We start from the raw sequence: 56,660 nt of genomic DNA on the forward strand, positions 1-56,660 counted from the left end.
TTCTGCCCGTCATATAGAGCGTTTGAACACCGCTTGCACCCTCAAGGGAGGCAATTCTGTCGCGATTTGCCCAGATTTGCGGGACAATTCAATCGCCTTTGCGAATCAGCCCGCCTTGACGCCCCTACGTTGCGGTGCCACATGCCCAATATGAGCATCATCAAAACCGTCTGTGTCTATTGCGGCTCCGGCCCCGGCACAAACCCCCGCTTTGTCGAAGCCGCCATCGCATTCGGAAAGGCCCTCGCCAAGGACGGCATCCGCCTCGTTTATGGCGGCGGCTCGGTCGGGCTGATGGGCGCCGTGGCCAAATCCGTACTCGATCACGGCGGCACCGTGACCGGCATCATCCCGGAATTCCTCACCGGCCGCGAAAACGCGCTGAAGCGCGTTCAGGACCTGATCGTCACCCCCGACATGCACGAGCGCAAACGGCTGATGTTCGAGCACTCCGACGCGTTCGTGGCGCTGCCTGGGGGCGTCGGCACGCTGGAGGAACTGGTGGAACAACTGACCTGGCAGCAACTCGGCCGCCACAACAAGCCGATCCTGCTCGCCGACATCGACGGCTTCTGGGAACCGCTGCTGGCGCTGCTCGCGCATATGCGCGAGACGGAGTTCATCCGCCCCAACCTGCAGGTCGATATCCTCAAGGCCGAACGCGTCGAGGATATCCTGCCGCGCCTGCGCGCCGCCGCGGCGCGTGCGCCTGCCGTTGCGGAGGCACTGACGCCTGAGTTGGCGCGACGGCTTTAGGAGCTAGCCGGCCTCGTCCCTGGGAAACGTCACCGCCTCGATGCGGTTGCCGTCGCGATCGATCACGAACGCCGCGTAGTATTTCACACGATCATGCGGGCGCAGCCCCGGCGCGCCGTCGGAGCGGCCGCCTGCACCAGGTGCCGCCGCATGAAACGCATCGACATCGGCCGTCGCCTTTGCCCGAAGACAGATGTGGACGCCGCTTTCCGGCGTTACCTCCGCCATGCCGGCGCGCAGGTTGATCCAGAATTCGGGATAGGCTTTGCCGAAACCGACCGTCCTCGGCCGCGTCACCAGCCGCGACAAGCCAAGCGGCGCCAGCGCCGCCTCATAGAAGCGCGCGGCGCGGTCGAGATCGCGGACGCCGACGGAGACGTGGTCGATCATTGGAAGGCATCCTCGAATATCGACACGTCATTCCGGGATGGTCCGCAGGACCAGACCCGGAATCTCGAGATTCCGGGTCCGATGCTTCGCATCGCCCCGGAATGACGGTGAGTATCCTCACGCCGGTGCGCCCGACTTCACCAGCTTGTAAATGACCGAATCCATCAGCGCCTGAAACGACGCATCGATGATATTGGGCGACACGCCGATCGTGGTCCAGCTCTCGCCCTGCTCGTCCTCGCTCTCGATCAGCACCCGTGTCACCGCTTCCGTGCCGCCATTGAGGATACGCACGCGATAGTCGATCAGCTTCAGGCCTTCGATGTATTTCTGGTATTTACCGAGATCCTTGCGCAGCGCCACGTCGAGGGCATTGACGGGGCCGTTGCCTTCGGCCGCCGAGATCAGCCGTTCGCCGGCGACGTCGACCTTCACCACCGCCATCGCCACCGTGACGCGCTGGCCGTTGGCGTTGTAGCGCTGCTCGACATTGACGTCGAACTGCTCGACCCGGAAATATTCCGGCACCTTGCCCAGCGTGCGCCGCGCCAGCAGCTCGAACGAGGCATCGGCGGACTCGTAGGCATAGCCGGCGGCTTCGCGCTCCTTCAGTTCCTCGACCAGGCGCGCCAGCTTCGGGTCGCTCTTGTCGTAGGCGATGCCTGCGCGGTCGAGCTCGGCCATGACGTTGGAGCGGCCGGCCTGGTCGGACACCAGCACCTTGCGATGATTGCCGACCGATTCGGGCAACACATGCTCGTAACTATGCGGATCCTTCATCATCGCCGAGGCATGAATACCGGCTTTGGTGACGAAGGCGCTTTCGCCGACATAAGCCGCGTGGCGGTTCGGCGCCCGGTTGAGCATGTCGTCGAGGGTGCGCGACACCCTCATCAGCGTCGCCATCTTGTCCGCGGTGACGCCGATCTCGAAGGCATCGGAAAATTCGCGCTTCAGCCGTAGCGTCGGGATCAGCGAGCACAGATTGGCGTTGCCGCAGCGCTCCCCTAACCCATTCAGCGTGCCCTGGATCTGGCGCGCGCCGGCGCGCACCGCGGCCAGCGAATTGGCCACCGCCTGCTCGGTGTCGTTATGGGCGTGGATGCCGACGTGATCGCCCGGAATATGTTTCACCACCTCGCCGACGACGGTCTCGATCTCATGCGGCATGGTGCCGCCATTGGTGTCGCACAGCACCACCCAGCGCACCCCGGAATCATAGGCCGCTTTGGCGCAGGCCAGCGCGAAATCCGGATTTTCCTTGTAGCCGTCGAAAAAATGCTCGCAGTCGAGCATGACCTCGCGGCCCGCCGACTTCGCCGCCTGCACGCTGTCGCGGATCGAGGCGAGGTTCTCCTCGTTGGTGGTCTCGAGCGCCACCCGCACCTGATAGGCGGAGGACTTTGCGACAAAGCAGATCGCATCGGCCTTGGCCTCGATCAGCGCCGCCAGGCCCGGATCGTTCGAGGCCGAACGGCCCGGACGCCGCGTCATGCCGAACGCCGTGAACTGCGCATGTTCGAGCTTCGGCTTTGCGGCAAAGAATTCGCTGTCGGTCGGATTGGCGCCGGGATAGCCGCCCTCGACATAGTCGATGCCGAGTTCGTCGAGCATTTGCGCGATGATCTGCTTGTCGTGCAGCGTGAAATCGACGCCGTTGGTCTGCGCGCCGTCGCGCAGCGTGGTGTCGAACAGATAGAGGCGTTCGCGGCTCATGTGGAAGCTCCCGGCGCAGCCGCCTGGGCAAGCGTCTTCTGCATCGTGGTGTTGGCCAGCCACTCGCCATTGACGGTGACGGTGTTGCGCTGCTTGGCGACGTAGCCGCGCCTGGCGAAGAATTCCAGCGCATTGTCGCTGGCGTCGACGGTCAGGTTTGTCACGCCGCGGCTGCCGGCGAGTTTTTCCAGCGCGTCGCACAGCGTCGCGGCGACGCCCTGCCCGACCGCGCCCGGGTGAACATAGAGCATGTCGATATGGTCGGCGCCTTTCAGCGAGGCAAAGCCGACCGGCGAACCCTGCAGCGTGGCGACCAGCGTGAGCGCACCCGCCAGGCGCTTGCCGAATTGCGCTTCGTCCTCGGCGGCGCTGGCCCAGGCTTGCTGCTGCGCCTCGCTGTAGTCATCGCCGGTCAATTCGGCGATGGCAGCGGCGAAGATCGCCGCCAGCACGGGCGTATCGGCCGCAAGGTACGGCCGCAGCGCGGGTTTGGGCAGCGTCTGTCCCATCGCAATATTCACCACATGCCGTACAGTTTCAGGGCCAGCGCCACCGCACCGGCGATCAGCAGGATCTTCAGCGCGATATAATAGAGCCAGTGCTTTGGAAACGGCGTATCGGGTTTGGTCATCGCGCGATCTCCCAGGTGGTACCTTCTTTGGAATCCTTGATGACGACGCCCATGGCGGCCAATTCATCGCGGATACGATCGGATTCCCTGAAATCCTTGCGCGCGCGCGCCGCGGCGCGATCGGAGATCAAGCCATCGATGTGTTTCGCGTCGACGCCGCTCGCCTGCTGCTTTCGGCCCTTCCACTCGGCCGCGCTCTCGGACAGGAAACCGAGCAGCCGCAGCGTCGCAGCGAACTCGCCGCGGTCGCGCTCGCTGCCGGATGCCGCCGCGTTTCGCAGGCCGTGCAGCGAGGCGATCATCTGCGGCGTGTTCAGATCGTCCGAAAGTGCTGCAATGACGGCATCCGACGGCCGGTCGGATTTGACGTCGGCCGCAATGGCGTACCAGTCATCGAGCGTTTTCGCGCTCTCTTCGAGGTTCTTCGAGGTCCAGTCGATCGGCGAGCGGTAATGCGTCTTCAACATATTGAGGCGCAGCACCTCGCCCGGCCAATCCGCCAGGGATTCCCTGATGGTGATGAAGTTGCCGAGGCTCTTCGACATCTTCTCGCTTTCGACCTGCAGGAAGCCGTTGTGCATCCAGACATTGGCCATGCGGTCGGCGTGAAAGGCGCAAGTGCTCTGCGCGAGCTCGTTCTCGTGATGCGGAAACACCAGATCGATGCCGCCGCCATGGATGTCGAACCGCTCGCCGAGATGCTTCCACGCCATCGCCGAGCACTCGATGTGCCAGCCCGGGCGGCCCTGCGTCCTGATGCCCGACGGCGACGGCCATGACGGCTCGCCCGGCTTCGACGGCTTCCACAGCACGAAGTCGGTGGCGTCGCGCTTGTACGGCGCGACATCGACGCGAGCGCCGGCGATCATCTCGTCCAGTGAGCGGTTGGCGAGCGCGCCGTAGCGCGGCAGCACCGAATTCGCAGCGTTCATCGCCTGCGGCGAGAACAGCACGTGGTCCTCGGCGACATAGGCAAAGCCGCCCAGCACCAGCCGCTCGATGATGTCGCGCATCTCCGCGATATGCTCAGTGGCGCGCGGCTCGACCGTCGGGCGCAGGCAGCCCAGCGCATCGACATCGTCGTGGAACTGCTTTTCGGTCTGCTCGGTGACCTTGCGGATCGCCTCGTTCAGCGGCAGGCCGGGGAAATCCCTCGCCGCGCGATCGTTGATCTTGTCATCGACGTCGGTGATGTTGCGGACATAGGTGACGTGGCCGGCGCCATAGACGTGCCGCAGCAGCCGGAACAGCACGTCGAACACGATGACCGGACGCGCATTTCCGATATGGGCGAAGTCATAGACCGTCGGCCCGCAGACATACATGCGCACGTTCTTGGGATCGAGCGGCGCAAATGGCCGCTTTTCCCTGGTCAACGTATCGTAGAGTCGCAATTGCATGGATATCCCGTCCCTTGCGGCCGGGCGTCCAGTGATCTCGTGTGAGAAAAGACGGCCTCAGCCAGCGAATCGCTAGCTCATAATCTCGCGGCAAATGCTGCAGATGGCGAGGAAACCGTTCATGGAAAACACCATGGGCCAGCCCGGGGGACGCCGTCAAGGCCTTGCAAACGCCCGATTCGGCCGGCAAACGGCCCGCCCCGCCATGGTTAATCATTTTTAACGTTTTGGGTTTATTCGAATGGGAGCGGTCCTCTCATTCATTTGGTGCAGCATGCGATCCCTGTCAGCGCTCTTGACCTGTCTGTCCCTGCTCGCCGCGACGGCCGCATCGGCCGACAGCCGTGTCTTCATCATCGCCAACCAGGCGGACGGCTACGGCGTCGACCAGTGCCTCGCCAAGGGCGAAAAATGCGGCGCCCATGCCGCCCGCTCCTATTGCCAGTCGCGGGATTTCGCCCAGGCCGTGTCGTACCGGCGGGTCGATCCCGACGAAGTAACCGGGGCTATCCCGAAGGCAGCCGGCGGCAACTGCAGCCATGCCGGTTGCAACGAATACGTCGCCATTACCTGCCAGCGCTGAAGCCATCCCGCCCGGCCGGGATCGAAGGCCGGTTCCGCCACACCGGCGCCCCGGAAACGACGTGACGCTGCCCCGAGAAGCAGGTATGTGAGGCCGCGTTGGCCGCGCTTTTCGGTGCTATCGGCCTGCGCGGTTTAGCTTCTCATTGGCCGGATATGCTGGAAACGCCGATTACCCCCTTCTTCCGCCGGATTCTGGCCTGCGCCGTGCTGCTCGGCGCGGTCGCGCTCGGCGTTGACGCCTCCGCGCAGATGAATCCGGGGCCGCCGCCTTCGCAGGGCGGCGCTGCCGTGAATCCGATGTGCCCGCGGCTCGAAGCGCAACTGGCGAGCATCGACCGCGGCGGCGGCAGCGGCGATCCGGCCAAGGAAGAGCAGATCCGGCGCTACCAGGATGCCGCTTCCAGGCAGCAGGACGAACTCGACCGCGTCACCTCGCAGGCCAAGCGCATGGGCTGCGACAGTTCGGGATTTTTCTCGCTGTTTTCCGGCCAGTCGGCGCAATGCGGTCCGGTCAACAACAAGATCCAGCAGATGCGCGGCAATCTCGACCAGATCACGACCAGCCTCGAGCGGTTGCGCGGCGGCGGCTTCGGCGGCTCCGAGCGCGAGAACCAGCGCCGCTCCGTGTTGACGGCGCTCGCCCAGAACAATTGCGGGCCGCAATATGCCGCAGCCGCCCGCAACGGCGGCAATTTCCTCGAAAATCTGTTCGGCGACAGGGGCAATCTCAATGCGCCCCCCGGCGATCTCGGGCCGCAATCCGGAACCTATCGCACAGTCTGTGTGCGCACCTGCGACGGCGCCTATTTCCCGGTCTCCTTCGCCACCGTGCCGGCACGCTTCCCGGATGACGAGAAGAGCTGCAAGGCGCTGTGTCCGGCGACGGAAGCGACACTGTTTGCCTATCGCAACCCCGGCGAAGACATGAACCAGGCCGTCTCGATCAGCGGCCAGCCTTATTCGGCGCTGCCGAATGCGTTCAAATACCGCACCGAGTTCAATCCGTCCTGCGCGTGCAAGGCGGCCGGACAGACATGGTCGGACGCGCTGAAAGCCGTCGATGACAAGGCTGCCGCCGAACAGCAGGGCGATATCATCGTCACCGAGGAGAGCGCGAAGAAGATGGCGCGGCCGCCTGCACCGAAGGCGGTCAACGCCAAGAAGGGTGCGGCCCCCGCAGCCACGACCGCCACCGCACCGGCGGCCAGCACGGCGGCAACGGCAGGCACCACCCCTGACAACAAGCCGATCCGTTCGGTGGGGCCGACCTTCATCCCCGCGCGTTAAGGCCTTTTCCTGTGCGACAGCCCTAACCCTCGAACACTTCCGCCGACCCGCGGGCCGCGCGCGACAGCAGCGTATCGTCCGGTTGCGGCAGCGCCTTGCCGGTATCGCGAAAACGGTTGGTGATGGGATAGCGGCGATCCCTGCCGAAATTCTTTTGCGTGACCTTGACGCCAGGAGCCGCCTGCCGCCGCTTGTATTCGGCAATATTGAGCAGGCGGTCGATCCGCGTCACCACGGCCGCGTCGAAGCCGGCGGCAATGATGTCAGCCAGCGGCTCCTCGCGCTCGACCAGCCGCTCCAGGATCGCGTCGAGCATGTCGTAGGGCGGCAGCGAATCCTGGTCGGTCTGGTTTTCGCGCAGCTCCGCGGTCGGCGGCCGGGTGATGATGTGGACCGGGATCACTTCGCCTGATGGGCCGAGCGCGCCGTCGGGCTTCCATGAATTGCGTAAAGTGGAGAGCCGGAACACCTCGGTCTTGTAGATGTCCTTGATCGGATTGAAGCCGCCGTTCATGTCGCCATAAATTGTAGCGTAGCCGACCGACATTTCCGACTTGTTGCCGGTCGTGACCACCATCGCGCCGGTCTTGTTGGAGATCGCCATCAGCAGCGTGCCGCGGGTGCGCGCCTGCAGATTCTCTTCGGTGATGTCGCGCGGCAGGCCGGCGAAGGTTTTGGACAGGATTTCCTCAAAGCCGTTCACCGCCGGCGCGATCGGGAACACCTCGTAGCGGATGCCGAGCGCTTTCGAGAGTTTCGCCGCGTCGTCGAGCGACACCTGCGCGGTAAAACGAAACGGCAGCATCACGCCGCGGACCCGGTCGGCACCGAGCGCATCGACCGCGATCGCCGCGCACAGCGCCGAATCGATGCCGCCGGAGACGCCGAGCAGCACGCCGGGAAACCCGTTCTTGCCGACGTAATCGCGCAAGCCGAGCACGCAGGCCGCATAATCGCCCTTGTCGCCGTCGACGACGGGCGCCACCGGCCCGTCGCAGCGCCAGCCGGCGTCGGTCTTGCGCCAGCGCAGGGTCGTGATGTTCTCCTCGAACGCCGGCAATTGCGCAGCGACCGACAGATCGCCGTTCAGCGCGAACGAGGCACCGTCGAACACCAGCTCGTCCTGTCCGCCGATCTGGTTGAGATAGACCAGCGGCAGCCCGCTTTCGGTGACGCGGGCGACCGCGATCGACAGCCGCAGATCGTTCTTGTCGCGGGCATAGGGCGAGCCGTTCGGCACCACCAGGATTTCCGCGCCGGTCTCGGCAAGACATTCGACGACGTTCTCGTAGTCTTCTGATTCCTCGAGCCAGATGTCCTCGCAGATGGGAACGCCGACCCGGATGCCGCGGATCGTCACCGGCCCCGCGGCGGGGCCGCGCGCGAACAGGCGCTTTTCGTCGAACACGCCGTAGTTCGGCAAATTGGCCTTGTAACGGATGGCGGCGATGCGCCCGCCGTCGAGCAGCGCGCAGGCATTATAGAGCTTGCCGTCATCGACCCAGGGGCTGCCGATCAGCACCGCCGGGCCGCCATCGCCGGTCTCGCGCGCCAGCGCCTCGACGGCGGCGCGGCAGGCCGACTGCAGCGCCGGCTTCAGGACCAGGTCTTCCGGCGGATAGCCGCAGATGAACAGTTCCGGCAGCACCAGCAGGTCGGCGCCGTCGGCCTTCGCCCGCGCGCGGGCGGCGCGCGCCTTGGCGGCGTTGCCCTCGACGTCACCGACGATCGGATCCAACTGCGCCAGCGTGATCTTGAACTGAGGTTCGGTCATCTGGTGATGGTGCCCTGCACAAGCCCAAACTGCAATCGCAAGCTTTTAGATCACGCCCATGCATTCGGCGATGGCAAACAGCCAGAACAGGCCGGCCATGACCAGCGCGACGCCGACCGCCGCCGAGCCCATGTCCTTGACCCGCCCGATCTGCGGATCATGGTCGGTGGTAAGCCGGTCGGCGAGCTTCTCGATCGCGGTGTTGAGCAGCTCGACCACCAGCACCATAGCGACCGCGGCGACCAGTTCGACGCTGCGCATGGTGGTGACGCCGATCAGCCACGCCAGCGGCAAAGCCAGCACAAGGGCCGCGATCTCCTCGCGCACCGCCTGCTCCGAGCGAATGGCAAAGGCGAGGCCGTTGCGCGTATTGATGGTGGCCCGCCAGAACCGCAGCAAATCAGAGTCCCGCTGCGGCCGGCATCGGCTGCGCCTTGCCGGCGCGTTCCTGCTTGAGCAGTTCGGCGATCAGGAAGGCCATGTCGATCGACTGCTCGGCATTGAGGCGGGGATCGCACACGGTGTGATAGCGATCGCTGAGATCCTCTTGCGTAATGGCCCGCGCGCCGCCGATGCATTCGGTGACGTCCTGCCCGGTCATTTCCAGATGGACGCCGCCGGCGTGCGTCCCTTCGGCGGCGTGGATGGTGAAGAACGACTTCACCTCCGAAAGGATCCGGTCGAAGGGGCGGGTCTTGTAGCCTGAGGTCGAGGAAATGGTGTTGCCGTGCATCGGATCGCACGACCACACCACGACGCGGCCCTCGCGCTGCACGGCGCGGATCAGCCCCGGCAGGTGATCGCCGATCTTGTCGGATCCGAAACGGTTGATCAGCGTCAGCCGTCCGGCTTCATTCTCCGGATTGAGGACGTCGATCAGCTTCAGTAGCTCGTCCGGCTTCAGCGAGGGGCCGCATTTCAGGCCGATCGGATTCTTGATGCCGCGGAAATATTCGACATGGCCGTGATCGAGCTGGCGGGTGCGGTCGCCGATCCAGATCATGTGGCCCGAGGTCGCGTACCAGTCGCCGGTGGTGGAATCGACCCGGGTGAAGGCCTGCTCGTAGCCGAGCAGCAGCGCCTCGTGGCTGGTGTAGAAATCGGTGGCGCGCAACTCCGGGTGGCTTTCCAGATCGAGGCCGCAGGCGCGCATGAAGTTCAGCGCGTCCGAGATGCGGTCGGCCAGTTCCTTGTACCGCCGCGACTGCGGGGAATCCTTGAGGAAGCCCAGCATCCACTGATGCACGCTGCCGAGGTTGGCAAAACCGCCGGTGGCAAACGCCCGCAGCAGGTTCAAGGTCGCCGCCGACTGGCGGTAGGCCATCAACTGGCGCTGCGGATCGGGGGTGCGCGCCTCCCGCGTGAAGGCGATGTCGTTGACGATGTCGCCGCGGTAGCTCGGCAGCTCGACGCCGTCGATCTTTTCGGTCGGCGACGAACGGGGCTTGGCGAACTGGCCGGCGATGCGGCCGACCTTCACCACCGGCAGCGCGCCGGCATAGGTCAAAACCACCGCCATCTGCAGCAGCACACGGAAGAAGTCGCGGATGTTGTTGGCGCCGTGTTCGGCAAAGCTCTCGGCGCAGTCGCCGCCCTGCAGCAGGAACGCCTCGCCTTTGGCGACGCGCCCGAGCGCCTTTTTCAGGTTGCGGGCCTCACCGGCAAAGACCAGCGGCGGAAACGTGGCGAGCTGCGCCTCGACATCGGCCAACGCCTTGGCGTCGGGATATTCGGGGATCTGCAGCGACGGCTTGGCGCGCCAGCTATCGGGTGTCCACCGCTCGGACATGACGTTAACTCCTGAGCAAAAACCGCTACTTATGGCAGGTAGCCGAAGGGCCGGGTTATACACAGGCTGTTGAAGAACCGCCAGAGCGCGATCACCTTCGATGACAGCCATCGCGCCCTATCCTTTTGTTCGGGCACGATCTTTTCGCGGGAAACCGGACCGCTTTTCCGGATCGTCCACCTCGAATTCAAGTTCTCCAGACAACCCCTTGCGGCAAAAGCCGAATTCGCATTTGCTGGGCGCACTCACGAAGGCCGAGAGGAAACAGGGGTTGGCTGAGGCTGCGCTGGACGACGTCTTCATCGACGATATCACCTTCCCTGCTACCGACGGGTACCTGCTTGGGGCGACACTGTTTCTGCCGCGCGGCGCAAAGAGCCATGCGGTGCTGATCAATTCGGCCACCGCGACCCCGCGCAAGGTCTACCGGCGGTTCGCCGGCTATCTGGCGCGCCGCGGCTGCGCGGTCTTGACCTACGACTACCGCGGCATCGGCGACAGCAGGCAGAAGGCCATGGTCGGCTACAACCAGACCAAGTCGTTGGCCGGCTTCAACGCCACGATGTCGGACTGGGCCGGCAAGGACGTCACCGCTGCGGTGGTCTGGATGCGCGAGCGCTACAAGGCCCTGCCGCTCAACTTCGTCGGCCATTCCTTCGGCGGCCAGGCGCTGGGGCTGCTCTCCAACAACACCGAGGTCTCGCGCGCGCTCTTCATCGCAGCGCAGGCCGGCTACTGGAAACTGATGGCCCTGCCGGAGAATTACCGCGTCTATGCCATGCTGAAATTCGTCGGCCTCCCCCTCACCCGGATGATGGGCTACGCGCCCGGCTGGACCGGGCTCGGCGAAGACCTGCCGAGAGGTGTGTTCGAGCAATGGGCCTCCTGGGTCATGAGCGAGCGCTATCTGTTCACCGATCCGAAGCTGCCGGGCCTGTCGAATTTCGCCAACTACAAGGGCGCGCTGCGCGCGCTGTGTTTCTCCGACGATCCCTGGGCGACGCGGCCGGCGGTCGGCCTGCTGAGCTCGGGATTTTCCGCCATCGAGCCCGAGATCCTGACCATCAAGCCCGCCGATATCGGCGCCGCGAAGATCGGCCATTTCGGCTTCTTCCGCCCCGAGCACCGCGACACGCTGTGGCGCGGGGCGGCGGAATGGATTCAGGCGTAAACGCACCCTCTCCGTCGTCCCTGCGCAAGCAGGGATCCATAACCACCGTTGCTCATTTTTAGAAAGACTGCCGCTCCAGCCGAGCACAATATCACGTCCTGTGGTGATGGTGCCCGGCTCAAGGCCGGGACGACGGGGGTGATTGTGGTTGCAGACCGTCATTGCGAGGAGCTCCGCAACGAAGCAATCCATTTCACCGCGCAAGGAAAAAAGAGTGGATCGCTTCGCTTCCGCCTTCGCTCGTTGAACTTCGGCGGACAAGTCGCTCGCAATGGCGGCGGCAAGCTCCAGACACGCGTTTGCCTCCCGCGGCGCATGGCGCCCGAAGCTTTGAAGAATTTTCCGCCCCGTGAGGGCGTGGGGAATCCCGGGCGCCCGCGCACCCGCAGCCGCGTGTGCAGAAAAAAGCAACGCGTTAGTCACCACGAATACGCCGGAACACCCGGCATTCCCGCACGCAATGGCTTTAACGGCTTATTTCGTGCTCTTGTGTCCGCAAAATCTACGTCGCGCTACGCGACAGCCGAGAAGCATGACTAGTTGCGGATTGTCGATAAATCCGGCGAGGATTACCTCTATCCCAAGGCATTCTTCCGCACGATCGCATTGCCGCAAGCGGTGAGAAGGGCTGCGCTCGCGGCGTAAGCGGCCGCTTCATGGTAACTCCCCGACGGTCTCGCATCGGACGTCAACGACGGCCGCCCTTCGGATAATCTTCATCCATGATCATAAAATAGAATCCGGTAATGGCCGCGCCAAATGCAAAATACATGGAAGCGCCGATCACCAGAACGATCGTGGCCGTGATCGGGCTCGTACTGCGCAGCACGACATCCGAGATGCTCTGGACGTTCAGGACAAGGAGCGACGTCATGAAAAGAGCGCCCAAGGTCGCTCCCATCCCGAAGTGAAGCGCCACGTGCCGAAAAAGCTCCCGCTCGTTCATGGGAAGCTCGCCTAAAGTAGGTCTTGAGCGACAACGCCGCGAGCAAGCCGAAGTTCCCGGCGCGGCTGAAAAATCCGTTCGCGAGGCCGGCCGCACGGAGGCGGAAGCCGGGTCAGTCCGGCTGGAAGCCCATGGCGGGCTGTGCGCTATGGCGGACAAGCTCCACCGAGATCAGGGAATGAATTTCAGGCCGTAGGTCTTGCCGCGACGCCAAACCACTTCGCAGGGCTGGCGCTTCGGATGATCCGGCACCAGCGCCAGTTTGAACCGGTCCCTGACGTCGATCACCTGATCCGTCACGATTTTGGCGCCGCCCGGCGAGACGTCCAGCACGAAGCATGTGCGCCTCGTCATACCGTCGTCGACCGTAAACCAGGCTGGCTGCTTGTCCACCTGCCGCCGCGGTTCGCGCTGTATCTTCAGCCTTGGCCCATCAGCAGTCATGACGACCACCATCCGTGGTTGAACTAGCGAGCCATCAGCCTGAAGGCGATCCCGTAAAGCTTCGGTTAGCGCATTGCCTTGCAATTTATCGGCTTGGGCGCGCGGAGCCATCCGCAGCCCCTCCCCCCGCCCCGCCTCGTTCACGTCCCGACGCGAAGCGGTGCGCGCAGCTTGCGAAGGCAGGCAATGACGGACAGCGCGGTGATGAGACCCGTCTTCGGGTTCTCTGACGGGATATTTTCGATCGACATGGAAAAGCGGGCGGAATCGGAATCCACGTCGATGCGGTGCATGTTGCGCGTCACGGCGGGATCCGCCCAGATCTCGATGGTGGTTCGATCGGGACCGATCCCGGCGAGCGACAGTGCAGCGGCGACATTTACATTTGCCGGAAATCCTTTCGCCGCCTCGCGTGCCGTACCGTCGAATATCTTGAGCGGTTCGGTAATTCGTTCGATGTCGATGTTGTTTTCGACGATATAGGGAGCGCCGGCGAGCCCGCGGACCGGCTTCCGGGTTACCATCCGGACCGAATGGATTTTCCCGACCGCTGCAGCGGTCACGGCGTCGAGGCCGATCAGCGCGCCGGTGGGCACCACGATCTGGCCGCCGTTCTGTTTCGCCAATTCAATGAGGTCTTCGTGGTCGAGCAGCGCGCCGGCACTGAGCACGACCGCGGTCTTTCCGTTGGTTACAAACGGCGCGACGATCGAGCGGACGAGCCTGCTTGGGGCGCATTCGATGACGATGTCGGCGACATCGACGAGCGCCTCGATCGGCAGGACGGCAGGCGGTCTCGTCAAACCGGCAAGCCGGCTGCGATGCTTTTCGGGGTTCTGCACCGACACCGCGGTCAGCACCAATCCATCGATGCCCCGGTCCAGCGCCTCCACGACCCGGGTTCCGATGGCCCCGAGCCCGACAACCGCAATGCGCAGGTCAGGCCGCATGCTTTTCTCTACATTCGCCATCGGGCTGCTTTCGGTTCAGAAATCCGGCTCTTCCTCGATGACCCGGTTCTGGTGGCGCATATGCTGCCATATCGCCGCCACGACCGAGGCCGCCGCCGCCAGCAACAGCCCGCCGGAAATCGGCCGGGTCAGGAACAGCCAGGGATCGGCGTCGGTCATGATCGCGCGCACCAGGTTGATCTCGATCTGGTCGCCGAGAATGAGGCCCAGGATCAGGGGCGCGAGCGGAAAACCGAGCTTGACCAGGACGTAGCCGACGACGCCGAACAGCAGCAGCACGTAGACGCTCTGCATGGTGTTGTTGAGCGCGTAGGCGCCGACGACGCAGAGCACCAGCACGACCGGCGCCAGCACCGCCATCCGCACCGAGGTCACGCGCAGCATCAGCGGCATCAGCGCGACGCAGATCAGGAGCATGCAGGGGTGCGCCAGGATGTAGGCCGCGTAGATGCCATAGGCGAGGTCGGGGTTCTGCGAGATGAACAGCGGTCCCGACTGAATGCCGTGGATCGTCATCGCGCCGAGCATCACGGCGGTGACGGCGTCACCGGGAATGCCGAATGCCATGATGGTCATCAGCGAGCCGCTGACATTGGCGTTGTTGGAGGCTTCCGAGGCGATGATGCCCTCGGGGTGGCCCTTGCCGAAACGCTCCGGCGTCTTCGAGAATTTTTTGGCCTGGTCATAGGCCATCACGCTCGAGGCGCTGCCGCCGATGGCCGGCAGGATGCCGATGATCAGCCCGACGATCGTCGCCCACGCCAGCAGGAACGGCTGCCTGAAGATTTCGAGGTTGACCTTGAGATGCGAGAAGCGCTCGAGCCTGATCCCGGCCAGCGATTCCGGCGCATGGCCGTGCGGCAGATTGAGCTTCTCCAGATCGGTCATGATCTGCGCGAAGGCGAAAATTCCGATCAGCACCGGCAGGAACGGAAAGCCGCCGCCGATGAACTCCGAGCCGAAGGTGAAGCGCGGCACGCTGCCGATCGGGTCGTGGCCGACCAGCGTGATCAACAGCCCGAAGGCAGTCGAGATCAGTCCCTTCAGCAGCGAGGATTCGGTGAGCCCCGCCACCATCGCCATGGCGAGCACGAACAGCGAGAAATATTCCCACGGCCCGAATTCCAGCGCGATCGCCGCCAGCGGCCCGGTGAGGAACACCAGGAACAGGGCGCCGAGCAGTCCGCCCCAGACCGATGCCCAGACGCCGAGCCAGATGGCGCGGCCCGGCTCGCCGTTGCGCGACATCGGAAAGCCGTCGAAGGTGGTGGCGATCGACGCCGGCGAGCCGGGGATGCCGAGCAGGCAGCAGGCGATGAGGCCGCCGGTCGAGCCGCCGACATAGACGCCGGTCATCGCCGCAAGGCCCGCCAGCGGATCGAGCCCGTAGGTGAACGGCAGCACCACGATGACCGTCATGGTGATGGTGACGCCCGGCAGCGAGCCGCCGATCACGCCGATGAACGTGCCGGCAAACAGCGGCAACAGGTATTTCCACTGGGCGATATTGACGAGGCCGTGCCAGAGCAGATCGAGCATCAGAAACCCGTCCACGCGCCGCGCGGCAGCAGCACCAGCAAATAGCGTTCGAAGACGAAATAGCTCACCGCGGCGGTGCCGAGCGCGATCGCGGCGAGCACCGCCCATTGCCGCGCCGTTCGCGGCCGGCCCAATGCGGCCTGCAGCGCGCCAACGAACAACGCCGTGGCGACGCGAAATCCCAAGAGCGGCAGCAGCGCCACATAGAAGCCGACGATCGCGAATGCGATCACCACCAGGCGATAATTTCGCCTGGGTGTGTCGGGCGCTGTGGCAACGACCGGCGCGCGGTGGCTCAAGAGGTCCTGCAACACCAACAGCGCGCTCCCGGCCGCCATGAAGGACAGCACGATGGCCGGGTAAAAGCCCGGCCCGACCGGAACGATGGGAAGGGACGGCAACTGGAACGACTGGACCAGGAGGACCAGGCTGATCGCGAGCAGGATCAGCCCAGCAATTCCATCGCGGCCGATGCTCATTTCTTGATCAGGCCGAGATCGGTCATGATGGCCTTGTTCTCGTCGTCGATCTTGGCGAGAAACTTGCCATAGTCATTGGCATTGAGGAACGCCACGCGGGTGCCCTGCACCTTCATCGCCTGGGCGAAGCCCGGCTCCTTGGTCGCCTTGGTGCAGCCCTCCTCGAGCTTGGCGCGCACCGGCGCGGGCGTCCCCTTGGGGACCACGAGGCCGCGCACCACTTCGAACACGATGTTCATGCCGAGCTCCTTGAGCGTCGGCACGTCGGGCGATTCCGGATCGCGCTTCTCACTGGCGATCGCGATGAAGCGCAGCAGCCCGGCTTCGACCTTGCCCTTCTGCGTCAGGTTGGAATCGGTGAGGTTGATGTGGCCGCCGAGCAGCGCATTCATCCGCGGCGCGAGGCCGTCATAGGACACGAATTTGAACTTCAGGCCGGCCTGCTTCTCGATCAAGGCCGGGAAGATATGGCTGGTCGAGCCGAGCGTGGCGCCGACCGTGATCTCGCCCGGCCGCTTCTTGGCGTCGGCGGCGAGCTCCTGCCAGTTCCTCCAGGGCGTCTTGGCGCTTGCGGTCAGCACCGAGGGCGTCGCCGCGACCAGGCAGACCGGCTCGAAGTCGCTGTATTTGACGTCGCTGATGCCGGCATAGAACGTCAGATGGATATAGTCGTGCACCGCGTAGACCGTATAGCCGTCGGGTGCCGCGTTCTTGGCCTCGCGTGCGCCGACGGTGCCGGAGGCGCCGCCGACATTGGCGATCACCACGGGCTGGCCGATGTGCTTCTGCAATTCGACGGCGAATGGCCGGAAGATGTTGTCGGTGTCGCCGCCGGCGGCCCATGGCACGATCATCTTGATGGGGCGGTCGGGATATTGCGCCATGGCGGGTGCCGATAGAGCAGCCAGCACACCGATCAGCGCGGCAGCGCCGGCCATCGTCACGGACAATCTTGCCATCCGTCATCTCCCCGTCGTTTCGTGGGCCATTCAGGCTCTCGATCGGGACAGTAACAGCTCAGCCACCCAGGGGAAAGCCCTGCGGCTATTCGGAAGGTTCGCTTGTGACGCACTGCGGAAAATTCCGCTGCGTCGCAGGTTCGCTGGAAGCCCCTACTCCGCCGCTTCCCGCACATGCCGCGCGCTCGGCGTCCGCATCGTCACCAGCTCCTCCGCCGCGGTCGGATGCAGCGCCATGGTGGCGTCGAAATCCGCCTTGGTCGCCTTCATCTTCACGGCGATGCCGAGCACCTGGACCATCTCGGCGGCGCCGTCGCCGACGATATGACAGCCGACGACGCGGTCGGTCGAGGCATCGACCACGAGCTTCATCAGCATCCGCGTGTCGCGGCCCGACAGCGTCGCCTTCATCGGGCGGAAGTTCGCCTTGTAAATATCGACACGGGCGAAGCTGGCGCGGGCCTGGGCTTCCGTCAGCCCGATGGTGCCGACCTCGGGCTGCGAAAACACCGCGGTCGGAATGTCCGCATGGTCGACCTCGACCGTCTTCTTGCCGAACACGGTGTCGGCGAAAGCATGGCCCTCGCGGATCGCGACCGGCGTGAGATTGATGCGATGGGTGACGTCGCCGATCGCGTAGATGTGCGGCACGGATGTCCGCGAGAAACCGTCGACCGCGATGCCGCCGTTTTTGGGATTGATGGCGACGCCGGTCTTCTCGAGCCCGAGATTGGCGACCGCAGGATGCCGCCCGATCGCGAACATCACCTGGTCCGACGCAATGCTGGAGCCGTTCGACAGATGGGTGGTGAATTCCTTGCCGTGCTTGTCGACCTTGTTGACGGTGCAGCCGGTGAGAATCGTGATGCCGTCCTTCTCCATCTCGTCGCGGACGTGGCTGCGGACGTCCTCGTCGAAACCGCGCAGGATGTTGTCGCCGCGATAGATCAAGGTCACGTCGCTTCCGAAGCCGGCGAAGATGCAGGCGAATTCCAGCGCGATATAGCCGCCGCCCTGGATCACGATGCGCTTCGGCAATTGCGGCAGGTGGAACACCTCGTTGGACGAGATCACGTGCTCGATGCCGGGGATGGCCTGGCCGTGATTGGGCGCGCCGCCGGTCGCGATCAGCACGTGTTTCGCCGTGACGGTCTCGCCGGTGCCGAGCCGCAGCGTATGCGGATCCTCGAACACCGCGCGGGTCTTGACCACGCGGGCGCCGGATTTTTCGACGTTCGTGGTGTAGGCAGCCTCCAGCCGCGCGATTTCCCTGTCCTTGTTGGCGATCAAAGTCGGCCAGTCGAAGGTCGCCTGCGGAATGGTCCAGCCGAAACCGGCGGCGTCCTCGACGTCGTGGCGGATGTGCGAAGCGTAGACCAGAAGCTTCTTCGGTACGCAGCCGCGGATCACGCAGGTGCCGCCCATGCGGTACTCTTCGACGATCATCACCTTCGCACCATAACCGGCGGCGATCCGGGCGGCTCGCACCCCGCCGGAGCCACCTCCGATCACGAACAGATCGACGTCGAACTCATTCATGGCAGCCTCGATTGCCCGGGATGGCGAATAGCGAATAGCGAATGGCGAATGGCAGACTGAACGCGATATGCGCTTCCATTCGCTACTCGCTACTCGCCATTCGCCGCTCGCTACTCCTAGATTTCCTTGCCGCGCTTGCGCATCTCGGCGCGGAATTCGCCGTTGATCACTTCCGCGAAGTTCTGCGCCCAGGCGTTCATGTAGGACATGCTGAACTGGATGGCCCGGGGTTCCGTCGCCAGCAGCTTCTTGCCGAGCGGCGATTTGTAGAATGTGACCAGGTCCTTCAGCTCCTGCTCGGTGAACTCATTGGCGTAGACGGAGGCCATGCCTTCGCCGATTTCCTTTTCGCGGCCAGCCAGCTTCTGCGCGACGATCACGGCGACCTCGTTGAGGTCCTTCTGGTAGTTCAGGTTGGACTGCAGCAGCGCCTCTTTGGTCTTCTGGACCAGACCGGGCACGGCGCCGGCGTACATTGCCGAGGCGTTCTTCATCTGCAGGATTTCCCTGGCGGCGGCCATCGCCGCCGGCGTGCCCGGCTTGAGCGGCGTGGACTGCGGCGCCGCCGGCGCGGCCTGCTTCTGCTGCGCGGAGGCCGGAGCGGCGATCACCGCCAACGCAAGCGCAAGACCGGCGGCCGACAAAGTCTTCGAAACAAGCTTCATTCCAAGTCTCCTTAGGATTAGCGGCGTCACCGCCGTTCAATAACGCGAATTCCCTGAGAGCCCGCCAGAACGGCGAGGCTGGCAAGACCGATGAACAGCCCGTGCTCGGCCACACCGGGGATGGAGGTCAAAAGACCTGCCAGCCGCGGCGCATCCGATATCCGGCCCAGTTGGGCGTCGACAATCCAGTGGCCGCCATCGGTGACAAAAGCGTGGCCGTCCTTGCCCTTCCGCAGCACCATCTGCCCGGAATTGCCGGTCTCCGCAAATGCCCCGGCCATGGCGCGCCGCGTGGCCGCGAGGCCAAACGGAACGAGCTCCACCGGTAACGGAAAGCGGCCCAGGACATCGACCCATTTCGAGTCGTCGGCAATCACGATCATGCGATCGGACGCTGCGGCGACGATCTTTTCGCGCAGCAGCGCGCCGCCGCCGCCCTTGATCAAATTGAGCGCGGGATCGATCTCGTCGGCGCCGTCGACCGTCAGATCGAGCCGGTCGACCTCGTCGAGCGTGGTCAGCGGAACGCCGCACTGCTCCGCCTGGATGCGGGTCGCTTCCGAGGTCGGCACGCCCACCACATTCAATCCGGCGCGGACCTTTTCGCCGAGCAGGTCGACGAAGTGCTTCGCGGTCGAACCGGTGCCAAGGCCGAGCTTCATGCCGTCGCGCACTTCTTCGAGCGCGCGCGCCGCCGCCTGCCGTTTCAATGCGTCCATGTTCACGTGCTTACGATGCCTTTTTGGGAAGCCGCCGCCGGCCCTGCGACCAGCGCTGTCCGGCGGGGGCATATCTAGCGTCGTTTTGCGGTGAGGAACAGCGGTATAAAGGGGGCATGACGAAGACGGCATGACGAAGAAACGACTCGTTCTGCCACTTGCACGATCGCACCGGGCCCGATAGCGGTTTTCGCATGACCTCTGCCCGCATCATCGTATTCGATCTCGACGGCACGCTCGTGGATACGGCGCCCGATTTGATCAACGCCCTCAACTTCGTGCTCGACCGCGAGGGCCTGCCGCCGGTGCCGCTGCAATCGGCGCGCAACATGATCGGACAGGGCGCCCGCCGGCTGATCGAACGCGGGCTGGAGCTGGAAGGCCGCGCCGCCGGCGTCGACGACATCGCCCGGCTGACCTCCGACTTCATCGATTACTATGCGGCCCATATCGCCGACGCCTCCCGCCCGTTCGAGGGTCTCGAGGACGCACTCGACGAGCTCAGCGCGCGCGGGTGCCGGTTTGCGGTCTGCACCAACAAGCTGGAGTGGCTGTCGAAGCTGTTGCTCGATCAGTTGGGCTTGAGTGCGCGGTTTTCCGCGATCTGCGGCGCGGACACTTTCGGGGTCTCGAAACCGGACCCGGTTTTCCTGCGGGAAACGATCGCGCGCGCCGGAGGTCACCCGTCCGCCGCGATCATGGTCGGCGATGCCGGACCGGATGTCGGCGTCGCCCGCCACGCCGGCGTCCCGGTGATCGGCGTCGGATTCGGCTATACCGAGGTCCCGATCGCCGAGCTCAAGCCGGACCTCCTGATCCATCACATGCGCGATCTGCCGGCCGCTGTGGAAAGCCTGACGGCGCCCAAAAAATCGATGTAATGCGTTGAATTTACTGCAATAAAAATATATTAACCATTACTTAACTATAACCGTCCGCACCGTTGCGCGGATACTCCCACGCCCCTAAGCTCGCGCGGGGATTGTGGCGGCGAGCCGCAATAGAGTGACGGATATGCGTCGTGTCATCGTGATTGCCGTGACGGCGGCAGGCTTGGCCGGGTGCTCCTCCTTTTCCATGGACGCCTTCAAGTCCACGCCGCCCACCATTCAGGTCCAGCTCGACTCGGTTCCCTCGGGCGCCGACGCCAAGACCTCGCTGGGGCCGGGCTGCAAGACCCCGTGCTCGGTCGCGGTGCCCGCGGTGGATACCGGTTTCTCGGTTACCTACACCATGAACAAGTTCCTGCCGGCGACCGTCCCGGTGCAGGTCACCTTTGTCCCCGGCGATTTCTCGACCCCAGCCTCGACCACGATCGATCCCAACCCGGTGGTCGCGGAACTGAAGCCGGCAGCGCCGCCGCCGAAGCCGGTTCGCCGGCCGGCCAAGCCGAAGAAACCAAAGCCGCCGCCGGCCGCCCCTGCGGGCTCGCCGTTCCCGAACCCGACGCCGCCGCCCCCCCGCTGATCACTGTGCAGCGCACCTGAAAAAGGTTGCGGATTGTGCAGACATTGCAACGTGCCTAGATTGCATCGGCAGGGCCGTCCCCCTATTGTCGCGGCGGCCCACCGAAAGGGCACCTGAATGACCGGACCCTCACCCAGTCCACTGGCATCGCTGTCCCGTCCGATGACCGACCCGTTCGGCCGGACCATCAGCTATTTGCGGGTATCGGTCACCGATCGCTGCGACCTGCGCTGCTTCTATTGCATGTCGGAAGACATGACATTCCTGCCCAAGGCCGATCTGCTCACGCTCGAGGAGCTCGACCGGCTGTGCTCGGCCTTCATCGCCAAGGGCGTGCGCAAGTTGCGGCTGACCGGCGGCGAACCGCTGGTCCGGCGTAACGTGATGTCGCTGGTGCGCTCGCTGTCGCGTCACCTCGATAGCGGCGCGCTCGGGGAACTGACGCTGACCACCAATGCCTCGCAGCTTTCGCGCTTTGCCCAGGAGTTGCGGGATTGCGGGGTACGCCGCATCAACGTCTCGCTGGACACGCTGGATCCCGAGAAATTCCGCGCCATCACCCGCTGGGGCGACCTCGACAAGGTGCTGGCCGGCATCGAGGCGGCGCGATCGGCGGGTCTCGCCGTCAAGATCAACGCGGTGGCGTTGAAGAACCTCAACGAGGACGAAATCCCTGGGCTGATGCAATGGGCGCACGGCAAGGGCATGGCGCTGACCTTGATCGAGGTGATGCCGATGGGCGACATCGGCGAAGGCCGCATCGATCAATATGTGCCGCTGTCGCTGCTGCGCGCCCGTCTCGCCCAGCAATTCACGCTGACCGACATCGACGACGATACTGGCGGCCCTGCCCGCTATGTTTCGGTCTCCGAGACCGGCGGCAAACTCGGCTTCATCACGCCGATGACCCACAACTTCTGCGAAGCATGCAACCGGGTGCGCATCACCTGCACCGGCACGCTGCATACCTGCCTCGGCCATGAGGATGCTTCCGATTTGCGCAAGCCGCTGCGGACTTCGGCCGACAACGACCTGCTTTCCGCCGCGATCGACCGCGCCATCGGCCTGAAGCCGAAGGGCCACGACTTCATCATCGATCGCCGCCACAACCGCCCGAGCGTCAGCCGGCACATGAGCGTCACCGGCGGCTGAAATTTTCGGCGCATTACGCCGCCTTCCACGCAACTATTTGACCCCGCGTCAATTTGTCCATTTTCCGATTGACGCCGCCGCGGCGCGCTGAAATGGTGCGCTTGCTTTATGCCTGCTCGGCCGGATAGGCCGCTGCGCTCACTTGGGTGCAGTCAAGACGGCAAGAGCGCGAAGTTGGGGAGGACTATCGTTGCAATCGCTCTTGAAGTTGGGCCATCGCTGTACGCGTTCGACGCGTGGCGGCACAGCTATGCTTTTTGAAACGGCGGGTGCGCTCTGATGGCGACCACGCGAGAGAACACAATGCGCCCATTGCTGGCGCTCAGCGCCGGGATCGACCTGCTCAACGAAAAGATCGGCAACATCTGCAACGTTCTGGTTCTGGCGGCCTGCGTGGTCAGCGCCGCCAACGCGATGGTCCGCTATGCGTTCGGCTACAGCTCCAATGGCTGGCTCGAACTGCAGTGGTACATGTTCGCCATCCTGGTGATGTTCGGCGCGTCCTATACCTTCAAGCGCAACGAGCATGTACGGGTCGAAATCCTCTATTTGCTTCTTTCCGAGCGCGGCCAGCTCTGGCTCGATCTGATCGGCACGCTGTGCTTCCTGATTCCGGCCTGTCTGCTGCTGTCCTGGCTGTCCTGGCCGTTCTTCCTCCAGGCCTATGCCGTCGGCGAGGCGTCGAGCAATGCCGGCGGCCTGCTGCGCTGGCCGATCAAGCTCGTGATTCCCGTGGGCTTCGTGATGCTGGCGCTGCAGGGCGTATCCGAGGTCATCAAGCGCATCGCGGCGCTGCAGAACCTTGTAACTATCGACGCCAAATACGAAAGACCGGTGCAATGATTACGCTGGAAATGATGCCGCCGCTGATGTTCGGCGGCCTGGTTCTGGCGATGCTGATCGGCTTTCCGGTGGCGTTCACGCTGGCAGCGGTCGGAATTTCATTCGGCTTTCTCTCGATCCACCTCGGCTTCTTCGATTTCAGTTTCCTGCAGGCTATTCCGGGCCGGGTGTTCGGCAGCGTGCTGTCCAACGAGCTGTTGCTGGCGATTCCGTTCTTCACGTTCATGGGCACGATCCTGGAACGATGCGGTCTTGCGGAAGACATGCTGGATTCGATGGGCCAGTTGTTCGGCCCGGTCCGCGGCGGCCTCGGCTATTCCGTCATCATCGTGGGCTTCATCCTCGGCGCCATCACCGGAACGGTCGCGGCGCAGGTGATCGCGATGGCGCTGATCTCGATGCCGGTGATGATGCGTTACGGTTACAACATGCGCTACATCACCGGTGTGCTGGCGGCCTCGGGAACCATCACCCAGCTGGTGCCGCCTTCGCTGGTGCTGATCGTGCTCGCCGACCAGCTCGGCAAGTCGGTCGGCGACATGTATCTCGGCGCCTGGGGCCCGTCGGTTTTCCAGATCATGCTGTTCGCCGGCTACACCTTCCTGCTCGGCCTCATCAAGCCCGATCACGTCCCGGCGGTGCCGCGCGATGCGCTGACGCTGCGGGGCTGGCCGCTGTGGCGCAAATGCCTGATGGGCATCATCCCGTCGGCCGTGCTCATTTTCGTCGTGCTCGGCACCATGATGCTCGGCCTTGCAACCCCGACGGAGGCCGGCGCCATGGGCGCGATCGGCGCGATCGTGCTGGCGGCGATACACAGCAAGGATTTCAGCACCAAGGGCCGCAAAGTTCTGATTACCGGCGTCATCGCGCTGGGCATCGGCGCCATGATCGGCGTCTTCCTGTCGCGAGGCCTGCTGTTCAAGCTCGCCTTCGTCATCGCCTATTTCGCGGTGATCTGGGTTTGCCTCGAGGCGGTACGAATTCCCGAGCTGCGCAATCTGATCAAGCAGGGCTACGAGAACACCATGCGCCTGACCACCATGGTGGTGTTCATCCTGATCGGCTCGACCTGTTTCTCGGTGGTGTTCCTCGGTGTCTCGGGGGGGGTATGGCTCGAACACATGATGACGTCGCTGCCCGGCGGCGTCTGGGGCTTCCTGACCTTCATCAACCTCTTCATCTTCTTCCTGGCGTTCTTCCTGGATTTCTTCGAGATCGCCTTCATCATCCTGCCGATGGTGGCACCGATCGCGCAGAAGGTCCTGGCGCCGGTGGTCGGCGCAGACGCGGCGTTGATCTGGTTCGGCGTCATGCTCTGCGTGAACATGCAGACGTCGTTCCTGCATCCGCCGTTCGGCTTCGCGCTGTTCTATCTGCGCGGCGTGGCACCCAAAGAGGTGAAGAGCTCGGATATTTACTGGGGTGCCATACCCTGGATCGGGTTGCAGATCATCATGGTCGTGGTGGTGATCGCCTTCCCCTGGACCGTCACCGCGCTGCTGGACAAGCCTGTCAGCGCCGAGGATATCAGCAAGGTCAAGATCGAGGTCCCGCAGATCGAACTGCCGCCGCTCGATTTCGGTCCGCCGCCAAAACAGTAGCCGCAGCGACTTGGCCAAATCGGCATAGGGGGCGACCTTTTGGGTCGCTCCCCTGCCACACCACCCGGCATGCGGGTCCGCACCGGGCGGTTCGAGAAGTTGAGGTCATGAGAGCCGGGGCAGTCCCAGCCGGTCCGACCAGTTCAGGGTCAACACGGCGTTGAGGAGCATGCCGCTGTTACGCCACCAGCGACGGCTGTTGGCCGCCACCTTTCGCGCAACGTCAAGCTTGGCTCCCAGCGCCAGCAATTCCCTGTACATGGTCGTGCCGCGCTTCCACTGCTTGAGCTGGATGGCACGCAGCCGATGACGCAGCCACCGGTCGAGCTCTCGCCAGACCCGTGGGGTTTGCGCCAGCCGGAAGTAAGCCTTCCATCCCCGAATGTAGGGCCGCAGATGATCCACCACATCCTGCATACTGCGCCCGCCATTGCGGCCGGTCAGTTGCCGGATGCACTGCTTGAACGTCCTCAGCGGCTTGTCAGCAACCTTGCGTTTGATCACACCACCCGGCCCCGGCCAGAAGCCGTAGCCGAGGAACTTGCGACCGAACACACCGGTCACTGCGCTTTTGGTCTCGTTGATCGTCAAGCGCAGTTTGCCGTAGAGCCGCCGAAGCAGCGCCATCACCCGTTCGCCCGCCCGGCGGCTGCGAACGTAGACGTTCGCATCGTCGGCGTAGCGCACGAAGCAATGGCCCCGACGTTCCAGCGCCTTGTCCACTTCATCGAGCAGGACGTTGGCCAGCAGCGGCGATAGCGGGCCGCCCTGCGGCGTCCCCATCATGCGCGTCCGGACCACGCCATCGTCCATGATCCCGCTGTTCAGATACGCACGGATCAGCCGGATGACCCCGGTGTCCCCGATCCGTTTCTGGAGGCGGTCGATGAGGATGTCGTGATCGACCCGGTCAAAGAACTTTTCCAGGTCCACGTCCACCACGATCCGGCGGCCCGATTGCACGTATGACTGCGCCACAAGGACGGCGTCATGCGCGCTTCGGCCCGGCCGGAAGCCGTAGCTGTGCTCGCTGAAGGTTGGATCAAGAATGGGCTGCAGCACTTGCAGCAGCGCCTGCTGGATCAGACGATCCGTCACCGTCGGGATGCCAAGCTCGCGCTCCCCACCCTCAGGCTTGGGGATCGTCACCCGTCGCACCGGACTGGGCCGGTACGTCCCCGACAACAGTTGCTCGCGGAGCACGGGCCACGCCGTGCGTAGATGCGCGGCAGTCTGGTCAATATCCAGACCGTCTACACCGGCTACGCCTTTGTTGGCCCGCACCCGCTTCCACGCCCGTTGCAGGTTCTCTCTCGCCAGTACCGCTAGAAGCAGCGCTGACCCTGTGTCCTTCGGTTCATGCCGCGGGAGACGAGCTTCATCGCTGCCCGAGCCACACGCGGATTCACCGCGTCCTACCCCGGGCCGCCCTGCTCGCGCAGGCATCTGATGCGATGCTCGCCACATCGACATGGCGTCGAACACTCCCTCTCGTTCGGCCCTTCGCCTGCAAGACGGCTCGCAGCCTTCCCACCGACTACTACGACCTCGGCTGACTTCTCGCTCCGGCTCGACACCGTTGCCCTTTCGGGCACAAGGCGAGATCTCCCCAGGTAAGAACGCACTCCTTCACTGCACGACCGCCGGATTTACGCCGCTTCCCCTTGATCACGAGAGCTTCGCGATTTCTTGCCCGCTCGCCCTGGTCCGCAACGCCTTCTATCCGGTTCTTGTTCATCGGCCCGCAGCTTCGCTCCACGCTTCCTCCCCACACTCGGTCTCCCTCATGCAGTTGCGCTTCGCTTCGTTCGTTGTGATCAACTCACGATGGGACTTGCACCCATAAGAGTGCGCCCATGCTGGGCGCACAAAACAAACACCCCGGAGCAGTTGCTCCGGGGTGTTTTTTTCTCATTGGCCTCGATGCGTGAACGCGATCAGCCCTGCGGATTGCGCGCCATGAAGCTGTCGTAACCGAGCTCGGCGACCTGGAGCCACTGGTACCCGTTGGTCGTGAACGAGGTCACCGACTCCAGAACCTTCTTGAAGTTCGGATTGGTCGCCGAGGTTTCGGCGTACAATTCCTTGGTCGCCTTGAGGCAGGCCTGCATGATGGCCGGCGAAAAGGCATGCAGCTTGGTGCCACCGGCGAGCAGTTTCTTCAGCGCCGCCGGATTAGACTGATCGTATTTTGCAATCATCCAGGCGTTGGTGGCCAGGCCTGCCTGCTCGATGATGCTTTGATAGGCCTTCGGCAGCGACTTCCACTTGTCGAGATTGACGAGGCCCATCAGCATGGGGCCGCCTTCCCACCAACCGGGATAGTAATAGTGCGGCGCGACCTTGTTGAAGCCGAGCTTCTCGTCGTCATACGGCCCCACCCATTCGGCGGCGTCGATGGTGCCCTTCTCGAGCGCCGGGTAAATATCGCCACCGGCGAGCTGCTGCGGGACCACGCCCAGCTTCTGCATCACCTTCCCGGCGAAGCCGCCGATCCGCATCTTCAGCCCCTTCAGGTCATCGACGGTGTTGATTTCCTTGCGAAACCAGCCGCCCATCTGGCAGCTGGTATTGCCGGCGAGAAAAGAGGTGACGTTGTAGCCCTTGTAGAACTCGTTCATGAGTTCCCTGCCGCCGCCCTGCGTATACCAGGCCTGGTTGAGGCGCTGGTTCGGTCCGAACGGCACCGCCGTGGCGAAGGCAAACGTCGGATCCTTGCCGAAATAATAATACGACGCCGTGTGTCCCATCTCGACGGTGCCGTTTTGCACGGCATCGAGGACCTGCAGCCCCGGCACGATTTCGCCGCCAGCAAACGGCTGAATCTGGAACTTGTTGTCGGTGGCTTCGGCAACAAACTTCGTAAACAACTCGGCGCCGCCCCAGAGCGTGTCGAGCGATTTCGGCCAGCTTGCCGTCATACGCCACTTCAATTCCGGCATCGACTGCGCGATCGCTGGTGCGGCCACGGCCGCGGCGCCTGCCACGCCCAGTCCGGTGACCTTGATAAAATCTCGTCGCTTCATTGAGTGATTCCTCTCTGTCTGTGTTTTGTGTCCGTGAGCCTTCTTGGCGAGGCTTGGAACCAGCATGGAACATCCGGTTCCGGATTTCCATGCTGAATTTGCGTTGCAGCGAAAAAAAGCCCGGCCTTCCTGCGGAGGCCGGGCCGATTTCTGCGACTTAGGGCGTAGCCGCCTGACGGCGCCGATCAACCGCGCGTGCGCGAACGGATCTGGAAGCTGTCGAAGGTGTATTCTGCAACCTGCCACCACAGATACTGGTCGGAGCGGTAGGCCTGCATCGCGTCGATGACCTTCTTGAAGTCGGCGTTCTTGGCGGAGATTTCGGCCCACAACTCGTTGGTCGCCTTGAGGCAGGCTTCCAGCACTTCGTTGGTGAAGGGACGAAGCTGGGTGCCGCCGGCGACCAGACGCTTCAGCGCCGCCGGGTTCTGCATGTCGTAGCGCGCCGCCATCCAGGCATTGGTGTTGGCGGTCGCATTGGTGATGACGGCCTGATAGCTCTTCGGCAGAGAATTCCACTTCTCCAGATTGCAGAAGGCATGGACGGTGGGGCCGCCTTCCCAGAAACCGGGATAGTAGTAGTACTTGGCGACCTTCTGGAAGCCGAGCTTCTCGTCATCATACGGCCCGACCCATTCGGCGGCGTCGATGGTGCCCTTCTCGAGCGCGGGATAGATGTCACCGCCGGCGATCTGCTGCGGCACGACGCCGACCTTCTGCAACACCTGGCCGGCAATGCCGCCGATGCGGAACTTGAGACCGGAGAGATCGGCGACCGTCTTGATCTCCTTGCGGAACCAACCGCCCATCTGGGTGCCGGTATTGCCGCAGGGGAAGCCGATCACGCCGTGCTTCTTGAAGAGTTCGTTGGCGAGTTCGTTGCCGCCGCCCTGAGAGAGCCAGGAGTTCTGCTGGCGGGCGTTGAGGCCAAACGGCACCGCCGAGAAGATTGCAAAAGTCGGATCCTTGCCGACGTAATAATACGAGACCGTGTGGCTCATCTCGACGGTGCCGTTGGACGTCGCATCCAGCGCCTGCAGGCCCGGAACGACCTCACCCGCCGCGAACAGCTGAATTTGAAACTTGTTGTCGGTCATTTCCGCAACCTGTTTCACGAAAAAGTCAGCGCCGCCGTAAATCGTATCGAGCGACTTCGGGAAGCTCGACGTCATGCGCCACTTGATCTCGGGCGAGGATTGCGCGATCGCCGGCGAGGCCACGGCGGTGGCGGCGGCACCGGCCGCGGAAACTTTCAAAAAATCACGACGCTTCATTTAAGGCATCTCCTTGTTGGGGCATATTTTCCCAGATTTCCTGGAGCGGCTGGTTCGGCGAGGCGGTATCCGCGTCGGCCGAAGGCGCTCTGGCGCGGGGGCTTTAACATGGAAATTTGCCATCGGAAAACCTCACAATGGCGTGACAGCACTGATTAATCGAAAGTCGCATATGCCCCGAAAACCGGCTCAGGCGGCGGCAATGACGCCCTGAAGCTGGTCGCGGACCCTGGCGCCGATCGCGCGATAGATCGCCGCATGCGGGCCGTCCGGCTCGCTGTCCACCACGGGGGTGCCCGAATCCGAGGTGGCGCGAATCGACATATGGAGCGGGATTTCGCCCAGGAACGGCACGCCAAGCCGTTCCGCCTCGCGCCGCGCGCCGCCGTGCCCGAAAATATCCGATCGGGTGCCGCATTGCGGGCACTGGAAATAACTCATGTTCTCGACGATGCCGAGAACCGGCACATTGACCTTCCTGAACATCGCAAGCCCGCGCCGCGCATCGATCAGGGAGAGATCCTGCGGCGTCGAAATGATGATCGCGCCCTTCAGCGGCACGTTCTGCGCCAGCGTCAGCTGCGCGTCGCCGGTGCCCGGTGGCATATCGACCACCAGAACATCGAGGGTGCCCCACGCGACATCGCGCAGCATCTGGGTGATGGCCGACATCACCATCGGCCCGCGCCAGATCATCGCGGTTTCCTCCTCGACCAGAAAACCGATCGACATGATGGCAAGGCCGAAACGCCGGATCGGAATCATCTTCCGCTCGTCGTTCAATTGCGGCTTCTCGTGAATGCCGGTCAACCGCGGCACTGACGGCCCATAGATGTCGGCGTCGAGCAGACCGATCCGCAAACCGAGATCGCGCAAGCCCAATGCCAGGTTGAGCGCGGTGGTCGATTTGCCGACACCGCCCTTGCCGGAGGCCACCGCGATGACCGCGGCAATGCCGGGAATTTCCGACTGCTTCGACATCGGCGATGCCGGGCTCTGCGGCGGCCGATGCGCCGAGACCGGTTGGACGCCCGGCCCGTGCCGATGCGGCGCTGGCGGCGGCGCGGAACCAGGTTTACGTTCGGCCGTCAGCGCGACCATGGCGACGGTGACGCCGGGGATGGCGCGCACCGCGGCCTCGGCCTCGGCACGAATACTTTCCCAGGCGCGGGCCTCGGCGGCATCGACGTTGATCGAGAAGAAGACCTTGCCGTCGTTAGCGGCGATCGCCGACAGCACATTGGCGTCGGTCAAGGCGATGCCGCGGGGCGACCTCACCCTGGCCAGCGCATTCAGAACCTGTTGCTGCGTTACGCTCACGGCGCATCTCCTTGAGCCTCGTCGGTTCTGATTGCATCAGAACCGGGCTCTATTCTTTGCTTTGGCGCAACTTCATTTCGCGAACCAAAGTCCAGCCCCCGCATCAAGTTCGGGGCAGATCTCGCTCGAAAATGCGATGCGATATTTCGGATGCGACCCATAAAGCGTTGCAGCGCAAAACGCTACCTCGCTCCCATGTCCTCCCGGCGCTCGACGGGGGCTGCTACGCCCTGCTCCTTGGCGGCCTCGTAGTTCAGTTCGATCATGACGCCATTGGGGTCATCGACGAAGATCTGCCAAAGCTCGCCGCCCGGAACCTGCCGGGCATCGTATTTGAACCCCTTGGATTCCAGCCGCTGCTTCATGCCGGCAAACCCCTGGCTGACGAAGGCGACGTGATGGACCACCCCGGAATCCGGCTTTTGCGGCTCGTCGGTCCTGGAAATATCGACCAGATGCACGACCGCCTTGCCCTCGCTGTACATCCAGGCCCCCGGAAAAGCGAAATTCGGCCGGGCACCCTTCTCCAGTCCCAGGACATCCTCGTAGAACCGGACCGTGTCGTCGAGTTTCCGGGTCCGGATATTGAAATGATCGAGCACACCCACGCTCACGCCCATGACGATACACTCCCCTTTTTTTGAAGTTCTGCGCAATCCTAGCACAAAACCCTGCGCACGCGCCAAACGGAGGCGTTGCCCTCCATGCTGCAGGGCTTATTGTGCGCCTTCCGCATCTTCAGGGGGCCTGTTCCAGGACGTACCGGCCCCTCATCGCTCCCCAGAACACGGTCCGGCTAATCCAATGCCGGCGAAACCCCAAGGTTGCTCACATGGCTAAAGTCGCTTTTCTCGGTCTCGGCGTCATGGGTTTCCCCATGGCAGGACATCTGGTCAAAAAAGGCGGCCACGAGGTGACGGTGTACAACCGCACCGCGGCGAAGGCGAAGCAATGGGCGGACAAGTTCGGCGGGCGCACGGCGGCGACCCCGAAAGCTGCGGCCGAAGGCCAGGATTTCGTGATGTGCTGCGTCGGCAACGACAATGATCTGCGCGCGGTCGCGATCGGCGCCGACGGCGCCTTTGCCGGCATGAAGAAGGGTGCGACCTTCGTCGATCACACCACGGCCTCCGCCGAAGTCGCGCGCGAACTCGACGCCGCCGCCACCAAGGCAGGCTTCAAGTTCGTCGATGGCCCGGTGTCCGGCGGCCAGGCCGGCGCGGAAAACGGCGTATTGACCGTGATGTGCGGCGGCACTGCGGATGCCTATGCCGGCGCCGAGCCCGTCATCGCGGCCTATGCCAGGATGTGCAAGCTGCTTGGGCCCGCCGGCTCCGGGCAACTGACAAAAATGGTCAACCAGATCTGCATCGCCGGACTGGTGGAGGGCCTGTCGGAGGGCATTCATTTCGCCAAGAAGGCCGGGCTCGACGTCCAGGCGGTCATCGACACCATCTCGAAGGGCGCCGCCCAATCCTGGCAGATGGAAAACCGCTACAAGACCATGAACGAAGGCAAGTTCGATTTCGGCTTCGCGGTGGAGTGGATGCGCAAGGACCTCTCGATCTGCCTCGCGGAATCGCGCCGCAACGGCGCCAACCTTCCGGTGACCGCGCTGGTCGATCAGTTCTATTCCGAAGTCGAGAAGATGGGCGGCAAGCGCTGGGACACGTCGAGCCTGCTGGCCCGGCTGGAGCGCTGAGCAATATTAGCGGGCCTCCCCGCGGAGGGACGCGCCAAGACCGCCGTCATTGCGAGCGCAAGCGAAGCAATCCATCCCACCGCGGAAAGAAGAGTGGATTGCTTCGTCGCTGCGCTCCTCCCAATGAGGAAACAACGTATAATTGCGTAATGGCGGGACCGCTGTCGCCCAGCCACACGAATGCGCTGCCCGGTGCATAGGCTTCGCATCGAACCGAGCACTGCGTCCATTAGGGGGTCGATATGTCGGTTGATCAAGGGATTGGTCTCGTAGGAATCATCTTAGCGGTAATTTTCGGGGTCTTCGCTGCAAAGCACGTCATCAATCGCAACCGGAGCCAGCGCCAAAGCACTGGCAAGAACAGCATTGGTATTCAATCTGGACGCGATACCAAGATCGACCGATGACGGATCAGGATCAGAAAGCCGGTTCCGGCGCGACAGCTCTTCAGGCTGGCCGAGATATTATCATACAGCATGGAATGACGCCGGAACAAATGACGCAGATTATGGTGTCCATGGCAAGAACGCTATCGACCTACCAGGCTGAGGCCCGTGAGGAAGCAGATGCCCGGCTCGCATCTTTTCGAGAAGAACTCTTAAGAACGTTCGCAGAGCCCGGCAAAGCTAATCCCGAGGCATTTCGTGATCCTGATTTTCAATACCTGCTGAACGATTCCCAAGAATCGTTTGCTCGCTCAGGCGATGAAGCGGTTCGGGACACACTAGTCGATATTATCGCAAGAAGGTCTTTGGAAAAGACACGCACGCGTCTTGCGCTGACGCTAAACGATGCCGCGACAAAAGCAACCAATCTAACCGCGAATGAATTTGCCGCGCTTTCGCTCATATATGTGGCGCGGTACACCATTAGGCACAATATAGGGACGTTTGAACAATTTTGCGAATACGTCAAAAACAATTTGATTCCGTTCGTTAAAGACATCTCGCGTGAGCAATCATCCTTTGGACATATGCAAACGCAATCCTGTGGGTCAATCTCATTGGGCCAAGCTGATCTCTTTGATCTCTTTCGAACTAGCTATGGGGGCGTTCTTGGAGTGGGTTTTGATAGAGCGCAACTAGAGAGCCATCTTCCGGATGGCAAGAAGAATGCGATGGATATGTTATTGATCCCTTCACTCCACGACGCATCCAAGCTTCAGCCCGCCGCCATCACATTTGACGTTCTGAAATCGAAAGCATCAGAAACAGGTTTGACTGAGAATGAACTTCAGAATGTTTGGAATCTATTCGTAAGCACGATCCCGCCCCTAAATGAACTGCTGCCGCCAATTATATCTGATTTCGAGTCATTAACCGACGTGTGGAACAATACACTATTGAAGAATTTTGATTTGACGCCGGTAGGAATTGCGATCGGTCACGCCAACGCTAAACGCGTAATCGGGTTTGATGCCCCCTTAGATGTATGGATAAAATAGCGATGGGGCTGAACCGGCATTGAGGGGATTGGCGCCGGAGGCGACGGACGCGCGTGACATGGATTGCCGGATTTGGTCCGGATCAACGCCATTCCGGGCGGCTTCCGGACAGCCCACGCAGGAGGTTAATTTAACCACCCGTTAACGTGATTCTTTAGCGCTTTAAGGTCGCCCTTAATAATTTAGCGCCAGAGATAGACAATGCAAAAAGCCCGCGCGGTCCGCGGGCAGGATTTGTGTTGTTTGATGAGTAGACCCGCAGAAAAGCCCGAAGTCGTCCAGCTTCCGGCTGAAGCGCCCGTCGTCGTGCCGGTGAGCAACCGCCGTGCGGCCGCGCAGCGGGTGCGCGAGGCCCGCGACAGGTTAACTTCGACCAGCGGAACCCGTCCCGCTTTCGATCGCGAGCTGCTCCGGCAATATGCCCAGACGCGGGTGTCGGCGTCCTACGTCGTCATGCTGCTGGTGGTGGCAACCGGCCTCTTGTTCGGCTTCTGGATGGAGCCGATCTCGGCGGCGGCGTGGACCTGCGGCATGTTCTGCATTCATGCCGTCATCATCCGCCACTGCCGCAGGTTCCTCGGCGAATCTCCCTCGCTTACCGCCACCCGCAAGTGGCGCACCCGGTTCGTGCTGCTCGATCTGCTTTACGGCCTGTGCTGGACGGCGATCCTGATCCACCCGGCCAGCCTCGACGTGGTTTCCAACACGCTGATGATGTTCCTGATGCTGCTGGTGATCGCGGTATCGAGCATGCTGGCGGCCAGCCTGCCGATCGCCGCCCTGGTGGCGACCGCGCCGGTGACGGCGGCGATCGCGGTGAATTTCGTGCTGAGCGGGACCTTCGACAATTACGTGCTCGCCCTGCTCGCGATCGCCGCCGAAGGATATTTCGCGCTGCTCGCGCATCGCCTGCATTCGACGACATTGGCGACGCTGGAGGCGCGCGCTGAAAAGGATGCGCTGATCGGCGAACTCGAGCAGGCCAAGGCGATATCCGACGAGGCGCGGCATCGCGCCGAATCCGCCAACGTCGCGAAGTCGCGGTTTCTCGCGCAGATGAGCCACGAGTTGCGCACGCCGCTGAACGCGATCCTCGGATTTTCCGAGGTGATGAAGAGCGAGATCTTCGGCGCGCACGCCGTGCCGGTATACAAGGAATATTCCGCCGACATCCACAATTCGGGCGTGCACCTGCTCAACCTGATCAACGAGATTCTCGACCTGTCGCGGATCGAAGCCGGACGGTACGAACTCAACGAGGAAGCGGTGTCGCTGGTGCATGTCGTTGCCGACTGCCATCACCTCTTGAAACTGCGCGCCTCCAGCCGCGGCATCACCATTCACGAGGTGTTCGAGCAGGGCATGCCGCGGATCTGGGGCGACGAGCGCGCCACCCGTCAGATCGTGCTCAACCTGCTGTCGAACTCGATCAAGTTCACCCCGCAGGGCGGCGAGATCTGGCTGAAGGTCGGCTGGACCGCGTCCGGCGGACAATATCTGAGCGTCAAGGATACCGGCTCGGGAATCGCCGAGGACGAAATCCCGATCGTGCTGGCGTCGTTCGGCCAGGGTTCCAATTCGATCAAGTCAGCCGAACAGGGCGCGGGGCTCGGCCTGCCGATCGCGAAAAGCCTGATCGACATGCATGGCGGCACCTTCACGCTGAAATCGAAGCTTCGCATCGGTACCGAAGTCATCGTCACCTTCCCGCCGGAGCGCGTGATGTCCGCGCTGGCGCCGATGGCCGAGGAGGCTCCGCCGCTGCAGCCGCAATCCGCCGCCACCGTGACCGCCGAAGACAAGCGCCGGATCCGCAGACAGCCGATCATGAGCGCCGGCACCGGCCTGTAACAGGAGCGCTTGCGCAACCGACGGAATCCGATTCACTATCTTCCGATGAGCAAAGAAACGCCGTGCACCGCAGTTTGTATGATCGATCCCAGAACCAGCCTTTGCTTCGGCTGCGGCCGTACCTTGCCGGAGATCGCGCGCTGGCAGGAGATGGACGGCGCGGAGCGGCATGCCGTCATGGCGCAGCTTCCGGCGCGCATGGTCGAGGCCGGGCTTGCTCCGCCCGCGACGGCGGCGGCCGCGAAGCCGGCCTGACAGGCGACGACACCTGCATGGGAGGCGCGTCGTGAGCCGCTTTCTGCTCGTGCTCCTGATGCTGGCGGCGACGGCCGGCGCCGTGGTCGCCTACAAGGATCCGGAACAGCTCGCGCGCGCCAGCGACAGCGTGTCCGACATGCTGCGCAAACGAACCGTATCGACGGGGCGCGCGGTGCAGATCGCGCGCGGCCAGGGCGGTGAGTTCGCGCTGCGCGCCAAAATCAATGGCGTCAGCGCCCCGATGGTGATCGATACCGGCGCGACCTCTGTCGTGCTGACCTGGGAAACGGCCAAGGCGGCCGGGCTGCCGCTCGAGCTGCTCATATATAATGTCGACGTCGAGACCGCCGGTGGACACACCAAGGCCGCGCGGCTGACGCTCGATCGCCTGGCGATCGGCAAGCTGGTCGAGCGTTCGGTGCCGGCCCTCGTGGTGCCGCGCGGACAGATGAAAACCAACCTGCTCGGGATGAGTTTTCTGGACCGGCTGGAAAGCTGGGAAGTGCGCGCCGACCGGCTGATGCTGCACGGCTACCCGTAGCGCCGTCGAGCGGATCAAGCCGCGATCGGGGCCACCGCGCGGTCCGCGACCAGCGCGATCGCATCGTGCAGTACGCTGACACCCGCTTCTTGCTTGACGCCGTTCTCGGCGAGGTGGCGGCGGAAGGCGCGCGCGCCGGGCACGCCGTGGAACGCGCCGACCAAATGCCGCGTCATCGAATGCAGCCGCGTGCCCTGCGCCAGCTGATCCTCGATATAAGGAATCATCGCCTCGAACACGTCTTTCATCGTAGCGTAAGGGGCAGCCTCGCCGAACAATTCGGGATCAGCCGCCAGCAACCGCCACGGCTCATGGTAGGCCGCCCGCCCGATCATCACGCCGTCGACATGATCGAGGTGCTGCTTCGCCGCGGCGAGATCGGGGATGCCGCCGTTGATGATGACGGGTACCTTGGGCATCGACGCCTTCAGCCGGTACACCCGGTCATAGTCGAGCGGCGGGACGTCGCGGTTTTCCTTCGGCGACAATCCGTTGAGCCAGGCCTTGCGGGCATGCACGATCAGCGCATCCGCGCCGGCGGCGACGACGCTGCGCGCTAGCGTATCCAGCGCGATTTCCGGATCCTGGTCGTCGATGCCGATCCGGCATTTCACCGTGACGGGAACGCCAACCGCGCGCTTCATGGCGTGGACGCCCTCGGCAACCAGCGCCGGCTCCGCCATCAGGCAGGCGCCGCAGCGGCCGTCCTTCACCCGGTCCGACGGGCAGCCGACATTGAGATTGATCTCGTCATAGCCGAAATCCTCGCCGATCTTCGCAGCGGCCGCGAGATCACGCGGCTCCGAACCGCCAAGCTGCAGCGCCACCGGATGTTCGCTTTGATCGAAGCCGAGCAGCCGCGCGCGATCGCCATGGATGATGGCGCCGGTGGTCAGCATCTCCGTGTAGAGCCGGGCGCGCCGCGTCATCAGACGGTGGAAGACGCGGCAATGCCGGTCGGTCCAGTCCATCATGGGCGCCACGGAAAAGCGGTGGTGATTGGGGTTCAAGCGTTTGTCCAGTATTCGGCAACAGGCGTCAGGCGTCTTCATGTAAAGGCCAACCGGACATATTTGTAGCTGTTTTTGCCCTCTCTGGCGCAAAAATAGCGGCGCCGGTCGATGCCAGCTTCAGTGTGACCTTAAATTGGATGTTGCCGCGGGCGGACCTCCATCGCAATCCATCGCAGTTCGATGAATTCCGCGATTCCCGCCTTACCGCCAAACCGGCCACAGCCCGACGCCTTGACGCCACCGAGCGGCATTTACGCCTCATCGCGCAAGGTGGCGGCCCCCGTGAACGTCACTTCCCTCCGACTACCGCAGCGGCTGCGACCTTTGGCGGCATCACATACTCGATTTGCGCCTTGCGGTCCGCATCCCTGCGGGCCTGCAGCCAGCCTGGGAACCACATCGCGATCGCGGGGAAGATCAGCACCAGGACCACGCAGATAACCTGGATGACCATGAAGTCAGCCATGCCGCGGTAGATCAACCTCAGGTTCCATTCCTTCACCACCTGCTTGAGGTAGTAGGCCGACATCGCGACCGGCGGAGACAGGAAGGCTGTCTGGAGAACGACCGCGACGATGCAGCCGAACCATACCATATCGTAGCCGAGCCCCTTGGCCACAGGCGCCAGCATCGGAAGGAAGATGAACACGATCGCCGGCCATTCGAATGGCCAGCCGAGCAGGAATATCAGAGTCAGCAGCAGCGTCATCGTGCCCCAGGGAGGCAGCGGCGAGGCAAGCAGAGCATTGGTCATCCACGTGGCCGTACCGAGCCACGCGAACACCGCACCGAACACGTTGGAGGCGACAGCGAGGAGCAGCACCATGCTGGTCGTCGCCATCGTGCTGTAGCAGGCCTTCAGCAAGCCGTCCCAGGTGAATCTGCCGTAGCCGACGACCAGCAGGATGGCGCCGAGCGCGCCGAGCGCTGCAGCCTCCGCGGCCGTCGTGATCCCGGCGAGAATCGCACCAAGCGTGACGACGGTAAGCACCGTCACCGGAACGAGGCCGACCAGGCATTCCCACAGGACGATCCGCATCGATTCCGGCCGCTCCTCGACAGGCACCGGCGGACCGAGCTTCGGATTGAAATGACAGCGGATCAGGGTGTAGGCGATGAACATGGCGGAGAGCAGAAAGCCCGGGCCGAACGCGGCCGCGTACAAATCGATGATCGAGATGTCCAGCACGGGCGCCATCACGACCAGCATCACCGACGGCGGAATCAGGATACCGAGCGTGCCTCCAGCCGCGATCGCGCCCGCCGACATGCGCACGTCGTAGCCGGCGCGGATCATCATCGGCCCGGCCATGATACCGAGCAGCGCCACCGTCGCGCCGACGGTTCCGGCCGCGATGCCGAACAGCGTCGCCGTGACGATGACGACCACGTAAAGCGCGCCCTTCAGCGGCGCAAACAGATCGCGGAACGCCCTGAATAGTCGTTCCATGAGCCCGGCCTCATCGCAGATGAAGCCCATCAGGATGAACATGGGCACCGCGACCAGTTCGTCCTGCTTCATGATGCCGATGGTCTGCAGGTAGGCGAGGCTGAGAACCCGCTCCCCCATCCCGATGTAGCCGAACACCCCCGCGAGAAACAGCAGCGTGAAGCTGATAGGCAGACCGATGAAGATCGCCCCCAGCATCACCAGCAGCATGAGTAAGCCAAGCAGCTCGAGTCCCGTCATATCTCGATCTTTTCCTTGTGCTCGAACTCACGCCCGAATTGGATCTGGTACCAGCACTTCAGTACCTCGGACACGCCCTGGATCATGAGAAGGACGGCCGACAGCGGAATGGTGGCCCGGAACGGCCACATGATCACGCGCCACACGCTTTCCTGCGACCTCTCGCCGGTGTCCCAGGAATGCCACGCGTTGTCGAAGCTGATCAGCATGAATGTGATCATGACCGGGTAGAACAGAAGGATGTAGGAGACCATGTCGACGATCCCCTTGGTGCGCTCCGAATAGTTCTCCCAGTAGATATCGGTTCGAACATGCGCTCCCTTGTAGAGCGCATATCCGCAGCCGAGCATGAAGGCCGCGCCGTTGGCCATGAAGCTCGACTCGTAGACCCAGACGGTCGGGGCATTGAACCCGTAGCGCATGACGACTTCGTACGAGATCGTCACCACGAGGAACAGCATCGTCAAGGCGATGAGCTTACCTGTGACGTCCGAGAACCGATCGATCGCCCGAATGATCGCGTAGAAGGCGTGCGGAAACTCGTTCGCCACGCCAGCAGGCTGCGAGGCTCCGGTGTCAGCCGACATGAATGATCCCCCTTAGAAAAGCGACTGGCATCTGGCAATCCGGACGCCAGTCGCGCGCAAGAGTAAGCGGATCACTTCTTCTGCAGATAGACCTTGTCTTTCCAGTAGTACTCGCCGGCGAAGTTATAGGGCGGGAACCACGAGAGCTTGAACGGGACGATCTGCTCGGCGTAGGTCTTCTGACTGTCGATCACCTTCTTGTAGAAGGGGTTCTTGGTGGCGTACTCGCCCTGGATCTTCTCCCATTCGTCGAGGAAGTTCTTCAGGATCTCGTCCGGCGTGCGATGCATCTGGACGCCCGCCTTGATGAGGTCCTGGCAGGCATGCGCGGTCTCGCGGTTGAAGGAGAAATTGCGCTGCGTCGTGGCATAGACGCTGGCAACCTTGATGATCTCCTGCAGGTCCGGAGTGAGCTTTTTCCAAACCTCACCGTTGATGATCAACTGGCCGCCGGTGACGGGCTCGTGCATGCCAGGGGTGTAGTAGTGCTTCGCGACCTGGTGCAGACCGAGCTTCTTGTCCTCTTCGCAGTTGATCCACTCCGCGCCTTCGATCACGCCGCGCTCCATGGCCGGCACGATCTCGCCGCCCGGTATGGTCACGACCGACACGCCGAGCCTGCCGTAGGTTTCCGCGCCGATGCCGTAGATGCGATACTTCAGGCCCTTGAGATCGGCGAGGCTGTTGATCTCTTTCTTGAACCAACCCATCCCTTGCGGATAATCGGTCGGGATCGGGAAGCCGACGACGTTGAGCTTCAGTACGTCGCGGTAGAACTCCTCCAGCAGCTTCATGCCGCCGCCGTCGTAGTACCAGGCCCAGTAGTCCTGTCCGTCCATGCCGAACAGCGGACCGTGCGACATCGGGATCGTCGCCGTGTTGCGACCGAGAATGTAGCCGAACGGCGCCATTCCGACATCGAGAACGTTCTTCGACGTTGCGTCGAAGACCTCGAACGGAGGCACAATCGCGCCGGCGGGAAGAGTTTCGATCTTGAGACGGCCGCCCGACATCTTCTCGACTGTCTCGGCCCATAGCTTGAAGATGAGGTGGAAGTTCGCAGATGCGGGATGGGTCGATTGACCCTTCAGCAAAATAGGCTTGGGTGGTGTCTGAGCCTGGGCCGGTTCGGTAAAGGCGGCGGCGAGTCCGAGGGCCGCAGCCACGACAATAGCTGACGTGTACCTGAGCATATTCATTCCCTCCCTTGGATAACAATTCCTCCTTGGATGATCTTTTTTTGATTTTGTGGGGAGAGGTTACGGACGGGATGTTAGCGCTGTCAAGGAATTCCCTGAAGGAGAGCCGCCGACAGCTCCTCCTTCCGGTTCAGGCATTCCCGAGATGCTGGCGTATTGTGCTATGCATCATGTGACGTCCGGCCAACACGCGGCGCTTCAGCTCGATCCGGGAGCGGATGGACGGAGCACGCTTTGATGCGCGACGGCCACCATTTCCTGGCTAGCGAACCTCTTCGAATCCGGCGAGGGCAGACGTCAGATTGGCTCCGAGAATCTCCGACAGATATCCGCCTTCCTGGACGAAGACGGTTGGTAATCCCAACCGCGCGATGGCCGCGCCGATGCGCCGGAATCCTTCGGTGGTCACGGCGAGACCGGCAAGAGGATCATGCTCGGACGCATCGAGACCGAGCGCCACGACGAGGGCGCCGGGAGCAAAGGAACGGATCGTCTTTTCCGCTACGCCGAGCGCCTGAACATAGCCGTCATCCCCGGTGCCGATCGGCAGCGGAACGTTGAGATTGGCGCCAAGCCCGGGACCCGCGCCGCGCTCGTGGGCATAGCCCCAAACGAAGGGGTTGAAGAAGGTCGGATCGGCGTGGATCGAAACCGTGAGAACATCGGGCCGCTCGTAGAAGATGCCTTGCGTGCCGTTACCATGATGGACGTCGACGTCGAGGATCGCCACGCGTTCATGCCTCAGCCGCAGATGGGCGGCCGCAACCGCGCTGTTGTTGAGAAAGCAAAAGCCGCTGGCCAGGTCGCGATAGGCATGATGACCGGGAGGACGGCAGAGTGCATAAGCCGCATCCTCGCCATCTGAAACCAGTTGAGCTGCCGTCGTCGCCACATCGGTGGCAGCGCAAGCGGCAGCCCAGGTGCCGGGGCCGATCGGACAGGACGTATCGATCGTATGCCAGCCGAGACGGCCGACGATGTGGGTCGGGTAAGTCGCGGCGTTGCGGACGGGATGCATGTTGGCGATCATCTCGGGGCCAGAATCCCCAAGCGCGGACCAGGCGTCCCATGCCTCGGCGAGAAAGCCGAGATATTCCGGGCTGTGAACCCTTGCCCGCGGGCCCTGCCCGAAAGCAGTCGGCCCAACCAGATCGTGCTTGCCCGCCTTGAGCCCCGCGAGCAGCCGGTCGGCGCGTTCGGGCTGTTCGGTGGTACGCTTGACGACGCCGCGAACCAGAAAGAATTGCGGATCGTGGCTTCGATGCAGTTCGGTATGGACGGCCTTCACGCAGATACTCCCATCGCTGAAAATAGAATGCTTGGGCGCCCGCCACTATGCCATCGGGCGCGCCGCTCAAACCTGGTCATTACTTGGCACCAGCGGCCACGGGAGGAATCTCCCGCACCAGCTTTGCGACCTCCCGCCAGGCGTGACCGATGTGGTAATCGATATGCGCCACGATACGCTCCGGGTGGCCTTGCTCGATTGCGGCAAGAACGGGTTCGTGCGTGCGCGCGATTTCGTGCGGATCGTCGTACAGGCGGCCGATCAGGCCGATGACCATGCGTAGTTCGGACGCCAGATCGTCGAACAAGCGCAACAGGCGCCGGTTGCCGGCGATCTCGCAGATCAGGCGGTGAAACCGGTAATCCTCTTCAACCTGCCGGGCCGGATCATCCAGATCGGCCGTCCGGTGAAGAACATCGATCTGCCGCCGCAACGCGTCGCGCGTCTCAGGGGTCAGATTCCGCGCGGCCAGAACGCCCGCATGCCGCTCCACGCACAGCCGCAAGTCATAGATATCGTCGATATCGTCGGCTGCGAACTTTCGTACGAAGAACCCGCGGCGCGGACTCGCCACCAGCAGCCCCTGACTCTCGAGAAGGCGGGCAGCTTCGCGCACCGGCGCCCTGCTGACCCCCAGTTCCCTGGCGATCCCTGCTTCCACCACTTTGGAGCCCGGCGAAAGCCGCCCCTGAACAATGGCTTGCGTCAGAACACGGGCGACCTGGCCGACGAGATCCGTCTCGGCGAGCGCTGGTAATCCGACCGGCGGGGACATTGTGCGCATAAAAAGGGTTCCATTTTGAGCATTGTACAATATTTAATCGCCGATTGTCGACAGTTTAGTCTTGCTCTTGCGTCTTCCTCGCAGCAAGAAGGCCAGACAAGTTCAAAACTGGACCTTTTCGACGATGACAGCTCACGTACCGCCGGCGGCCATAAAGGACGGAACCCGTCAGACCCGGATCGATCTTGCGGCCGCCTACCGGCTGATCCACCGGCTCGGGCTCGACGACAGCATCTACACCCACATCTCGGTTCGGCTCCCCGGCCGCCATGACCGCTTCCTGATCAACCCCTACGGCATGCGCTTCGAAGAGGTCACGGCGTCCAATCTGGTGGAAGTCGATCTCGACGGGAAAATTGTCGACGACCCGCTGGGTCTTGGCATCAATCCGGCCGGGTTCACCATTCATAGCGCCGTGCACGCGGCGCGGAAGGATGCGATGTGCGTCCTGCACACGCACACCGTCGCCGGCGTCGCGGTTTCCTGTCAAACGCAGGGACTGCTGCCGCTGAACCAATGGTCGATGCAGTTCACCGACCGGCTCGCCTACCATGACTACGAAGGGATCGCGCTCGATCTGGATGAGCGCTCTCGCCTGGTCGCCGATCTCGGGGACAAGTTCGTCATGGTTCTCCGCAATCACGGCATGCTCACCTGCGGACGATCCGTCGCCGAAGCCTTCAAGCTGATGCACAATCTGGAACGGTCTTGCCGCGCCCAGCTCGCGCTTCAGGCTTCCGGCGCCGAAATCTGCCCGCTTTCCGCGACCGTCGCCCGCAAGACCGCGGGCCAGTATGCAAACTTCTACGACAGCATCGAAATCAAGGGTCAGCCTGACAGCGAATGGGCCGCCTTCAAGCGGATGCTGGAACGCACCGATCCCGACTTCATCAACTAGACCGCACGACCAAGTCCAGTCCAACGCGCCGATCAGGCGATCAAGAGAGAGATGTCATGCTGAAGCGAACTTTGATTGGCCTTGCCATGGTATGCGGCCTGAGCGCCGCAGCCCCGGCGGGGGAACCGAAAGCAGGCGGCGTCGTCAATGCCGTGATCCAGCCCGAGCCTCCGGGCCTGATGATGGGTCTGGTCCAGAACGGCCCGACCCAGATGATCGCGGGCAACATCTATGAAGGCCTGCTGCGCTATAGTCCGAAGCTGGAGCCGCAGCCGGGCCTGGCCGAGAGCTGGACGGTGAGCGAGGACGGCAAGGTCTACTCCTTCAAACTCAGGAAGGGCGTCACCTGGCATGACGGCAAGCCATTCACCTCGGCGGACGTGGTCTTTTCGATCGAATTCCTGAAACAAACCCACGCCCGCGCCCGCGGCAACCTGGTCCAACTCGACAAGGTAGAGACGCCGGACGACGCCACCGTCGTGTTCACGCTGAAGCAGCCGTTCGGTCCGTTCCTCGGCATCTTCGAGGTCGGCTCGCTGCCGATGATTCCGAAACACATCTACGAGGGTACCGATTTCAAGGCCAATCCGGCGAACAATACGCCTGTCGGCACCGGCCCCTTCATGTTCAAGGAATGGCAGAAGGGCTCGTTCATCCGGCTCGTGAAGAATCCGAATTACTACATCAAGGGCAAGCCGCACATCGACGAGATCTACTGGCACGTCATTCCGGACGCTGCAGCACGATCGGTGGCGTTCGAAACCGGCAAGGTCGATGTGCTGCCGGGCGGATCGGTAGAGAACTTTGACGTTCCCCGCCTGAGCAAGCTCAAGAACGTGTGCGTCACCGGCAATGGCTGGGAATTCTTCAGCCCGCACTCATGGCTCTGGCTCAACAACCGTTCCGGACCGACGGCGAACAAGAAATTCCGTCAGGCGCTGATGTTCGCGATCGACCGCAATTTTGCAAAGGACGTGATCTGGAACGGTCTCGGCAAGGTCGCGACCGGCCCTTCCGGCTCCGCGATCAAATACTACTCGAGCGCCGTGCCGAAATACGATTTCGACCCGACGAAGGCCAAAGCCCTGCTCAAGGAAGCCGGTTACAAGGGCGAAAAGGTCCGCTTGCTGCCGCTGCCTTACGGCGAAACCTGGCAGCGCTGGGCCGAGGCGGTTAAGCAGAATCTGCAGGACGTCGGCGTCAATGTCGAAATGATTGCGACCGACGTTCCCGGCTGGAATCAGAAAGTATCCGACTGGGATTACGATATCGCCTTCACCTACCTGTATCAGTATGGCGACCCCGCCCTCGGCGTCGGCCGCAACTATGTCAGCAGCCAGATCGCCAAGGGCTCGCCGTTCAACAACGTCGAGGGATATTCGAATCCGGAGATCGACAAGCTGTTCGCCGACGGCGCGGTCGCCTTCCCGGATTCCAAGCGCGACGAGATCTACGCCAAGGCGCAGAAGATCCTGGTCGACGACGTGCCGGTTGCGTGGCTGCTCGAATTGCAGTTCCCCACCATCACCCGCTGCAGCGTCAAGAACCTCGTTACCACCGCGATCGGCGTCAACGACGGCTTCCGCGACGCCTGGATCGACAAGTAACTCCTTGCCCCCTGCCCGCGGCGGCGCTCCGGCGCTCGCCGCGGGCAGATGCCCCGGTACCTCGTCTCGAACGCAATGGAAATTGACGATGCTTGCATTCATTGCCCAGAGAATCGGCAAGGCGGTTATCGTCCTGCTCGCGATCGTCGTCCTGAACTTCTTCCTGATCCGGCTCGCGCCCGGCGATCCGGCATTGGTGATGGCCGGCGAGGCAGGCGCCGGCGATCAGCTTTTCGTCGCCCAGCTCCGTGAAAAATTCGGCCTCGATCAACCCTTGCCGGTGCAGCTCTTTGTCTACGTCAAGGGAATCCTCAGCTTCGATCTCGGCTTCTCCTTCCGCCAGCAGATGCCGGTTTCGAAGCTGATCCTTGATCGGCTTCCAGCCACGCTGCTGCTGACCGGGACAGCATTTGCGATTTCGCTGGCGTTCGGCGTCCTGTTCGGAACACTGGCGGCACGCCGGGCCGGCACCTGGACGGATACCGCGATCACGGTGCTGGCGCTGATCTTCTACGCCACGCCGCTGTTCTGGATCGCCTTGATGGCGATCCTGTTGTTTTCGGTCACGATGGAATGGTTGCCGAGTTTTGGCTACGAGACGGTCGGCGCGAACTATACCGGGCTCGCCCATATGCTCGATGTCGGAGCCCACTTGTTGCTGCCCGCCACGACGATCGGTCTTTTCTTCATGGCCACCTACACCCGCATGACGCGCGCGTCGATGCTCGAGGTCAAGCGGCTGGACTTCGTCAAGACGGCCCGCGCCAAGGGCTTGCGCGATGCCGTGATTCAGCGCCGTCACGTGCTGCGCAACGCGCTGCTGCCGGTCGTGACGCTTGCGGGCCTGCAGGCGGGCACGCTGGTGGGCGGCGCCGTGCTGACCGAAACCGTGTTCGCCTGGCCCGGCATCGGCCGCCTGATGTACGAGGCCCTGCTGCAGCGCGACTACAACCTGCTGCTCGGCGTCTTCGTGGTGTGTTCGGCGATGGTGCTGGTATTCAACCTCCTCACCGACCTGATCTACCGTTCGGTCGATCCCCGTATCGAGTTCGCGGCATGAGGCAGTTCTGGCGAATGCTGCTGCGCAACCCCGGCGGGCTGATCGGCCTCGTGATCCTGGCTGTCGCGATCGCGGTCGCGGTGTTTGGCCCACTGCTGTTTCCAACGTCGCCCTGGCGCATGGTGCAGCGGCCGTTCCTGCCGCCGTTCACGATCGCGGGCCTGCCGCTCGGTACCGATGCGCTCGGCCGCGACGTGATGGCGGGCATCGTGTACGGGGCGCGCGTTTCATTGCTGGTTGGCCTCGTCTCCACGCTGGCGGCGCTCGCGGTCGGCATCCCCGTTGGCGCGATGGCCGGATATTTCGGCGGTCGCATCGGCGATGCGCTGATGCGCTTCACCGAATTCTTTCAGACCGTGCCGAGCTTCGCGCTGGCGATCGTGCTGGTCGCCGTGCTGCAGCCCTCGATCGTTTCGATCGTCATCGCCATCGCCATCGTCAGCTGGCCGCCGGTGGCGCGACTGGTGCGCGGCGAGGTGCTGTCGCTGCGCACCCGCGAATATGTCCAGGCCGCGATCGTGACCGGTCAGACCAACGGCTGGATCATCTGGCGCGAAATCCTTCCCAATGCGCTGTCTCCCGTGATCGTGCTGGCGTCGTTGATGGTTGCGACCGCCATCCTGCTCGAATCGTCGTTGTCATTTCTCGGTCTCGGCGACCCCAATCTGATGTCGTGGGGGTACATGGTCGGCGCCGGCCGCACCGTTATTCGCCAGGCCTGGTGGATCACGGTGTTTCCAGGCGTCGCCATCCTGATTTCCGTCCTGGCGCTGAACCTGATCGGCGAAGGCCTCAACGACGCGCTCAATCCACGCCTCAACAAGGACGGGCGATGAGCATGTCCGCTGCCACAGCCGTAACCATCAGAGACCTGAGGATCGCCCTGCCCGCCGGCGGCGATCGATCCTACGCCGTGGACGGCGTTTCATTCGATCTCACCGCCGGCAAGATCCTTTGCATCGTCGGAGAATCCGGCTCCGGCAAGTCGATGTGCGCCCATGCCCTGATGGGCCTGCTGCCGGACAATGTGGTCTCCGAGGCCGGCGAGATCGTATTCGACGGACACAACCTGCTGACCCTCGACGAAAGCGCCTGGCTCGCCCTGCGTGGACGCCGCATCGCCATGGTGTTTCAGGAGCCGATGACGGCCCTCAACCCCCTGATGCGAATTGGCGACCAGATCGCCGAGATGTTCGAGGCGCATGACCTGCTGACACCGAGGGAGCGGAAGCGCAAGGCGGCCGACCTGCTGCGCGAGGTCGGCCTGCCAAATCCCGAACAGGCGGTCCGCGCCTATCCCCATCAATTGTCCGGCGGCCAGCGTCAGCGCGCCATGATCGCCATGGCGCTCGCGCTCGAGCCGGCCGTGCTGGTTGCCGACGAGCCGACCACCGCACTCGACGTCACCACGCAGGCGCAAATTCTCAAGCTGATCCGCGACCTGCAGCGCCGCCGCAACATGGCTGTCATGTTCATCACCCACGATTTCGGCGTCGTCGCCGATATCGCCGACAGCGTCGTCGTGCTGCAGCACGGCAAGGTGGTCGAACAAGGCGCCGCGGACGATGTCCTGCTGCGCCCGCAACATCCCTATACGCGCGCGCTGCTCGCTGCCGTTCCGACGATGCAGCCGCCGCAGCGAGTGACCCCGCCCGAGCGCCTCAAGGCGGTCGAGGTGATCGGCCTCGAGAAAACCTATGTCAGCGGCGGCGGCTGGTTTCAGGCGGAGCGGCGCGTCCAGGCCGCAAACGGGGTCAGTTTCGACATTTTTCAGGGCGAGACTCTCGGTCTTGTCGGAGAGTCCGGTTCAGGCAAGTCTTCCGTCGCGCGCCTCATCATGCGCCTGATCGAACCAGACCGGGGCACGGTCCGCCTGGGCGATACCGATCTGACGCAGATCAACGGAAAGGCATTGCGCGAGCAGCGCCGCCGCATCCAGATGGTGTTTCAGGATCCATTCGCTTCGCTCAATCCGCGCCGCAAGGTCGGCAATATCATCACCGATGGCCCGATCGCGCACGGCGCCGATCCGGCGGCGGCTCGACAGCGGGCATGCGACCTGCTGGGCCTGGTAGGCCTCAACGCCAGCGCGATGGAGCGCTTTCCGCATGAATTCTCCGGCGGCCAGCGGCAACGTATCGGGATCGCCCGCGCGCTGGCGCTCGACCCCGAAATCCTGGTCGCCGACGAAGCGGTCTCCGCGCTCGACGTGTCGGTGCAGGCGCAGGTCCTGAATCTGCTCGAAGACCTCAAGGCGCGGCTTGGTCTTTCGATGCTGTTCATCACCCACGATCTGCGGGTGGCCGCACAGATTTGCGATCGGATCGCGGTGATGCAGCACGGCACCATCGTCGAACTCAGGCCGGCCGCCGCGCTGTTCTCGGCCCCTGAACACCCCTATACGCGCGAACTTCTCGCCGCGGTTCCCGGCCAGATATCATCGTCCAAGGCTGCCTGAACGATGCGTTGCGCACTTGTCAGCAGCAGCCTCGATCTGCGCGGCTACCTCAGCACGGAATTCGCGCGTATCGCCGATCGCATCGAGATCGTCGATCATCGCCGCGACGGACCGAACGCGGATATCCGCCTGGCGGTCGCGTGGCATCCGCCGCACGACGCCTTCGAGCATTATCCGAACCTGCAGGCGGTCTGCTCGATCGGCGCCGGCGTCGACAACATCATCGCCTGCCCCAGCCTGCGACCCGGCATCGAAGTGGTCCGCGTCGTGGACCCGGCGCAGGCGCAAATGATGTCGGGATTCGTCGTCTGGCATGTGATCTGGCACCAGCGGCGTTTTGCGGGCTATCTGGCGCAGCAGCGCGACGCAACCTGGCGGCGTCTCAGTCAGCGCAATCCGCGCGAGGTGCCCGTCGCGATTCTCGGCTATGGCGAAATCGGCCAGAAGGTCGCCGCAGATCTGGCCCTGCTCGGCTTCCCGGTCATGGCGTGGAGCCGGACGTCGAAGCCGGCCTCGCCCTCGGTCAAGGCGTTCCACGGACCCTCGGGCCTCGCCGCCATGCTCGGCGAAACCGAAGTGCTGGTGAATCTGCTGCCGCTGACGCACGAGACCCGGGGCATTCTCAACGGCGAACTGTTCGCGCGGATGCGCCGAGGCGGCTTTCTGATCCAGGTCGGGCGCGGCGAACATCTCGTCGACGACGACCTGCTGACGGCGCTGGACAGCGGTCAGCTCGAAGGCGCCGCACTCGACGTCTTTGCGGCGGAGCCGCTGGCACCGGCGCACCCATTCTGGCGTCATCCGAAAATCGTCGTCACGCCGCACGACGCCAGCGAAGTCAGCGTCGAAGCCGTGGCGGCCACTATCGTCGCAACCGCCGACGCGATAAGAACCGGTCAACGGCCACCGTACGCAATCGACCGTGAACGCGGCTATTGATCTGCACGCTCAAGATTTGCACATCCAAGGATTGTCCGGTGCCAAACCCGTCCCCGCTCATTGACGCCGCACATCCGATCGACGGTCTGCGCGCGGCATCCGCCATACCGGAAGCGCTCGCTCAAAAACTGACGGCCGAATATTACGGCCTGCCGGCCACGGCGCATCGGCTCGACAGTGAGCGCGATCAGAATTTCCGGCTGCGAACGCTGGATGGCCGCGAATATGTCCTGAAGATCGCCAATCCCGCGGAAGACCGCGCGGTAACCAATCTGCAGACGATGGCCCTGCTCCACGTCGCGGCCACGGACCCCGGTCTGCCTGTTCCGCGTGTCTTCCCGGCGCTGAACGGTTCGCACGAGCTCGATATTCCGTTCGACGACGGCTCGACGAGAATCGTCCGCCTGCTGTCCTTTCTGGCCGGCGCGCCGATGCACTCGGTTGAAGGCTCCACAGCACTCCGCCGCGATCTCGGCCAGTGCGCGGCAAGTCTTGCACGGGGCCTTCGCGATTTCAGGCATACCGGCGCCAGCCACAAGCTGCTCTGGGACCTTCAGCACGCCGCCGAATTACGCTCGCTTGTCGACGCCGTCCCCGGCGACCGGTGCGGCCTGGTGGAGCATTTTCTCGATGGCTTCGAGGCGTGCGCGCTTCCGGTGCTGCCGAGTCTGCCCGCGCAGCCCGTGCACAACGATCTCAATCCGCATAACGTCGTGGTTGACCCCGACAGCCACGAACGCATCTCGGGAATCATAGACTTCGGCGACCTGACCTTTACCGCCCGGGTCAACGACCTCGCGATTGCGGCCGCATACCAGGTCGCAGACAATGACGATCCCCTCGCACCCGCGTGCGAACTGATCGCGGCCTATCATGCGGTCACGCTGCTGGAGCCTGCCGAATTTGATATATTGTTCGATCTCATCGCCACGCGCATGGTCATGACCATCGTGATCAGCAGTTGGCGGGCTGTCCGCTACCCCGAGAATCGGGATTATATTCTGCGCAACAATCAAGGCGCCTGGGCGCGGCTGGTTCGGATATCGAAACTCTCGCGGATCCAGGCCTCGCAGCAGATCAGACGCGCCTGCCATTCGGAGTAAGGGGACATGTCCGCAGAAGACGAGACCGTCTCGACGCGAGAGATGATCGCGCGACGCCAACGCCTGCTTGGGCCAGCCTATCGGCTGTTCTACGAGCAGCCGGTGCAGTTCGTCCGGGGCGAAGGCGTTTGGCTCTACGATCCGGCCGGGCATCGCTATCTCGACGCCTATAACAACGTGGCGTCGGTCGGACACTGCCACCCTCACGTCGTCGAGGCCATCACGCGGCAAGCCGCGGTGCTCAACACCCATACGCGCTATCTGCACGAGACCGTACTGGACTATGCTGAAAAGCTTCTGGCCACCTTCCCGGCCGAGATCGGCCACGTCATGTTCACTTGTACCGGCAGCGAAGCCAACGACCTCGCCTTGCGCGTCGCCCGGACCTGCACCGGCGGCACCGGTTTCATCGTCACCGACAACGCATATCATGGCGTGACCAGCGCGCTGGCCGAACTTTCGCCATCGCTCGGGCTGCCCGCGTCAAAGGACAGCCACGCGCGGTTGGTGCCGGCGCCTCACCCGGCCAGTGACGGCACCGGCGAAATCTTTGCGCGTCACATCCGCGATGCGCTGGACGACATGGAGAAAAACGGCATTCGCCCGGCGGGATTGCTGGTCGACACCATCTTCTCGAGTGACGGCGTCTTCGCCGACCCGCCTGGTTTCCTGCGGCCCGCGGTCGAAACCATCCGGGCTGCCGGCGGCCTGTTCATCGCCGACGAAGTGCAGCCCGGTTTTGGCCGCACCGGCAGCCATATGTGGGGATTTGCCCGCCACAATCTCATTCCCGATCTGGTCACCATGGGCAAGCCGATGGGAAATGGCCATCCGATCGCCGGGATGGCGGCGCGACCGGATCTCCTGGCCGAGTTCGGCGCGCGGTCGCGTTACTTCAACACCTTTGGCGGCAATCCGGTATCCGCCGCAGCAGGCATCGCCGTGCTGGAGGTGATCGATACCGAGGGCTTGATCGAGAACGCGCGAAGCGTTGGAGCCTATCTGCTCGACCGGCTTCGGCAATTACAGGCCCGTCACGAGTTGATTGCCGACGTCCGCGGCGCCGGCCTGTTCATTGGCGTGGAACTCAGGCGCGGCGGCGCCGCCGGGACGCCTGCCGCGGGTGAAGGCGCGCAGATCGTCAACATGCTGCGCGAGCGGCGCGTACTGATCAGCGTCGCCGGGTCACATGGCAATGTTCTCAAGATCCGGCCACCGCTGGTGTTCGGTACCGAGCACGCCGACCTGCTCGTCGAGAATCTGGACCAGGCGTTGCTGGCCCTCAATCAAGTCCCGGCTTGAGTGGCGTCATAATCCGAGACGGTCGCGAATTCGGCCATAGAGGACGACACTCTTTATGGCCACCGGCCACCATGCGTGGAAGCGAATTGGCTTCAGGGTGGTGATCGGCATGTCGATTTGCGCTGCCTCGCCGCCAACCAATCGCTCCGCCAGCTGCTGTCCCATGGCGGTCGCGAGCGCGACGCCACGGCCGTTGCACCCGAGATAGGCCAGCGCACCCGGCCCCGGCTCGTGCACATGCGGATAATGATCGGCGGTCATGGCAAGGCGGCTGTTCCAGCCATGGGTCCAGCGGACGTCGCGGAGCGCCGGCCACAGCCGAACGGCGTAGCGCCTGAGATAATCGACAGCGGCCGGATCCCTGATCCATCGCATCGGTCCGCGACCACCCATCAACAGGCGGTTCGACGCATCGACCCGATAATAGACAGTGATGTGACCGCTTTCATACAGGACCGACCGCGTCGGCATGATGCCGCGCACGATCTCGTCGGGCAGCGGCTCGGTCGCGACGATCGAGCTGAATACCGGGACGATGGTGCGGCGCAGACCGGGCCACAGATCGTCCGTGAAGCCGTTGGTGGCAATCAGGATTTTTTCGGCGCGAACCACGGCGCGCGGTGTGTCGATGCGCCATCGTCCGCCTTCACGCCGTAGCGACGTCGCCGGCGTCTGCCCGTAAACCGCAGCACCGGCGCTGATCGCAGCGCGCGCCAGACCGCGCGCATAGCTCAGCGGCTGCAGATCGCCGCCGCGCCGGTCCAGCATGGCGCGGACATAGCGATCGGTGCCGGTCATCTTCTGCACGGCGTCGCGGTCGAGCACGGTCACCAGCATGCCGCGGCGGATGCACTGCTCCGCCGTGGTCTCGATCGCAGCCGTGCTCGCTTCGTGATAGGCGGCGCGCAGCGTGCCGTTCTGCCGTGCTTCGCAGGCGATGCCGAGGCGGTGGATCAGATCGAGCGTGAAAGTCGGTGTCTGATAGGCAAACGCGATCATGCGCCGGCCGAGGTCGGCGCCGAACGTCGCCTCGATCGAATCGGGGTCGAACTTCAGCCCCGGATTGAGCTGGCCGCCATTGTTGCCGGACGCGCCCCAGCCCGGCTGCTGGGCTTCGAGCACGATCGCTTCCGTTCCCTGCCCGGCCAGATGCAGCGCCGTCGAGAGCCCGGCAAACCCGCCGCCGATGATCGCAACGGATACGGTCCTGTCGACGTCGAGCGCAGGCGTCGGGACCGGCGGGACTGCGGTGTCCGCGTAAAGACTTGGCGGCAACGCAAGCTGTTCGTGGGTCACTATCGTTCGATCCGGTAACTTCGCGTCACAAAGGATGCAGCACGCGACGCAGGAAATCCTGTGTCCGGGCGTGCTGCGGCTGGTTGAGCACGGATTTCGCCGGACCCTGCTCCACGATGATCCCGCCGTCGATGAACAGCACCCGATCGGCGACTTCTCGTGCAAATCCCATCTCGTGCGTGACCACGATCATGGTCATGCCGTCATCGGCGAGTTTGCGCATCACGCCGAGCACTTCGCCGACCAGCTCGGGATCGAGCGCGGATGTCGGCTCGTCGAACAGGATCGCCTTGGGCTGCATCGCCAGCGCACGCGCGATGGCGACGCGCTGCTGCTGGCCGCCGGAAAGCTGCGTCGGATGGGCATCGGCTTTTTCGGTAAGGCCAACCTGCGCCAGCAGCGCGTGGCCGCGCTCCAGCGCCTCGCTACGCGGTTCCTTCTTCACGTAGATCGGTCCCTCGACGACATTTTCCAGGGCGGTGCGATGTGGAAACAGATTGAAGCGCTGGAACACCATCGATACCTGGGTCCGGATCGCGACGATCGACGGCGCATGGCTTTCGACCCGCGCGCCTTCCACCACGATGTCGCCGGCGTCGTAGCTCTCCAGGCCGTTGATGCAACGCAGGATCGTCGACTTGCCGGAACCCGACGGGCCGACGATGCAGACCACCTCACTCTTCTCGACCGACGCGGTGATGCCCTTCAGCACCTCGACCGCGCCGAAGCGCTTGTGAACGTCCTTCAGCTCGATCATCGGCGGTTCGCCTTCTTCTCGAAATGCCGGACCAGAAGGATCAGCGGAACGCTCATGGTGAGATACATCAGCGCGACGAGCGTGAATACGCTGGTGTTCTTGAAGGTCGAGGACGCGATCAGCTTGCCCTGCAACGCGAGCTCGGCGACCGTAATGGTGGAGGCTTGCGAGGAATCCTTCAGCAGCATGATCATGATGTTGCCGTAGGGCGGCAGCACGATGCGGACCGCCTGCGGCAACACCACCCGGCGCATGGTCAGCCACCAGCCCATCCCGATCGTCTGCGCGGCCTCGATCTGTCCCTTGTCGATGGCCTCGATGCCGGCGCGAAAGTTCTCCGCCTGGTAGGCTGAGTAGGCGATGCCGAGCCCGAGGATCGACGCCTGCAGCGCCGACATCGCGATGCCGAAGTCGGGCATCACGAAATAAAGATAAAACAGCAGGACGATGATCGGGATGCCGCGGATGACGTTGATGAGCCCGGCGCTCAGCCCGGTGAGGAGACGAACGCCGGAGACCCGCATCAAGGCCCAAAGCAATCCGAGAACGGTCGACAGCAGCAGCGAACCTATGGTGACGATGATCGTCAGCCATACGCCCTGCAGCAGGATCGGCAGGAAATCGGCAGCGTCGCGCAGGAAATTTTGCATCGATTCAGATCACGCGTTGCATCCCGCTCGCTCGCATCAGGCGGCCTTGGCCTTGAGCCCCCATTTGTCGAGAATCTTGTCGACGGCACCGTTGGCCTTGAGCCTGGCGAGCGAGGCGTTGATTTTCTTCAGCAGATCCTGGTCCCCCTTGCGGATCCCGATAGCGACCGTACCGACGGTGGTCGGCTTGTAGGTATCGACCAGACGAACCTCGGGGAAACCGCCCTGCTTGAGGTTGTAGGCCAGGATCGGATAATCGGCGAAACCCGCCTTGAGACGGCCCGCATTCACGTCGCGCAGGATGTCCGGAATGGTGTCGTAGACCTTGACCTCACTGAACAATCCCGTCTTTTTCAGCGCATCGACAAAGGCGGTGCCGACCTGGGCCCCGACCGCCTGGCCTTTCAGGTCTTCCTGCGAGGCGTAGTTCTTGGTGTCGGCCTTCGGCACCAGAAGTCCCTCGCCATAGCTGTAGACGGGATCGGAGAAATCGATCACCTCCTTGCGAGCCGCCGTGGCGAACATCGCCGCCGAGATGATGTCGATCTTGTTCGACGTCAGCGAAGGGACCAGCGTGGAGAACTGCATCGGCTCGATCTGGACCTGGAAGCCGGCATCCTTGCCAATCTCCGTAATCAGATCGACCATCACGCCCTGGATGCTGTTGGTCTTGGTGTCGAGGAAGGTGAACGGCACGCCGGTCGGGGTCGAGCCGACCTTGAGCACTTGTTGCGCTGACCCAGGCGCCGCGGAAGCAAGGACGAGGGCCGCGGTGGCGGCCAGAACGAGACGTTTGAAAAGCATCGTACCCTCTCACGAGTTCTGGGCACCGGCCGGCGTATTTCGTCTACATCAAACAGCTAATTGTGCGTTTCGCCGTCCCAACCCATTTTCACAACCATGAAATTATGGTCACATTACCGGTGATCCTGCAAGTGGTTTTCATGTACATGAAGGGATGATTTGACGTGAGCGGTGGCAAGCGAATGAGCAAGAAGGCCGCCAAGGCGGAGCCGGCGGTGGATGTCGCGGTCGGACAACGGATCCGCGATTTGCGACGAACCCGCGCCATGTCGCTCGAGACGGTTGCCGCCCGCACCGATCTGTCGATCGGCTTTCTCAGCCAGATCGAGCGCGGCCTGTCCTCGCCCTCGCTGCGGGTGCTGGCTACTCTGGCGGATGTGCTGGGCGTCGGCATCGCCGGATTATTCGGCGGCAAGGAGACGGCCGGCACCGCGCCCGACGCCGTCGTCACCCGCGAGCGCCAGCGCGCCAAGTTGAACCTCTGGCGTACCGGAATCTCAAAGCAGTTGCTCAGTCCGGCCGGATCGGATGGCCGCCTCAACCTGTTTCTCGTCCACATGGAGCCTGGCGGCAGCACAGGCGACGAACTCTACACCCATGACGGCGAGGAAGCCGGCCTCGTGCTCTCCGGCGAAATGAAACTCGTTGTCGATGCCGAAAGCTGGACACTCAAGCAGGGCGACAGCTTCCGCTTCGCAAGCCGCCGCCCGCACCGGTTCAGCAATCCGTCGGATGACTCCAAGGCGGTGGTGCTTTGGGTCAATTGCGTTTCGGCTTCGTCCTGAGATCAACCGAAACGATTGTCGTATCTGGTGATCGCCAGTTCGGCGGTGTCGATGTCGGGCTTGCGGCCCGAAAGCAGATCGGCGAGCACACGCCCCGAGCCGCACGCCATGGTCCAGCCGAGCGTGCCATGACCGGTGTTGAGATGGAGGTTGGCGTAGCGGGTCGCACCGATCACCGGCGGACCGTCCGGCGTCATC

At 63.3% G+C, this 56,660-nt stretch carries 55 protein-coding genes (1 of these 55 running past the window's edge); 23 read left to right on the forward strand and 32 right to left on the reverse strand.

Annotated elements, in window-relative coordinates; genetic code table 11:
- Positions 1-150 precede the first annotated feature (150 nt).
- Entirely contained in the window at positions 151-756 is a 606-nt protein-coding gene (locus tag KMZ29_RS17675) for an LOG family protein (protein ID WP_215620424.1), read from the forward strand.
- Positions 757-759: 3 nt separating this feature from the next.
- Here the strand turns inward: KMZ29_RS17675 and KMZ29_RS17680 are convergent, their stop codons facing one another.
- The 4 genes from KMZ29_RS17680 to cysS all read right to left on the reverse strand — a co-directional run bounded on the left by KMZ29_RS17680 (position 760) and on the right by cysS (position 4,893).
- Positions 760-1,146: a VOC family protein gene (locus KMZ29_RS17680; protein WP_215620425.1), complete on the reverse strand. Its 387-nt coding sequence runs from the start codon at positions 1,144-1,146 to the stop codon at positions 760-762.
- A gap of 117 nt (positions 1,147-1,263) precedes the next feature.
- The gene (gene cimA / locus KMZ29_RS17685) at positions 1,264-2,862 is read right to left on the reverse strand and encodes a citramalate synthase (protein WP_215620426.1); all 1,599 of its coding nucleotides are present in this window, start codon (positions 2,860-2,862) and stop codon (positions 1,264-1,266) included.
- Complete coding sequence (locus KMZ29_RS17690) at positions 2,859-3,371, reverse strand: GNAT family N-acetyltransferase (protein ID WP_215620427.1); 513 nt, start codon at positions 3,369-3,371, stop codon at positions 2,859-2,861. The genes cimA and KMZ29_RS17690 overlap by 4 nt, the downstream gene beginning before the upstream one ends.
- 118 nt (positions 3,372-3,489) lie before the next feature.
- Positions 3,490-4,893, reverse strand: a complete 1,404-nt coding sequence (cysS, locus tag KMZ29_RS17695; protein WP_215620428.1) for a cysteine--tRNA ligase — start codon at positions 4,891-4,893, stop codon at positions 3,490-3,492.
- Positions 4,894-5,167: 274 nt separating this feature from the next.
- Here cysS and KMZ29_RS17700 point away from each other — a divergent pair, with 274 nt between their 5' ends.
- Positions 5,168-5,476, forward strand: a complete 309-nt coding sequence (locus KMZ29_RS17700) for a hypothetical protein (RefSeq protein ID WP_215615752.1) — start codon at positions 5,168-5,170, stop codon at positions 5,474-5,476.
- 155 nt (positions 5,477-5,631) lie between these two features.
- Positions 5,632-6,765: a DUF2865 domain-containing protein gene (locus tag KMZ29_RS17705; protein WP_215624323.1), complete on the forward strand. Its 1,134-nt coding sequence runs from the start codon at positions 5,632-5,634 to the stop codon at positions 6,763-6,765.
- A 22-nt stretch (positions 6,766-6,787) separates the two neighbouring features.
- Here the strand turns inward: KMZ29_RS17705 and KMZ29_RS17710 are convergent, their stop codons facing one another.
- The 3 genes from KMZ29_RS17710 to KMZ29_RS17720 are packed head-to-tail and all read right to left on the reverse strand — an operon-like array spanning position 6,788 to position 10,328.
- Entirely contained in the window at positions 6,788-8,539 is a 1,752-nt protein-coding gene (locus KMZ29_RS17710; protein WP_215620429.1) for an NAD+ synthase, read from the reverse strand.
- 45 nt (positions 8,540-8,584) lie between these two features.
- Positions 8,585-8,938 (reverse strand): diacylglycerol kinase, encoded by a 354-nt coding sequence (locus KMZ29_RS17715; protein ID WP_215620430.1) that lies wholly within the window; start codon positions 8,936-8,938, stop codon positions 8,585-8,587.
- A gap of 1 nt (position 8,939) precedes the next feature.
- A complete protein-coding gene (locus tag KMZ29_RS17720) occupies positions 8,940-10,328 on the reverse strand; it encodes a class II 3-deoxy-7-phosphoheptulonate synthase (protein ID WP_215620431.1) in 1,389 nt (462 codons plus the stop codon).
- Between the two features lie 271 nt (positions 10,329-10,599).
- On the opposite strand from KMZ29_RS17720, the gene KMZ29_RS17725 reads away from it, so the two are divergent.
- Positions 10,600-11,499 carry an alpha/beta hydrolase family protein gene (locus KMZ29_RS17725; RefSeq protein WP_249779725.1) on the forward strand — a complete coding sequence of 300 codons (900 nt, stop codon included), beginning with the start codon at positions 10,600-10,602 and terminating at the stop codon, positions 11,497-11,499.
- A 688-nt stretch (positions 11,500-12,187) separates the two neighbouring features.
- On the opposite strand, the gene KMZ29_RS17730 is transcribed toward KMZ29_RS17725, so the two are convergent.
- From KMZ29_RS17730 to rpiA, 9 genes are all read right to left on the reverse strand, one after another.
- Positions 12,188-12,445, reverse strand: a complete 258-nt coding sequence (locus tag KMZ29_RS17730) for a hypothetical protein (protein WP_215620433.1) — start codon at positions 12,443-12,445, stop codon at positions 12,188-12,190.
- A gap of 171 nt (positions 12,446-12,616) precedes the next feature.
- The gene (locus KMZ29_RS17735; RefSeq protein ID WP_215620434.1) at positions 12,617-13,000 is read right to left on the reverse strand and encodes a PilZ domain-containing protein; all 384 of its coding nucleotides are present in this window, start codon (positions 12,998-13,000) and stop codon (positions 12,617-12,619) included.
- Positions 13,001-13,029: 29 nt separating this feature from the next.
- Positions 13,030-13,839: an aspartate dehydrogenase gene (locus KMZ29_RS17740; protein ID WP_249779726.1), complete on the reverse strand. Its 810-nt coding sequence runs from the start codon at positions 13,837-13,839 to the stop codon at positions 13,030-13,032.
- A 36-nt stretch (positions 13,840-13,875) separates the two neighbouring features.
- Complete coding sequence (locus KMZ29_RS17745) at positions 13,876-15,399, reverse strand: tripartite tricarboxylate transporter permease (RefSeq protein ID WP_215620436.1); 1,524 nt, start codon at positions 15,397-15,399, stop codon at positions 13,876-13,878.
- Positions 15,399-15,878, reverse strand: coding sequence for a tripartite tricarboxylate transporter TctB family protein (locus KMZ29_RS17750; protein WP_215620437.1), 480 nt, complete (start codon positions 15,876-15,878; stop codon positions 15,399-15,401). Before KMZ29_RS17750 ends, KMZ29_RS17745 begins: the two co-directional genes overlap by 1 nt.
- Complete coding sequence (locus tag KMZ29_RS17755) at positions 15,875-16,837, reverse strand: Bug family tripartite tricarboxylate transporter substrate binding protein (protein WP_215620438.1); 963 nt, start codon at positions 16,835-16,837, stop codon at positions 15,875-15,877. Before KMZ29_RS17755 ends, KMZ29_RS17750 begins: the two co-directional genes overlap by 4 nt.
- Before the next feature lie 153 nt (positions 16,838-16,990).
- The gene (gene gor / locus KMZ29_RS17760) at positions 16,991-18,376 is read right to left on the reverse strand and encodes a glutathione-disulfide reductase (RefSeq protein WP_215620439.1); all 1,386 of its coding nucleotides are present in this window, start codon (positions 18,374-18,376) and stop codon (positions 16,991-16,993) included.
- Positions 18,377-18,492: 116 nt separating this feature from the next.
- Positions 18,493-19,041, reverse strand: a complete 549-nt coding sequence (locus KMZ29_RS17765) for a DUF2059 domain-containing protein (protein ID WP_215620440.1) — start codon at positions 19,039-19,041, stop codon at positions 18,493-18,495.
- Positions 19,042-19,067: 26 nt separating this feature from the next.
- Positions 19,068-19,766, reverse strand: a complete 699-nt coding sequence (rpiA, locus tag KMZ29_RS17770) for a ribose-5-phosphate isomerase RpiA (RefSeq protein ID WP_215620441.1) — start codon at positions 19,764-19,766, stop codon at positions 19,068-19,070.
- A 188-nt stretch (positions 19,767-19,954) separates the two neighbouring features.
- Between rpiA and KMZ29_RS17775 the strand changes: the two genes are divergently transcribed.
- The 5 genes from KMZ29_RS17775 to KMZ29_RS17795 all read left to right on the forward strand — a co-directional run bounded on the left by KMZ29_RS17775 (position 19,955) and on the right by KMZ29_RS17795 (position 24,826).
- Positions 19,955-20,641: an HAD family hydrolase gene (locus tag KMZ29_RS17775; protein WP_215620442.1), complete on the forward strand. Its 687-nt coding sequence runs from the start codon at positions 19,955-19,957 to the stop codon at positions 20,639-20,641.
- Between the two features lie 133 nt (positions 20,642-20,774).
- On the forward strand, positions 20,775-21,227 hold the full coding sequence (locus KMZ29_RS17780) for a hypothetical protein (protein ID WP_215620443.1): 453 nt from the start codon (positions 20,775-20,777) through the stop codon (positions 21,225-21,227).
- Positions 21,228-21,344: 117 nt separating this feature from the next.
- A complete protein-coding gene (moaA, locus tag KMZ29_RS17785; protein WP_215620444.1) occupies positions 21,345-22,379 on the forward strand; it encodes a GTP 3',8-cyclase MoaA in 1,035 nt (344 codons plus the stop codon).
- A gap of 303 nt (positions 22,380-22,682) precedes the next feature.
- On the forward strand, positions 22,683-23,222 hold the full coding sequence (locus tag KMZ29_RS17790; RefSeq protein WP_215620445.1) for a TRAP transporter small permease subunit: 540 nt from the start codon (positions 22,683-22,685) through the stop codon (positions 23,220-23,222).
- Positions 23,219-24,826: a TRAP transporter large permease gene (locus tag KMZ29_RS17795; RefSeq protein ID WP_215620446.1), complete on the forward strand. Its 1,608-nt coding sequence runs from the start codon at positions 23,219-23,221 to the stop codon at positions 24,824-24,826. Before KMZ29_RS17790 ends, KMZ29_RS17795 begins: the two co-directional genes overlap by 4 nt.
- A gap of 105 nt (positions 24,827-24,931) precedes the next feature.
- On the opposite strand, the gene ltrA is transcribed toward KMZ29_RS17795, so the two are convergent.
- The 5 genes from ltrA to KMZ29_RS17820 all read right to left on the reverse strand — a co-directional run bounded on the left by ltrA (position 24,932) and on the right by KMZ29_RS17820 (position 31,066).
- Positions 24,932-26,299, reverse strand: coding sequence for a group II intron reverse transcriptase/maturase (gene ltrA / locus KMZ29_RS17800; RefSeq protein WP_440131713.1), 1,368 nt, complete (start codon positions 26,297-26,299; stop codon positions 24,932-24,934).
- A gap of 464 nt (positions 26,300-26,763) precedes the next feature.
- Positions 26,764-27,852: a TRAP transporter substrate-binding protein gene (locus KMZ29_RS17805; RefSeq protein WP_215620447.1), complete on the reverse strand. Its 1,089-nt coding sequence runs from the start codon at positions 27,850-27,852 to the stop codon at positions 26,764-26,766.
- A 185-nt stretch (positions 27,853-28,037) separates the two neighbouring features.
- The gene (locus tag KMZ29_RS17810) at positions 28,038-29,126 is read right to left on the reverse strand and encodes a TRAP transporter substrate-binding protein (protein ID WP_215620448.1); all 1,089 of its coding nucleotides are present in this window, start codon (positions 29,124-29,126) and stop codon (positions 28,038-28,040) included.
- Positions 29,127-29,315: 189 nt separating this feature from the next.
- Positions 29,316-30,446, reverse strand: coding sequence for an Mrp/NBP35 family ATP-binding protein (locus KMZ29_RS17815; protein WP_215620449.1), 1,131 nt, complete (start codon positions 30,444-30,446; stop codon positions 29,316-29,318).
- Between the two features lie 182 nt (positions 30,447-30,628).
- Positions 30,629-31,066: a VOC family protein gene (locus KMZ29_RS17820; protein WP_215620450.1), complete on the reverse strand. Its 438-nt coding sequence runs from the start codon at positions 31,064-31,066 to the stop codon at positions 30,629-30,631.
- Between the two features lie 212 nt (positions 31,067-31,278).
- Here KMZ29_RS17820 and KMZ29_RS17825 point away from each other — a divergent pair, with 212 nt between their 5' ends.
- The 5 genes from KMZ29_RS17825 (at position 31,279) to KMZ29_RS17845 (ending at position 36,242) form a co-directional block, all read left to right on the forward strand.
- On the forward strand, positions 31,279-32,148 hold the full coding sequence (locus KMZ29_RS17825; protein ID WP_215602491.1) for an NAD(P)-dependent oxidoreductase: 870 nt from the start codon (positions 31,279-31,281) through the stop codon (positions 32,146-32,148).
- Between the two features lie 403 nt (positions 32,149-32,551).
- Positions 32,552-33,592 carry an LPO_1073/Vpar_1526 family protein gene (locus KMZ29_RS17830; RefSeq protein WP_215620451.1) on the forward strand — a complete coding sequence of 347 codons (1,041 nt, stop codon included), beginning with the start codon at positions 32,552-32,554 and terminating at the stop codon, positions 33,590-33,592.
- Between the two features lie 246 nt (positions 33,593-33,838).
- Complete coding sequence (locus KMZ29_RS17835) at positions 33,839-35,443, forward strand: sensor histidine kinase (RefSeq protein ID WP_215620452.1); 1,605 nt, start codon at positions 33,839-33,841, stop codon at positions 35,441-35,443.
- Positions 35,444-35,488: 45 nt separating this feature from the next.
- Positions 35,489-35,698, forward strand: a complete 210-nt coding sequence (locus KMZ29_RS17840; protein WP_215620453.1) for a DUF1289 domain-containing protein — start codon at positions 35,489-35,491, stop codon at positions 35,696-35,698.
- A 31-nt stretch (positions 35,699-35,729) separates the two neighbouring features.
- A complete protein-coding gene (locus KMZ29_RS17845) occupies positions 35,730-36,242 on the forward strand; it encodes a TIGR02281 family clan AA aspartic protease (protein WP_215620454.1) in 513 nt (170 codons plus the stop codon).
- 14 nt (positions 36,243-36,256) lie between these two features.
- On the opposite strand, the gene dusA is transcribed toward KMZ29_RS17845, so the two are convergent.
- From dusA to KMZ29_RS17875, 6 genes are all read right to left on the reverse strand, one after another.
- Positions 36,257-37,216 carry a tRNA dihydrouridine(20/20a) synthase DusA gene (dusA, locus tag KMZ29_RS17850; RefSeq protein ID WP_249779956.1) on the reverse strand — a complete coding sequence of 320 codons (960 nt, stop codon included), beginning with the start codon at positions 37,214-37,216 and terminating at the stop codon, positions 36,257-36,259.
- Between the two features lie 328 nt (positions 37,217-37,544).
- The gene (locus tag KMZ29_RS17855; protein ID WP_215620456.1) at positions 37,545-38,945 is read right to left on the reverse strand and encodes a TRAP transporter large permease; all 1,401 of its coding nucleotides are present in this window, start codon (positions 38,943-38,945) and stop codon (positions 37,545-37,547) included.
- The gene (locus tag KMZ29_RS17860; protein WP_215620457.1) at positions 38,942-39,532 is read right to left on the reverse strand and encodes a TRAP transporter small permease subunit; all 591 of its coding nucleotides are present in this window, start codon (positions 39,530-39,532) and stop codon (positions 38,942-38,944) included. The genes KMZ29_RS17855 and KMZ29_RS17860 overlap by 4 nt, the downstream gene beginning before the upstream one ends.
- A 71-nt stretch (positions 39,533-39,603) precedes the next feature.
- A complete protein-coding gene (locus KMZ29_RS17865) occupies positions 39,604-40,731 on the reverse strand; it encodes a TRAP transporter substrate-binding protein (protein WP_215620458.1) in 1,128 nt (375 codons plus the stop codon).
- 262 nt (positions 40,732-40,993) lie between these two features.
- Positions 40,994-42,019, reverse strand: coding sequence for a histone deacetylase family protein (locus tag KMZ29_RS17870; protein ID WP_215620459.1), 1,026 nt, complete (start codon positions 42,017-42,019; stop codon positions 40,994-40,996).
- Positions 42,020-42,098: 79 nt separating this feature from the next.
- Positions 42,099-42,803: a GntR family transcriptional regulator gene (locus KMZ29_RS17875; protein WP_215620460.1), complete on the reverse strand. Its 705-nt coding sequence runs from the start codon at positions 42,801-42,803 to the stop codon at positions 42,099-42,101.
- Positions 42,804-42,927: 124 nt separating this feature from the next.
- Between KMZ29_RS17875 and KMZ29_RS17880 the strand changes: the two genes are divergently transcribed.
- The 8 genes from KMZ29_RS17880 to KMZ29_RS17915 all read left to right on the forward strand — a co-directional run bounded on the left by KMZ29_RS17880 (position 42,928) and on the right by KMZ29_RS17915 (position 52,170).
- Entirely contained in the window at positions 42,928-43,701 is a 774-nt protein-coding gene (locus KMZ29_RS17880; RefSeq protein WP_215620461.1) for a class II aldolase/adducin family protein, read from the forward strand.
- Positions 43,702-43,757: 56 nt separating this feature from the next.
- Positions 43,758-45,308 carry an ABC transporter substrate-binding protein gene (locus KMZ29_RS17885; RefSeq protein ID WP_215620462.1) on the forward strand — a complete coding sequence of 517 codons (1,551 nt, stop codon included), beginning with the start codon at positions 43,758-43,760 and terminating at the stop codon, positions 45,306-45,308.
- Positions 45,309-45,396: 88 nt separating this feature from the next.
- Entirely contained in the window at positions 45,397-46,368 is a 972-nt protein-coding gene (locus tag KMZ29_RS17890; protein WP_215620463.1) for an ABC transporter permease, read from the forward strand.
- Positions 46,365-47,204 carry an ABC transporter permease gene (locus KMZ29_RS17895; protein WP_215620464.1) on the forward strand — a complete coding sequence of 280 codons (840 nt, stop codon included), beginning with the start codon at positions 46,365-46,367 and terminating at the stop codon, positions 47,202-47,204. Before KMZ29_RS17890 ends, KMZ29_RS17895 begins: the two co-directional genes overlap by 4 nt.
- A gap of 2 nt (positions 47,205-47,206) precedes the next feature.
- The gene (locus tag KMZ29_RS17900) at positions 47,207-48,826 is read left to right on the forward strand and encodes an ABC transporter ATP-binding protein (RefSeq protein ID WP_215620465.1); all 1,620 of its coding nucleotides are present in this window, start codon (positions 47,207-47,209) and stop codon (positions 48,824-48,826) included.
- Between the two features lie 3 nt (positions 48,827-48,829).
- Positions 48,830-49,765 carry a 2-hydroxyacid dehydrogenase gene (locus KMZ29_RS17905; protein ID WP_215620466.1) on the forward strand — a complete coding sequence of 312 codons (936 nt, stop codon included), beginning with the start codon at positions 48,830-48,832 and terminating at the stop codon, positions 49,763-49,765.
- A gap of 38 nt (positions 49,766-49,803) precedes the next feature.
- Positions 49,804-50,868: a phosphotransferase gene (locus KMZ29_RS17910; protein WP_215620467.1), complete on the forward strand. Its 1,065-nt coding sequence runs from the start codon at positions 49,804-49,806 to the stop codon at positions 50,866-50,868.
- 6 nt (positions 50,869-50,874) lie between these two features.
- On the forward strand, positions 50,875-52,170 hold the full coding sequence (locus KMZ29_RS17915) for an aspartate aminotransferase family protein (RefSeq protein ID WP_215620468.1): 1,296 nt from the start codon (positions 50,875-50,877) through the stop codon (positions 52,168-52,170).
- Between the two features lie 6 nt (positions 52,171-52,176).
- On the opposite strand, the gene KMZ29_RS17920 is transcribed toward KMZ29_RS17915, so the two are convergent.
- From KMZ29_RS17920 to KMZ29_RS17935, 4 genes are read right to left on the reverse strand one after another with little or no spacing between them, the layout of a single operon-like run.
- Entirely contained in the window at positions 52,177-53,466 is a 1,290-nt protein-coding gene (locus KMZ29_RS17920) for an NAD(P)/FAD-dependent oxidoreductase (RefSeq protein WP_369810029.1), read from the reverse strand.
- Between the two features lie 25 nt (positions 53,467-53,491).
- Positions 53,492-54,223 (reverse strand): amino acid ABC transporter ATP-binding protein, encoded by a 732-nt coding sequence (locus KMZ29_RS17925; RefSeq protein WP_215620469.1) that lies wholly within the window; start codon positions 54,221-54,223, stop codon positions 53,492-53,494.
- The gene (locus KMZ29_RS17930) at positions 54,220-54,873 is read right to left on the reverse strand and encodes an amino acid ABC transporter permease (RefSeq protein WP_215620470.1); all 654 of its coding nucleotides are present in this window, start codon (positions 54,871-54,873) and stop codon (positions 54,220-54,222) included. The genes KMZ29_RS17925 and KMZ29_RS17930 overlap by 4 nt, the downstream gene beginning before the upstream one ends.
- Before the next feature lie 36 nt (positions 54,874-54,909).
- Positions 54,910-55,677 carry an ABC transporter substrate-binding protein gene (locus KMZ29_RS17935; RefSeq protein WP_215620471.1) on the reverse strand — a complete coding sequence of 256 codons (768 nt, stop codon included), beginning with the start codon at positions 55,675-55,677 and terminating at the stop codon, positions 54,910-54,912.
- Positions 55,678-55,859: 182 nt separating this feature from the next.
- On the opposite strand from KMZ29_RS17935, the gene KMZ29_RS17940 reads away from it, so the two are divergent.
- The gene (locus KMZ29_RS17940; RefSeq protein ID WP_215620472.1) at positions 55,860-56,462 is read left to right on the forward strand and encodes a cupin domain-containing protein; all 603 of its coding nucleotides are present in this window, start codon (positions 55,860-55,862) and stop codon (positions 56,460-56,462) included.
- 2 nt (positions 56,463-56,464) lie between these two features.
- Here KMZ29_RS17940 and KMZ29_RS17945 read toward each other — a convergent pair whose 3' ends face one another.
- Positions 56,465-56,660, reverse strand: the final stretch of a protein-coding gene (locus tag KMZ29_RS17945; RefSeq protein ID WP_215620473.1) for a D-amino acid dehydrogenase. The gene runs 1,070 nt beyond the window's last position; the window shows 196 of its 1,266 coding nt (coding positions 1,071-1,266); its start codon lies off the right edge, out of view — the gene reads right to left on this strand; its stop codon occupies positions 56,465-56,467.

It is taken from the genome of Bradyrhizobium sediminis, assembly GCF_018736085.1.
GTDB lineage: Bacteria > Pseudomonadota > Alphaproteobacteria > Rhizobiales > Xanthobacteraceae > Bradyrhizobium > Bradyrhizobium sediminis.

Bases quoted from the DNA above. Each gene is read 5' to 3' on its own strand.
- KMZ29_RS17675 (WP_215620424.1), top strand. From the start codon at position 151: ATGAGCATCATCAAAACCGTCTGTGTCTATTGCGGCTCCGGCCCCGGC.
- KMZ29_RS17680 (WP_215620425.1), bottom strand. From the start codon at position 1,146: ATGATCGACCACGTCTCCGTCGGCGTCCGCGATCTCGACCGCGCCGCG.
- cimA (WP_215620426.1), bottom strand. From the start codon at position 2,862: ATGAGCCGCGAACGCCTCTATCTGTTCGACACCACGCTGCGCGACGGC.
- KMZ29_RS17690 (WP_215620427.1), bottom strand. From the start codon at position 3,371: ATGGGACAGACGCTGCCCAAACCCGCGCTGCGGCCGTACCTTGCGGCC.
- cysS (WP_215620428.1), bottom strand. From the start codon at position 4,893: ATGCAATTGCGACTCTACGATACGTTGACCAGGGAAAAGCGGCCATTT.
- KMZ29_RS17700 (WP_215615752.1), top strand. From the start codon at position 5,168: ATGCGATCCCTGTCAGCGCTCTTGACCTGTCTGTCCCTGCTCGCCGCG.
- KMZ29_RS17705 (WP_215624323.1), top strand. From the start codon at position 5,632: ATGCTGGAAACGCCGATTACCCCCTTCTTCCGCCGGATTCTGGCCTGC.
- KMZ29_RS17710 (WP_215620429.1), bottom strand. From the start codon at position 8,539: ATGACCGAACCTCAGTTCAAGATCACGCTGGCGCAGTTGGATCCGATC.
- KMZ29_RS17720 (WP_215620431.1), bottom strand. From the start codon at position 10,328: ATGTCCGAGCGGTGGACACCCGATAGCTGGCGCGCCAAGCCGTCGCTG.
- KMZ29_RS17730 (WP_215620433.1), bottom strand. From the start codon at position 12,445: ATGAACGAGCGGGAGCTTTTTCGGCACGTGGCGCTTCACTTCGGGATG.
- KMZ29_RS17735 (WP_215620434.1), bottom strand. From the start codon at position 13,000: ATGGCTCCGCGCGCCCAAGCCGATAAATTGCAAGGCAATGCGCTAACC.
- KMZ29_RS17740 (WP_249779726.1), bottom strand. From the start codon at position 13,839: ATGCGGCCTGACCTGCGCATTGCGGTTGTCGGGCTCGGGGCCATCGGA.
- KMZ29_RS17745 (WP_215620436.1), bottom strand. From the start codon at position 15,399: ATGCTCGATCTGCTCTGGCACGGCCTCGTCAATATCGCCCAGTGGAAA.
- KMZ29_RS17750 (WP_215620437.1), bottom strand. From the start codon at position 15,878: ATGAGCATCGGCCGCGATGGAATTGCTGGGCTGATCCTGCTCGCGATC.
- KMZ29_RS17755 (WP_215620438.1), bottom strand. From the start codon at position 16,837: ATGGCAAGATTGTCCGTGACGATGGCCGGCGCTGCCGCGCTGATCGGT.
- gor (WP_215620439.1), bottom strand. From the start codon at position 18,376: ATGAATGAGTTCGACGTCGATCTGTTCGTGATCGGAGGTGGCTCCGGC.
- KMZ29_RS17765 (WP_215620440.1), bottom strand. From the start codon at position 19,041: ATGAAGCTTGTTTCGAAGACTTTGTCGGCCGCCGGTCTTGCGCTTGCG.
- KMZ29_RS17775 (WP_215620442.1), top strand. From the start codon at position 19,955: ATGACCTCTGCCCGCATCATCGTATTCGATCTCGACGGCACGCTCGTG.
- KMZ29_RS17780 (WP_215620443.1), top strand. From the start codon at position 20,775: ATGCGTCGTGTCATCGTGATTGCCGTGACGGCGGCAGGCTTGGCCGGG.
- moaA (WP_215620444.1), top strand. From the start codon at position 21,345: ATGACCGGACCCTCACCCAGTCCACTGGCATCGCTGTCCCGTCCGATG.
- KMZ29_RS17790 (WP_215620445.1), top strand. From the start codon at position 22,683: ATGCGCCCATTGCTGGCGCTCAGCGCCGGGATCGACCTGCTCAACGAA.
- KMZ29_RS17795 (WP_215620446.1), top strand. From the start codon at position 23,219: ATGATTACGCTGGAAATGATGCCGCCGCTGATGTTCGGCGGCCTGGTT.
- ltrA (WP_440131713.1), bottom strand. From the start codon at position 26,299: ATGTCGATGTGGCGAGCATCGCATCAGATGCCTGCGCGAGCAGGGCGG.
- KMZ29_RS17805 (WP_215620447.1), bottom strand. From the start codon at position 27,852: ATGAAGCGACGAGATTTTATCAAGGTCACCGGACTGGGCGTGGCAGGC.
- KMZ29_RS17810 (WP_215620448.1), bottom strand. From the start codon at position 29,126: ATGAAGCGTCGTGATTTTTTGAAAGTTTCCGCGGCCGGTGCCGCCGCC.
- KMZ29_RS17820 (WP_215620450.1), bottom strand. From the start codon at position 31,066: ATGGGCGTGAGCGTGGGTGTGCTCGATCATTTCAATATCCGGACCCGG.
- KMZ29_RS17825 (WP_215602491.1), top strand. From the start codon at position 31,279: ATGGCTAAAGTCGCTTTTCTCGGTCTCGGCGTCATGGGTTTCCCCATG.
- KMZ29_RS17830 (WP_215620451.1), top strand. From the start codon at position 32,552: ATGACGGATCAGGATCAGAAAGCCGGTTCCGGCGCGACAGCTCTTCAG.
- KMZ29_RS17835 (WP_215620452.1), top strand. From the start codon at position 33,839: ATGAGTAGACCCGCAGAAAAGCCCGAAGTCGTCCAGCTTCCGGCTGAA.
- KMZ29_RS17840 (WP_215620453.1), top strand. From the start codon at position 35,489: ATGAGCAAAGAAACGCCGTGCACCGCAGTTTGTATGATCGATCCCAGA.
- dusA (WP_249779956.1), bottom strand. From the start codon at position 37,216: ATGATGGACTGGACCGACCGGCATTGCCGCGTCTTCCACCGTCTGATG.
- KMZ29_RS17855 (WP_215620456.1), bottom strand. From the start codon at position 38,945: ATGACGGGACTCGAGCTGCTTGGCTTACTCATGCTGCTGGTGATGCTG.
- KMZ29_RS17860 (WP_215620457.1), bottom strand. From the start codon at position 39,532: ATGTCGGCTGACACCGGAGCCTCGCAGCCTGCTGGCGTGGCGAACGAG.
- KMZ29_RS17865 (WP_215620458.1), bottom strand. From the start codon at position 40,731: ATGAATATGCTCAGGTACACGTCAGCTATTGTCGTGGCTGCGGCCCTC.
- KMZ29_RS17875 (WP_215620460.1), bottom strand. From the start codon at position 42,803: ATGCGCACAATGTCCCCGCCGGTCGGATTACCAGCGCTCGCCGAGACG.
- KMZ29_RS17880 (WP_215620461.1), top strand. From the start codon at position 42,928: ATGACAGCTCACGTACCGCCGGCGGCCATAAAGGACGGAACCCGTCAG.
- KMZ29_RS17885 (WP_215620462.1), top strand. From the start codon at position 43,758: ATGCTGAAGCGAACTTTGATTGGCCTTGCCATGGTATGCGGCCTGAGC.
- KMZ29_RS17890 (WP_215620463.1), top strand. From the start codon at position 45,397: ATGCTTGCATTCATTGCCCAGAGAATCGGCAAGGCGGTTATCGTCCTG.
- KMZ29_RS17895 (WP_215620464.1), top strand. From the start codon at position 46,365: ATGAGGCAGTTCTGGCGAATGCTGCTGCGCAACCCCGGCGGGCTGATC.
- KMZ29_RS17900 (WP_215620465.1), top strand. From the start codon at position 47,207: ATGTCCGCTGCCACAGCCGTAACCATCAGAGACCTGAGGATCGCCCTG.
- KMZ29_RS17905 (WP_215620466.1), top strand. From the start codon at position 48,830: ATGCGTTGCGCACTTGTCAGCAGCAGCCTCGATCTGCGCGGCTACCTC.
- KMZ29_RS17915 (WP_215620468.1), top strand. From the start codon at position 50,875: ATGTCCGCAGAAGACGAGACCGTCTCGACGCGAGAGATGATCGCGCGA.
- KMZ29_RS17925 (WP_215620469.1), bottom strand. From the start codon at position 54,223: ATGATCGAGCTGAAGGACGTTCACAAGCGCTTCGGCGCGGTCGAGGTG.
- KMZ29_RS17930 (WP_215620470.1), bottom strand. From the start codon at position 54,873: ATGCAAAATTTCCTGCGCGACGCTGCCGATTTCCTGCCGATCCTGCTG.
- KMZ29_RS17935 (WP_215620471.1), bottom strand. From the start codon at position 55,677: ATGCTTTTCAAACGTCTCGTTCTGGCCGCCACCGCGGCCCTCGTCCTT.
- KMZ29_RS17940 (WP_215620472.1), top strand. From the start codon at position 55,860: ATGAGCAAGAAGGCCGCCAAGGCGGAGCCGGCGGTGGATGTCGCGGTC.